Raw genomic sequence first — 57,332 nt, forward strand, 5'->3', positions numbered from 1 at the left:
GAGCGCGACCGTCTCCCCGGGCTCGACGGTGAAGTCCACGTCCGTGACGGCCGCCGCGGCACGTCCGGGATAGCGGACCGTCAGGCCCTCGAAACGCAGCGCATTGTCCGCCGGAACCGGACCGGTCCCCGAGGCCGGTACCGGACGCTCCAGCACCGTGAAGATGTCCTCGGCGGCGGCGAGGCCCTCGGCCGCCGCGTGGTACTGCGCCCCCACCTGCCGCAGCGGCAGATAGGCCTCCGGCGCGAGGACGAGCACGACCAGGCCGTCGTACAACGCCATGTCCCCGTGGACCAGGCGCATGCCGATGGTGACGGCGACGAGCGCGACGGACAGCGTGGCAAGCAGTTCCAGGGCGAAGGACGACAGGAAGGCGATCCGCAGCGTCCGCATGGTCGCCTGGCGGTACTCGCCGGTGATGCGCTTGATCGACTCGGCCTGTGCCTTGGCCCGGCCGAAGACCTTCAGCGTGGGCAGCCCCGCGACCACGTCCAGGAAGTGTCCCGACAGCCGCGACAGCAGCCGCCACTGGCGGTCCATCCGGGACTGGGTGGCCCAGCCGATCAGCATCATGAAGACCGGAATGAGGGGCAGGGTGCCGACGATGATGGCCGCCGAGACCCAGTCCTCGGTCACGATGCGGGCCAGCACCGCCACGGGCACGACGACCGCGAGGCCCAGTTGCGGCAGATAGCGCGAGAAGTAGTCGTCGAGGGCGTCGACGCCCCGGGTGGCGAGGGCGACCAGGGAGCCGGTCCGCTGTCCGTCCAGCCAGCCGGGACCGAGCGCGGTCGCCCGTTCCAGCAGTCGGCCCCGCAGCTCCGACTTGACCGCCGCGCTCGCGCGGTGCGCGGCCAGTTCGGTGAGCCAGCCGACCAGCGCCCGGCCACAGGCGACGGCCACCAACAGCAGCAGCGGGGTGCGGAGTCCGGCGGCCGTCGTGCCGTGCTGGAAGGCGCCGACCACCACCTCGGCGATGAGCATGGCCTGGGCGACGAGCAGTCCGGCCCCGACGGCGCCCAGGGCGACGACCGCCGCCAGGAAGAGCCTGGTGGCGCGGGCGTACCGCAGAAGACGTGGATCGATGGGTTTCACGTGAAACAGGCCTTCCTGCCCGGCGGGATGCGTTCCGACGTTTCGCTTCGTTTCACGTGAAACGCATCCCGGGACTCAGTGCGCGGCGTCGGCGAGGTGCTGGGTGCCGATGCGCTTGCGGAACACCCAGTACGTCCAGCCCTGGTAGAGCAGGACGACCGGGGTGGCGATCACGGCCAGCCAGGTCATGATCTTCAGCGTGTAGGCGCTGGACGAGGCGTTGGTGACGGTGAGGCTCCAGTCCGCGTTCAGCGTCGACGGCATGACGTTCGGGAAGAGCGTCAGGAAGAGCATCGCCACGGCCGCCACGATGGTGACGCCGGACAGGGCGAACGACCAGCCCTCACGCCCGGCCTGGTTCGCCATCAGGGCGGCGACCAGGGCGGCGACGGCCACCACCAGGGCGACCAGGCTCTTGGCGTCCCCGCTGTCGGCCTGTGTCCAGAGCAGGAAGGCCAGGGCCAGCACGGCCGTGACCAGACCGACCCGCAGCGCCAGGGTCCGCGCCCGCTCACGGATCTCACCGACGGTCTTGAGCGCGGTGAACACCGTGCCGTGGAAGGTGAACAGCGTCAGCGTCACCAGACCGCCGAGGAGGGCGTAGGGGTTGAGCAGGTCCCAGACCGAACCGACGTACTCCAGGTCCCGGTCGATCTCCACGCCGTGGACGATGTTGCCGAAGGCCACGCCCCACAGGAACGCGGGGATCAACGAGGTCCAGAAGATCGCCGTCTCCCAGTTGCGCTGCCAGTTCTCCTCGGGCCGCTTCACGCGGTACTCGAAGGCGACCCCGCGGACGATCAGGCAGACCAGGATGACCAGCAGTGGAAGGTAGAACCCGGAGAAGAGCGTGGCGTACCACTCGGGGAAGGCGGCGAAGGTGGCACCGCCCGCCGTGAGCAGCCACACCTCGTTGCCGTCCCACACGGGGCCGATCGTGTTGATCAGCACCCGCTTCTCGGCCCGGTTCCGGGCGAGCAGCTTGGTCAGCACACCCACCCCGAAGTCGAAGCCCTCCAGGAAGAAGTAGCCGGTCCACAGGACGGCGATCAGAACGAACCAGACGTCGTGCAGTTCCATGACTGTGCAGCTCCCTCGGCCTAGTACGAGAAGGCCATCGGCTTGTCGGCGTCACGGAGATCGCCGCCGATCTTCGTGGGCGGGTTGAGGTCGGCCTCGGTCAGCTCGGGCGGCCCGGCCTTCACGTACTTCGCCAGGAGCTTGACCTCGATGACGGCCAGGACGGCGTACAGCAGGGTGAAGACGGACATCGAGATGATGACCTCGGCCGTGGAGACGCCGGGGGAGACCGCGTCCCGGGTCTGCATCACGCCGTAGACCACCCAGGGCTGGCGGCCCATCTCCGTGAAGATCCAGCCCCAGGAGTTGGCGATCAGGGGGAACGCCATCGTCCACAGCGCCAGCAGCCAGTACATCCGGGAGAGCCTCGACCCGAGCGGCTTCTTCAGCAGCACCAGGTGCGGCACCTCGTCCTCCCCGGTACGCAGGGCCGGTGGCAGCAGGAACCGCTTCCGCGTCAGCCACAGGCCCAGCAGGCCGAGGGAGAAGGACGCCATGCCGAAGCCGATCATCCACCGGAAGCCCCAGTAGGCGACGGGGACGATGGGCTTGTAGTCACCGGGCCCGAACTGCTCCTGGAGGGCCTTGTTGGTGTCGTTGATGCCGGGCACGTAGGACTCGAAGTCGCTGTGGGCGAGGAAGGAGAGCAGTCCGGGGATCTCCAGGGCGACCTTGTTGTGCCCCTTGTCCACGTCTCCGTAGGCGAACACCGAGAACGGTGCCGGCTTCTCGCCGTCCCACAGGGCCTCGGCGGCGGCCATCTTCATCGGCTGCTGCTCGTACATGACCTTGCCGAGGGTGTCGCCGCTGACCGCGGTGAGCAGGCCGCCGACCGCCAGGGTCACCAGGCCGAGCCGGAGCGAGGTCCGCATCACCGGGATGTGCTTCTTGCGCATCAGGTGGAAGGCGGCGATGCCGACCATGAAGGCGCCGCCGGTGAGGAAGGCCGCCGAGAAGCTGTGGAAGACCTGGTTGAGGGTGGTGTTCTGGGTGAGGACCTGCCAGAAGTCGGTGAGCTCGGCGCGGCCCTTCTCCTCGTTGATCCGGTAGCCGACGGGGTGCTGCATCCAGGAGTTGGCCGCGAGGATGAAGTACGCCGACAACAGCGTGCCGATCGAGACCATCCAGATGCAGGCCAAGTGGATCTTCTTGGGCAGCTTGTCCCAGCCGAAGATCCACAGGCCGATGAAGGTGGACTCGAAGAAGAAGGCGATCAGCGCCTCGAAGGCGAGCGGGGCACCGAAGACATCACCGACGAAGCGGGAGTAGTCGGACCAGTTCATACCGAACTGGAACTCCTGCACGATGCCGGTGACGACACCCATCGCAATGTTGATCAGGAAGAGCTTGCCCCAGAACTTGGTCGCCCTGAGGTACTTCTCCTTCTCCGTGCGGACCCAGGCGGTCTGCAGTCCGGCCGTGAGGGCGGCCAGCGAGATCGTCAGCGGGACGAACAGGAAGTGGTAGACGGTCGTGATGCCGAACTGCCATCGCGCCAGCGTCTCCGGCGCCAGAGCCAGGTCCACGTCTTCACTCTCCTCACATCGCCACACCACCGTGGTCAGCGGCAGTTTGAGCGTGTTTGTCACACCCATCGCGGGCGTAATCGGGACACGCTTGTGAACGCGTTCACATTCACAAGCAATTATGACCTACTGCTTTTCGACACCGGAAGGGGGGTCCCCTGTGACGTCGACCCCTCCGCCGGAACTTCGACAAACCGTTGAATCCGAGAGGTGGACGACGCCCCCGTGGCATGCGAAAGCGCGGGACGGCAGGTGCCGTCCCGCGCCTCGTCGTCCCGCGCCGTGCGGGCCTACAGCTCCTTGCGGAACTCCTCCGACACCTTCAGGAAGATGTCGTTCGCCTCACTCTCCCCGACCGTCACGCGCACGCCCTCGCCGGCGAAGGGGCGGACGACCACGCCGGCCTGCTCGCAGGCGTTCGCGAAGGCGAGCGTGCGCTCTCCCAGCCGCAGCCAGACGAAGTTGGCCTGGCTCTCCGGCACCGTCCAGCCCTGCGCGCGCAGCGCGTCGGCCACGCGGGTGCGCTCGCACACCAGCGAGCCGACCCGGCCGATCAGCTCGTCCTCCGCGCGCAGCGAGGCGATCGCCGCCTCCTGCGCGATCTGGCTGACCCCGAAGGGCACCGCCGTCTTGCGCAGCGCCGCCGCCACCGGCTCGTGGGCGATCGCGAACCCGACCCGCAGTCCCGCCAGGCCGTAGGCCTTGGAGAAGGTGCGCAGGACGCAGACGTTGGGCCGCTCACGGTAGAACTCGACGCCGTCCGGGACCTCGGCGTCCCGGATGAACTCCCGGTAGGCCTCGTCCAGGACCACCAGCACGTCGCTCGGCACCCGGTCCAGGAACCGCTCCAGCTCGGCCCGCCGTACCACCGTGCCGGTGGGGTTGTTGGGGTTGCAGACGAAGATCAGCCGGGTACGGTCGGTGATCGCGTCCGCCATGGCGTCCAGGTCGTGCACCTCGCCCGGCGTCAGCGGCACCTGCACGGACCTCGCGCCGCTGATCTGCGTGATGATCGGGTACGCCTCGAAGGAGCGCCAGGCGTAGATCACCTCGTCGCCCGGGCCCGAGGTCGCCTGGATCAGCTGCTGGGCCACACCCACCGAGCCGGTGCCGGTGGCCAGGTGGGCCAGGGGCACCCCGAAGCGGTCGGACAGCTCGGCCATCAGCGACGTGCAGGCCATGTCCGGGTAGCGGTTGAAGGAGGCGGCGGCGGCCGTCACCGTCTCCATCACTCCGGGCAGTGGCGGGTAGGGGTTCTCGTTGGAGGACAGCTTGTAGGCCACCGGACCGTCGGCCGCGGCGGGCTTGCCCGGCTTGTAGGTGGGAATCCCCTCCAGCTCGGCGCGCAGCTTGGGGCTCGTCTCGCTCACCGCAGTCCTCCTCGTGACCACCACCGGCATCGAATACTTCTCACCTTATGAGGATTCAGCGCCGCTGCGTATAGGCGGGAGAGACGGGCGGGATGGGACAGACCTCGTCCGTCACACTGGCATCAGGGGCATCAGTGCACGAAGGCGCACGATTCGGGGGGCGCGCCGCACATATATCTACGCGCCGGTGGCTCACGCCGTGGCGCGCATCCCTCGTGCAGGTGAGTTGAGACCTCTTCGCAACATCAGCCACCCCGCAGGCACTCACTGGCCAACACGCCAGGTAACGGGGTGGGCGGGGTCAACTAGCTTGCTTTCCAAGGCTGTTAAGCCTTAATGATCATGCAGAAACGTGACTGTCAACGCGTGCATATGCGTCCGCACTACCCCACCCCATGAGCCCTACTATCGGCTCGCCATGACAGCAGCAGGGAAGCACCAGGTGAGCCGCGCGGAAACCTCACGTCGAGGCAGCCGGCCGGGCCGGGCGGGCATCAGGGACGTGGCCGCCGCCGCCGGAGTATCCATCACTACCGTCTCCGACGCCCTCAACGGCAAGGGCCGACTCCCGGATGCCACCCGGCGCCATGTGCGCGAGGTCGCCGACCGACTGGGCTACCGGCCCTCGGCCGCCGCCCGCACGCTCCGCACCGGCAAGTCCGGACTCATCGGCCTGACCGTGACGACGTACGGGGATGAACCTTTCACCTTCACCGAATTCGCGTACTTCGCCGAGATGGCGCGCGCCGCCACGTCCGCCGCGCTCGCCCGCGGCTACGCCCTCGTCATCCTCCCGGCGACGTCCCGTCACGACGTGTGGTCCAACGTCGCGCTCGACGGCACGGTCGTCATCGACCCCTCCGACCACGACCCGGTCGTCAGCGAACTGGTCCGTCAGGGCCTGCCCGTCGTCTCCGACGGCCGCCCGGCCGGCTCGCTGCCGGTCACCGCCTGGGTCGACAACGACCACGAGGCGGCCGTGCTCGGCATCCTCGATCACCTCGCCGACGCCGGCGCGCGCAGGATCGGCCTGCTCACCGGCACCACCACCGACACGTACACCCACCTGTCGACCACCGCCTACCTGCGCTGGTGCGAGCGCGTGGGCCAGGACCCGGTCTACGAGGCCTACCCCGCACACGACCCGTGTGCCGGCGCGGTCGCCGCCGACCGGCTGCTCGCCCGCCCCGACCGGCCCGACGCCGTCTACGGACTGTTCGATCCGAACGGCACCGACCTGCTCGCCGCCGCCCGCCGCTACGGTCTGCGCGTCCCCGAGGACCTGCTGCTGGTCTGCTGCAGCGAGTCCACCGTGTACGCCAGCACCGAGCCCCCCATCACCACCCTGTCGTTGAAGCCCCGCCGCATCGGCACCGCCGTGATCCAGGTCCTCATCGACGCGATCGAGGGGCTGCACTCCGACCAGCCGGTCGAACAGGTGATACCGACCGAACTGATCGTGCGTACCTCGTCTCAGCGGCGCCCGCCGCGTACGACGGTCAGCCCGCCGCGGTCGCCGGAGGGCGAGTAGGGCGCGTCCGGCGTCCCCCGGGGCGCCGGACGCGGGACCGGGTCGCGGCCGTACGCGCGACCCGGCCGTTACCGGGTGCGTGGAGGAACGGCCGGAGAACGGCGAACCACGACAACGCGGAACGCACGGCGAAACAGGGCGGCGAGGGTCGCGTCCGGCACGTCCGGACACGGCGGGAGCACGGCCGGGCCACGGTCGCGGACGGGCGAAGCCGGGCCCAATCGGGGCGAAAGCCGCAGCGAACCGGAGTCCTGACCCGATTCACCACCCCTGGGTCATCACACAGCGCGATCCGCATTCCTATGATGGGCCCACACACCGCGGGCCGCTGCGACCAGGCAGTCCGAAGCGGTGCAGATGCGGCGCGATGGTGGAGGGGTCGATGACTCAGGGGGCCGGTCAGGGACCCGAGGTGGAGCGGACGGCGACGGTGCGCGACTTCCGGGTACCCGCGTACGTCCACGAGACCGCTCCGTACGCTGCCCCCGGCACGCACGCGGGCGAGTCCGCGCCGCCCCCCGAGGAGGGACTCGAGGAGGCCCTGCCCGAGGGCTACACGCCCACGCAGCGCGATCTGCCCGTCATCCGTCGGGGTGACACGGTTCAGGTCACGGTCGACCCCGCACCGGCGGCGGCGCAGCAGCCCTCGACCGGGCAGGGACCCCTGTTCGTCGTCGGCGACGTGCACGGCTACCTCGACGAGCTGCTGGCCGCCCTGCGGGAGAAGGGCCTCGTCGACGACGCCGGCCAGTGGTGCGCGGGCACCTCCCGGCTGTGGTTCCTCGGCGACTTCACCGACCGCGGCCCGGACGGCATCGGCGTCATCGACCTGGTGATGCGGCTGTCCGCCGAGGCCGCCGCGGCCGGCGGCTACTGCAAGGCGCTGATGGGCAACCACGAACTGCTGCTGCTCGGCGCCAAGCGGTTCGGCGACACCCCCGTAAACTCCGGCGCGGGCACCGCCACCTTCCAGGCCGCATGGCTGCTGAACGGCGGCCAGAAGACCGACATGGACCGCCTGCAGGACCACCACCTGCAGTGGATGGCCCGTCTCGACGCCATGGAGGAGGTCGACGACCACCTCCTGGTCCACTCGGACGCCACGACCTACCTCGACTACGGCCGCTCCATCGAAGAGGTCAACGACACCGTCCGCGAGACGCTCACGCGCAACGACGCGGAGGAGGTGTGGGACCTGTTCCGCAAGTTCACCAAGCGCTTCTCCTTCCGCGACGAGGGCGGCGCCGACGCCGTGCGCTCACTGCTTGATACGTACGGCGGCACCCGGATCGTTCACGGCCACAGTCCCATCCCCTACCTGCTGGGCGAAGTCGGCTCCGAGGACGGCGAGGACGACACCCGCACCGTGGTCGAGGGACCGCACGTCTACGCGGACGGCCTGGCCATCGCGATGGACGGCGGAGTGACCATGGCCGGAAAGCTGCTGGTCCAGCAACTTCCGCTGGACGCCTGACCCTTCACCGGACGGGTTTTCCGGCAGTACCGTCCGTACAGACCGGCACCCAATTTCTGGAAACCCCCTGTCACCCTCCACCGTCACCGCTCTACCATCGGCTTATCCGTAGCAGGCTCCCCTCCGTTTCTGCCCGACGGCTCGTTGGCATGCGAGCCCCAAGCCCTACGGAGCATCGGGGGATGCACATGAACAGCGTTCCGCAGCACCTGCCGAGCGAGGACCGCCAGGAGTACGAGCGGATCCTCGACGAGGCGCTGCGCTCCGCACCACACCGCCCGGAGCTGGCCGCTGTCGGTCAGCGGCTCAACTCCGAACAACTGCGCACCATGGCACTCAACGCCACCGCCCTCATCACGGCGGCGGCCACGACCGAGTACCAGCACTACGTGAAGGTCCGCGAGGAACTGCGCCACCCGGCGTCCTCGGGCCCGTCGCCCGCCACGCGCGAGTCCGGCTCCCAGGAGCAGGGCACGAGCGCGGGGGGACTCGCCGCCACCATGGGCGAGATGGCCGAGGCGACCGGCGCGGGCGCCGTCGCCGTGGTCGCCGTCCTGGCGCCGGTCCTGGCCGGCACCGCCGCGGCGATATTCCTGCTGGTCGGCTATCTCCTGAAGATGCTCGACCCGGGGCAGACCTTCGCGCAGACCATGCTCACCACGGGATGGGTGTTCGGCGCCGTGACCGCGGTGTCGATCCTCGTCGCCGCGGTGGGGCTGCTGCTCACCGCGCTGCGCAACCGCCCCTCGGCCGAGTCCGGCTTCTACGACGCGCGCGACGAGGAGGTGGCCCGGGCCAGGGACGCCTGGCACGAGGCCCTGTTGGAACGCGGCATACTGCCCTTCCTCCGGGAGGCGCTCAGCGACCCGGGCACGGCGGCACTGCGCCGCACGCAACCGGCGGCCCCGGGCAGCAGCCGTATGCCGCACCTGGGCTACGGCCGTCCCGGGTTCACCAGTCCCGACGGCGGCCCCGACGCGGGCCCGCGGCCGAGCTACTCGAGCCCGGACTACAGCAGTCCGGACTTCGGTGGCCCGGAACACCGGACCGAGTAGCCACCGGCACGGGCGGGCAGCGGTTCAGAGGATGCCCGCCCGGCCGGCGGCGGTGACCCAGGACGGGAACTCGGACAGCAGACGGTCGTACAGCTCCGGGTCCGGTACGGTGCCGATGTCGTCGACGGCGAAGAAGCCGACGTTGTCGACGCGACGGCCCGGCAGGGTATCGAACCGCTCCAGCACCCCGTAGTCGGAGCGCCCGAGCCCGACGAACTGCCAGAAGACGGGTTCCTCCACGGCCTCCCGCAACTCCCGCTCGATCTCGGCGTTGCGGTAGACACCGCCGTCGGAGAAGAACAGCACCAGGGTCGGGACCGGTGCCGGGTCGGCCCGGACGAAGGCCCGGACCTCGGCGATCACCTTCTGCTCCTCGTTCTGGATGCCGACCGCCCGCATGTCGACCTGCTCGGGGTGCAGGCCCTTCTTCCTGCCCCGCCGGAACAGGCTGATCTCCCCCACCCGCACGTGCAGCCGCAGCCACTCGGGCAGGTCGCCCAGGCGCAGGTCGGGCAGGCGCGCCGGGTTGGAGGCGAAGGTCCAGGCCTGCATCTCCCCGTCGTCGTCCAACTGCGCGGCGACGGCGGCCATCCGCTCCACGACGTCCGCGACGACGCCCTTGGAGTAGAGGAAGGACATCGACCCGGAGGCGTCCAGTACGAGGACGACGCGCGCGGTGATCCCGGCCGCCCCGTGCTTGCTCAGGCTGACCGCGACCTGCTCCTTGCGCAGGGACAGCCGCTTGCGCATGTCCACGGGGAGGCGCTCCTCACCCTTGGTGAACCGGGGGCCGGTGGCGGCCGGCGCCGGGGCCGGTGGCGACGCCGGTGGCGGTGGCGACGCCGGGACCGGTGGCGGTACGGCTGTCGTCGGCGGGGTGGGCACCGGAGGAGCCGTGGGCGGGGCGGTGGCCGGGGTGGCGGGCGCCGACGGGGGAGCGTCGTCGTCCACGGTGATGCCGAAGTCGGTCGCCAGTCCCGCCAGCCCGGAGGCGTACCCCTGTCCCACCGCACGGAACTTCCACGTCCCTCCGCGCCGGTACAACTCGCCGCCGACCAGCGCGGTCTCCGTGTCGGCCGTCATGTCGAACCGGGCCAGTTCGGTGCCGGTCGCGGCGTCCAGCAACCGCAGCGACAGCCCCGGAACCCGGCCGAAGGTGCCGCCGTCCGCCGAGGCGCACAGGACGATGCGTTCGACCGCCGCCTCGACCGCGCGCAGATCCACCTCGACGGAATCGGTCGTGGTACCCGGGTTCGCACCGGGGCCGGCCCGCTTGCCCAGGTGGCCCACCGCGCCGGACGTGTGGCGGGGTTGGTTGTAGAGGACGAAGTCACCGTCGTCCCGCACCCGCCCGGCCGAGGTGAGCAGCAGGGCGGAGGCGTCGACCTCGGGGACGCCCGGTCCGGGGGACCACACGAGTTCGGCACGCACCGCGGGGGAGTCGACGGCGACGTTGGCACCCTTGCTCAAGGAGGTGGCTGTCATGCGCCCAGTCTGCCGAGCAGGATCCCCCGGCGGGGAGAGGGCCGACCCTGCGGCCTGTCCCCCTCCCGCACCGGTTCACTCAGTCCGCGATCGGCAGGTACACCCGGTTGCCCGCCGCCGCGAACTCCTTCGACTTCCGCGCCATGCCCTCCTCGATCTCGCCCTTACTGCCTCCGTGCTCCCGGCGAATGTCCTGGGAGATCTTCATCGAGCAGAACTTGGGACCGCACATGGAGCAGAAGTGGGCCGTCTTGGCGGGCTCGGCCGGCAGTGTCTCGTCGTGGAACTCCCGTGCCGTGTCGGGGTCGAGGGCCAGGTTGAACTGGTCCTCCCAGCGGAACTCGAACCGGGCGTCCGACAGCGCGTCGTCCCACTCCTGTGCACCTGGGTGACCCTTGGCGAGGTCGGCGGCATGGGCGGCGATCTTGTAGGTGATGACGCCGGTCTTGACGTCGTCACGGTTGGGCAGGCCCAGGTGTTCCTTGGGCGTGACGTAGCAGAGCATGGCCGTGCCCCACCAGGCGATCATCGCGGCACCGATGCCGGAGGTGATGTGGTCGTACGCCGGCGCGACGTCCGTGGTCAGCGGGCCGAGCGTATAGAACGGAGCTTCATCGCAGATCTCCTGCTGAAGGTCGATGTTCTCCTTGATCTTGTGCATCGGGACATGTCCCGGGCCCTCGATCATGGTCTGTACGTTGCAACGCTTGGCGATCCGGTTGAGTTCCCCGAGCGTGCGCAGCTCGGCGAACTGCGCCTCGTCGTTGGCGTCCGCGATCGACCCCGGACGCAGGCCGTCGCCGAGGGAGTAGGTGACGTCGTAGGCGGCGAGGATCTCGCAGAGTTCCTCGAAGTTCTCGTAGAGGAACGACTCCTTGTGGTGCGCCAGGCACCACGCCGCCATGATCGAGCCGCCGCGCGAGACGATGCCCGTCTTGCGGTTCGCGGTGAGGGGTACGTACGGCAGGCGCACGCCCGCGTGGACCGTCATGTAGTCCACGCCCTGCTCCGCCTGTTCGATGACGGTGTCCTTGTAGATCTCCCAGGTCAGCTCCTCGGCGCGGCCGTCGACCTTCTCGAGGGCCTGGTAGAGCGGCACGGTTCCGATGGGAACGGGGGAGTTGCGCAGGACCCACTCGCGGGTGGTGTGGATGTTGCGGCCGGTGGAGAGGTCCATGACCGTGTCGGCGCCCCACCGGGTCGCCCAGGTCATCTTGTCCACCTCCTCCTCGATGGAGGACGTCACCGCCGAGTTGCCGATGTTGGCGTTGACCTTCACCAGGAACCGCTTGCCGATGATCATCGGCTCGATCTCGGGGTGGTTGACGTTGGCGGGCAGCACGGCACGTCCCGCGGCGATCTCCTCGCGGACCACCTCCGGGGAGACGTTCTCCCGGACGGCCACGTACTCCATCTCCGGGGTGATCTCGCCCCGTCGCGCGTAGGCGAGCTGCGTGACCGCGTTGCCGTCCCGGCCCCGGCGCGGCTGGCGCGGGCGGCCGGGGAAGACGGCGTCGAGGTTGCGCAGGCCGCCGCGCGGCGAGGTGTGCTTGATTCCGTCGTCCTCGGGCCGGACGGGGCGGCCCGCGTACTCCTCGGTGTCGCCGCGGGCGATGATCCAGTTCTCCCGCAGCGGCGCAAGGCCCCTGCGGACATCGGTGTCGACGAGTGGATCGGTGTACGGGCCCGAGGTGTCGTACAGCGTGACCGACTGCCCGTTGGTGAGGTGCACCTGACGGACCGGCACCCGCAGATCGGGGCGCGAGCCCTCGACGTACGCCTTGTGCCAGCCGATGGACTTCCCGGCCTCCGTGTTCTCCGCGGTGTCCGTGTTCTCCGCGGTGTCCGCCTGGGCGGTGTTCTGCGTGGAGGCAGGCGTGCGTGCGTCCTTGATGGTCATGAGACCTACTCCCTACGCCGGCATTACCCGGTAACAGGTTCGGCGGTCGACGCAGCGGCTTCCGTCCGTCGACGCTTCGTGGGATACGTCACTCGACTTCGGTGACGTTTCCCGTGAAACATCGCTGGGACGGAGGTCAGCGCCCTCTCAGCCCGGTGCTCCGAGCTCCCGCGTGTACAAAGGTGCCTCCACGCTAGCGCCCATTCGGGCGCGGTGAACAGAGGGCCCCCCTCGTTCTTGCGATGATCGGGCGGTGACCACACCGCAGCCCCCCTCCTTTCCACCGCGCCGGCCCCGCCGCGGACCGAACGCCGAAGAGGGCGACGGCCGGGCGACCGGCCACGCCCCCGGCGTCGCTTCCGAGGCGAACGCCGGCAGACACGAGACGGATTACGGGCACCATGCGGACCACGGGCACGGTGCGGGCGGCGGACACGGTGCGAGCAGTGGGCACGGTGCGGGCGGCGGGCACGGGCACTCGCACGGGCACGGCCACGGACCGGCGGCTCCCGTCTCCCGGCATCTGCGGAAGGTCATCGCCGCGATCCTGATCCCCTTCACCGCGGCCGTCCTGGTCGGGCTCGCGGTGCTGTGGCCGGGTGGCGCACCGCCGCACGAGCGCACCGGCGTCGGCTTCGACCGGCAGACGCAGCAGGCCACCGTCACCAAGGTGGTCGAGCTGAGCTGCCAGTCCGTCAACGCCTCGGGCGGTGTCCCGACCGGCGACACGTCCACCGCCGAGGGTTCCTCCGCGGCGCAGCAGGCGAAGGGCGACTGCAAGCGGGCGACCATCCGTGTCGACACCGGCGACGACAAGGGCCGCACGTTCGACGAGATCGTGCAGCCGGACCAGTCACGGCAGTTGCACGAGGGCCAGAAGGTGGTGGTCGCCTACGAGCCCTCCGCGCCGAAGGACCTGCAGTACTCGGTGACCGACATCAACCGCCGGCTCCCGCTGGCCCTGCTCGCCGGCATCTTCGCCCTCGCCGTCGTGGTCGTGGGACGGCTGCGCGGGCTCATGGCGCTGGTCTCGCTGGCCATCAGCTTCCTGCTGCTGAACTTCTTCATCCTGCCCGCCATCCTGCAGGGCTCGAACCCCCTGGTCGTGGCGGTGATCGGGTCCAGCGCCATCATGCTGATCGCGTTGTACCTGTGCCACGGACTGTCGGCCCGCACATCCGTGGCGGTGCTGGGCACCCTGATCTCGCTGCTGCTGATCGGCGTGCTCGGGTCTCTCTTCATCGGCTGGGCCGCGCTCACCGGCAACACGGACGACAACACCGGCCTCATTCACGGCCTGTACCCGTCCATCGACATGAGCGGTCTGCTGCTCGCCGGGGTCATCATCGGTTCGCTCGGTGTCCTCGACGACGTGACGGTCACCCAGACGTCGGCGGTATGGGAACTGCACGAAGCCAACCCGACGATGGGCTGGCGCGGCCTGTACCGGGCGGGCATCCGCATCGGCCGGGACCACATCGCCTCGGTGGTGAACACGCTCGTCCTCGCCTACGCGGGCGCGGCACTCCCCCTGCTGCTGCTGTTCTCGATCGCGCAGAGCGGTGTGGGGACCGTCGCCAACAGCGAGCTGGTCGCGGAGGAGATCGTGCGGACGCTGGTCGGCTCGATCGGGCTGGTGGCCTCCGTGCCGGTCACCACGGCCCTCGCCGCCCTGGTCGTGTCGGCGGACCGTCCGGCCGAACGACCGGCCCAGGTGGCGACGGCGGGTGGCGGGGCCAGTTCCCCGGCCCGTGGCGGGCGAGGCCGTCGCCGCAAGCGCTGACGCGTCCGGCGAAGCGTTACGCCAGCGACCGCATGGGCTGCCGGAACGGTTCAGCCCGCGCTCTGTTCCTCCGCCAGGATGCGGTCCAGGGCCTCGTCGAGGTGGCTGTCGAAGTCGGCGAGCGCGCCCTCCTGACCCAGCGGCACCAACTTGTCGGTGCGGTCGAGGAAGGCCACCAGGGGCGCGGCGGAGGAACGGAACAGTGCCTGGTCGCTGCCGACCTGAAGCCGGATCAGCACCTCGGCCAGCGGCTCCGGCTCCACCGGCGCGATGCGCACGTCACCGTCACCGCACGGCCGGCCCACCCCGTCCACCAGCAGCTCCCGGCCGAAGGCCCAGGTCACCGGCGCGTCTCCGGGCAGATGAAAGGTCAGGCGTACGGCATAGGGATCCCGGGTCTCGTAGCGCAGCTCCACCGGGATGCGGAAAGAGAGCTCCTCGGACACGAGAAAGCTCATCATGACCTCTGCCTGTACGGACTCGCCCATTCGCCTACCCCGTCATTCGCCGTCGACTGTCCGGGAATCAAACCTCTAACACTGGTGGCATCTTGCTCAACGTACACACCAGATCACAAGGAGTGAGTTTTCAGATACTGATAGAGAGCGCGAGCGACCCCAGCCGCCGCCCCACCTCGTTCTGCAACCGCTGAGCCGCTGGGAGCAAACGGTCCGCCTGGTGGAGGGGCAGGGAGATGGCCATCGTGGCGGCCGTGGTGCCGACGGTGATCGGGATCGCCGCGCAGACCGTCCCCAGCGCGTACTCCTGGCGCTCGGTCACCGGCGCCATCCGGCGCATGCGTTCCAGCCGCTTCAGGAGACTGTGGCCGTCACGCACCGTGTACGGCGTGAGGGGCTGCACCGGGTAGCGGTCCAGGTGGTCGCGGCGCGCGTCGTCGTCCAGCTGGGACAGCAGACACTGCCCGATGGCGTGTGCGTGTCCCGTCTCCCGGAAGTCCGCCCATTCCTCGACCGCCGGAGTGCCCGGGGTGTCGGAGACGCACATGACCTCGATCTCGCCGTCCCGGTACATGGCGTAGTACACGGGGACGCCGATCGCGTCGCGCCAGCGCGCCATGGTGTCGACCACCGTGCTGCGACGTTTCTGCTCGGCCCCGCTGCTGCTCAGCCGCTCGGCGGCCTCACCGAGGAAGAACAGCCCCTTGTCCCGGCGCAGATAGCCCTCGTGCACCAGGGTGCGCAGCAGGTGGTAGGCCGTGGGGAGCGCCAGTCCCGTCTCGCGGGCCAGTTGCTTGGCGGGGGCTCCGTACTCGTGCTCCGCGACGCGTTCGAGCAGGCGCATCGCGCGCTGCACGGAGCCGATCAGAGTCGCGGACGGCGGGTCGGCAGAGGGCGACGCGGGGGGTGTCCGAGACGTCGGGCAGGGCTGCACGGGAAGGGCGTGCAGCTGAGCGAATGCGGTGTCAGCCGTGGCCAAGGATCACTCCCGGAACGCGAGGTGGCAGCCCGTGCGGCGAACACGGGTGGGGGGTGCGCCGTTCGCGGAGTCGCCCCCGCGTGGAGTTCCGGACTCTAACCGTCGGTCACCGCTCACCGACGGTCCGTCCGGGAAACTTCCCTCGCCCGAGGGAACCGGTGGTTCCTGTTACCGCCACCGGTGTCCCACGTCTCTCACCAGTCGCTGCGCGACGACGAACTCGACATGAACTTGCGTACGACGTAGATCAGTCCGCCGACGAGCGCGACGAAGACCAGCAGCTTGAACAGCAGTCCGACCACGAACCCGACCACGCTGGCGATCAGTCCGCCGAACACGACCAGGGCGATGACCGGCACCGCGATCCACTTCACCCACCACGGCAGTCCCGTGAAGATCTCTCGCATCGCCCTTGCCTCACCTTTCGGGGAATCCTGTGAATCCTCTGATGTCCTGCCCTCGATGCTAGAGCGGCGAGCGCCACGGCAGGGGCCCCGCGTCCCTTGTCTCCCCCTGACCGGTCCCCTAGGGAATCCCGGGGTCGCGTCTCAGCTCTCCGGCGGAGAGAACACCACCAGGACCCGCAGGTCCTCGCTGATGTGATGGAACTTGTGGGCGACGCCGGCCGGCACGTAGACCACGCTGCCGCGGGCGACCTGGGTGGTCTCCATGCCCACGGTGATCGCCGCCCGTCCGCTCACCACGAAGTACACCTCGTCCTGCGCGTGCGGCCTCTGCGGGTCGGTCGTGCCCGCGTCGAGGGCGTAAAGACCGACCGACATGTTCCGCTCCCGCAGGAACTGCAGGTAGGCACCGTCGTTGGCGGCGCGTTCCGCCTCCAGTTCGTCCAGCCGGAATGCCTTCATCGCCTCGTCCGCCCCTGCCTCGCCGTTCGTGTCCGATCGCGTCTGCCACGATCAGACACATGAAGAATTTCCTAGTCAAGACGATCGCCAACGCCGGCGCCCTCGCGGTCGCCGTGTGGCTGCTCGACAAAATCACCCTGACCGGGGGCGGCACCGGCGAGAAGGCTCTCACGCTGATCGTGGTCGCCCTGGTGTTCGGCCTGGTCAACATGGTCGTGAAGCCGATCGTGCAGGTGCTGACCTTCCCGCTGTTCATCCTGACCCTCGGCCTGTTCACGCTGGTGGTCAACGCGCTGATGCTGCTTCTCACGTCGTGGGTGGCCGACAAGCTCGACCTGAGCTTCCACGTGGACGGGTTCTGGACCGCCGTCCTGGGCGGCCTGATCGTCTCGATCGTCTCCTGGGCGCTCAACGCGTTCCTGCCCGACGGGGACTGATCCCGATGACCTACCGCGTCTGTTTCGTGTGCACGGGCAACATCTGCCGTTCCCCGATGGCCGAGGCCGTCTTCCACGCGCGCGTGGCCGACGCCGGACTCGGCCACCTCGTCGAGGCCGACAGCGCCGGCACCGGCGGCTGGCACGAGGGAGAGGGCGCGGACCCTCGCACCGAGGCCGTGCTGGCGGAGCACGGTTACGACCTGGACCACGCGGCCCGGCAGTTCCAGCAGTCCTGGTTCTCCCGCCTCGACCTGGTCGTCGCCCTCGACGCCGGTCATCTGAGGGCCCTGCGGCGCCTCGCCCCCACGGAGCGGGACGCGGCCAAGGTGCGTCTGCTGCGGTCGTACGACCCCGCGGTCGCGGGCGGCGACCTGGACGTCCCGGACCCGTACTACGGGGGCCGGGACGGCTTCGAGGAATGCCTTGAGATGGTGGAGGCGGCGAGCACCGGTCTGCTCGCCGCGGTACGTGAGCAAGTGGAAGGACGGGCGGCATGAGCGATTCCGCTACCAACGACAGCGCCGGTACGGGCGCGGAGAGATCCGCTTCCGCTCCGGGTGACGGCACGCGCGCGGTGCGGGCCGGGCTCCCCGAACCGGTCAAGCACGAGCCCACCCTGCCGGGCCCGGTGTTCGCCGCCCACTTCCACCTGCCGGGGGACCCGACCGGGCCGTACACCTACGGCCGCGACGAGAACCCGACCTGGACCCGCCTCGAGAGCGCCATCGGCGAGCTGGAGGCGCCCGGAGAGGCCGGCGTGGAGACGCTCGTCTTCGCCTCGGGCATGGCCGCGATCTCCTCGGTGCTCTTCTCACAGCTGCGCGCGGGCGACACCGCCGTCCTGCCCGACGACGGCTACCAGGCGCTGCCGCTGGTCCGCGCGCAGCTGGAGGCGTACGGCATCGAGGTGCGCACCGCGTCGACCGGCCGGGACGCGCAGCTCGACGTCCTGGACGGGGCGAAGCTGCTGTGGATCGAGACGCCGTCGAACCCGGGTCTCGACGTGTGCGACGTACGCCGGCTCGTCGAGGCGGCGCACGCGGGCGGCGCCCTGGTGGCCGTCGACAACACCCTCGCCACCCCGCTCGGGCAGCGCCCGCTGGAGCTCGGCGCGGACTTCTCGGTGGCCAGCGGAACCAAGCAGCTCACCGGCCACGGCGACGTCCTGCTGGGCTACGTGGCCGGCCGCGACGCCGGGGCGATGGCCGCCGTTCGGCGCTGGCGCAAGATCGTCGGTGCGATTCCCGGCCCCATGGAGGCCTGGCTCGCGCACCGCTCGATCGCCACCCTCCAGCTGCGCGTGGACCGGCAGGACTCCACCGCGCTCAAGGTGGCCGAAGCCCTCCGCACCCGGCCCGAGATCACTGGCCTGCGGTACCCCGGGCTGCCCGACGACCCGTCCCACAAGGTCGCCTCGCAGCAGATGCTGCGCTACGGCTGTGTCGTCTCCTTCACGCTGCCCTCGCGCGCGCGTGCCGATCGTTTTCTCGACGCGCTGCGCCTCGTCGAGGGCGCGACGAGCTTCGGCGGGGTGCGCTCCACGGCGGAGCGGCGCGGGCGCTGGGGCGGCGACGCGGTGCCGGAGGGCTTCATCCGGCTCTCCGTCGGCGCGGAGGACCCCGACGACCTGGTGGCGGATCTGCTGCGCGCGCTGGACGAAACAACGGAATGACAGCGTCTCACTGACCTCGACTCAATGACGTCGACTCAATGACATCGACGGACGTCTACGGACGGTCCGAGCCTCCCCCCTCGTGGCTCGGACCGTCCTCCGGTTCCACGCGCGAAGAACCGCTCGCACAAGGCTAGTTGACTCTGCGTCAGTGTCCAATCACCGTAGCGACAGCGACCTATCGACTTATTTATAGTGGGCGGGCGGGGGCTGGAGAAGAACAGAAGAGGGGCGGGTTTTCCCGTGGATCTGGCCTTGCTCCGCACCTTCGTCACCGTGCACCGGGCCGGTTCCTTCACCCGCGCGGCCGCTCTGCTCGGCCTCTCGCAGCCCGCCGTCACCTCGCAGATCCGCACGCTGGAGCGTCAGCTCGGCCGCCCGCTGTTCCTGCGACAGGCCCGCGGCGTGACCCCGACGACCATCGGCGACGAACTCGCCCACAAGGCCGCACCGCATCTCGACGCCCTGGTGGAGATCGCCGAGACCGGGCTGGAGGACGACTCCTCCCTGCGGACCCTGCACCTGGCCGGACCGCCCGAGTTCACCGCCGAACGGGCGCTGCCCGCGCTCGGCGAGCTCACCGGCGAGGACGGCCAGGCCTTCGCCCTGCGCGCCTCCTTCGGGAACGCCGAGGAGGCCATGGAGGGCCTCGCGGCCGGGCATCACGATCTGGCCATCGGCACGGCTCGTCCACGCGGGGCGCTGCTCACCGCGACTGCGCTCTGCGACGAAGTGCACGTGCTGGTCGCCACGCCGCACTGGGCGGAGCGCGCGGGCGTCGAAGACGTCCGCGACACCGATGCTTCCGCCCTGAAGCACGTCCCCGTGGTCGAGGTGCACGAGTCACTGCCCTTCGTCGCCCGTTACTGGGCCTCCGTCTTCGACGCCCGTCCGGCCTCACCGGCCACGGTCGTCGCCCCCGACCTGCGTGCCGTTCTCGCCTGCGCGGTCGCGGGCGCCGGCCTCGCCGTCCTGCCGCGCTATCTGTGCGCGGAGGCGCTGGAACGCGGTGACGTGGTCGCCCTGCATGATCCGCCGGTTCCGCCGCTGCGGACGTATTTCCTGGTGGTGCGCACCGGCACGTTGGCGATGCCGCACATCGCCCGCGCCCACGAGTGGTTGCTGCGCGCGGCCGCCGTCTGGAACTGAGCCGGCGGACTCACGAACCGGTCGCGCGTCACGATGTTTCACGTGGAACCAGCCGGGCCACATTTCTCCCATGACCGTCCGACCCGTGGTCAAGCGCACCGCTCGCGCCGTCCTGCTGGACGGCGATCACCTGATCCTGATCAAGCGGACCAAGCCCGGCGTCGACCCCTACTGGGTCACTCCCGGCGGCGGGGTCGAACCGGACGACACCACCGTCGTGGACGCCCTGCACCGTGAGGTGTACGAGGAACTCGGCGCCAAGATCAGCGACGTGGTGCCCTGCTTCGTCGACACCGTCGAGCACATCGGCGAGGACGGTGGCGCGACCGGCGTGAAGGTGCAGCACTTCTTCGTCTGCCACCTGGAATCCATGGACCCGTCCCTGCGGCACGGCCCCGAGATCGATGAACCGGCCGGTGAGTACGAGATCGTCAGGGTGCCGTTCACCCGGGTCGGGATCGCCTCCGTCCACCTCGTACCGCTGTCCCTGCGGCACTACCTGGACGGCAACATCGAAGGCGTGCGTGCCCTGCACGCACCCGACCTCGGCTGAACCGACTTGGCCGAAAGCTCGCAGGTTCCACCGGAAAGAGGTGGACGCGGGAGGCCGCCGTCGGACAGCCTGACCTGCGTGCCGACACCTTTCCTCGCCTCTGCTCCGATCCGCCGTCTGACGCTCCGCGATCTCACCGCCTGCGCCGACCTGTCCGAGGACCGGGGGTGGCCGCGGGAGGAGCACAAGTGGGGGTTCCTCCTCACCGCCGGAAAGGGGTACGGCATCGACGACCCCGGCGGCGGTCTCGTCGCCGCCTGCACCGTCACCGAGTACGGACCGCAGGAACGCCCCTCGCTCGCCGCCATCGGCATGGTGCTGGTCGCCGAGCGGCACGCGCGCCAGGGCGTCGGACGCCGTCTGATGCGTCACATCGTCTCCGGGCTGGGGACCCTGCCGCTGACCCTGCACGCGACACCGTTCGGCCGGCCGCTCTACGAGGAGCTGGGCTTCAAGGTGACGGGCGGGGCGGAGATGGTGCGGGGCCGTTTCGTCCCGGGCGGGCCGGAACCGAAGACCGTCACCCGCGCGGCCACCGCCGAGGACCTCGCCACGGTCCTCCGGCTCGACGAGGAGGTCTTCGGTGCGGACCGCACTCCCATCGTCACGCGGCTGCCCGCCTTCGCCGACCAGTTGCGTGTCGCCGAGGAGGACGGCCGGATCATCGGGTACGCCGCGGCCTGGCCGAACATGGACACCCACGTGGTGGGCCCGCTGATCGCCCGTGACACCGAGACGGCCAAGGCCCTGATCGGCTCGCTCGCCGCCCGTACCGACCGACCGCTGCGCACGGACATCGACGTACGGCACGACGAGCTGCTGGCGTGGGTGAAGGAGCGCGGCCTCTCCAGCATCGCCCCCAACGCCGTCATGACCTACGGGATCACCGAACTGCCCGGGGACTGGACCCGGCGCTTCGCGCCGCTGACGGTCGCGGCGGGCTGACTCCGGCGGGGAAGGCTCCGAGACGCGGGGAGGACTACCGAGACGACGAGCCGGTCCCCGGGCCTTCCCGGAACCGGCCGTCGGATCGGTGACCGCGCCGCCGTCCGTTGGACGGCCGCCGTCGTCGGACGAGGGTCAGGCGAGCGCCCGCACGGCGGCCGAGGCGAACCCGTGGTCCTGGTCGGGCGCGCCGCCGCCCACCCCGATCGCTCCGATCAGCCGGCCCTCGCGGTGCACGGGCAGGCCGCCCGCGATGAACAGGAGCGGCCGGTCGAGGGCGGTGGGCAGGGTGTGGAAGAGGCCTCCGGGCTGCACGGCGTCGACGAGGTCGGCGGTGGGAGCGTTCAGCTGGAGTGCCGTGTAGGCCTTGCGCGTGCTGGTCTCACCGGAGATCAGCACGGCCCGGTCGTCGCGTCGGAAGGCGAGCAGGTGGCCGCCGGCGTCGAGGACGGTGACGCTGACCGTGACACCGGCCGCCTCGGCGGCGTGGTGCGCCGCGGTGACGAGCGCTTCGGCGTCCTGGGTCGTCAGCGGGGTGACAGCGGTGGTGCTCATGGAACTTTCTCCTTGGTCGTGCCGGGTGGTGCGGTGCCTCGGTGGTCGCCGAGGCGGTGGTGGCCGCGGAGGTGCGGGGACGGCCCTGGCCCCGCACCCCCGAGCCGGGGTCGGTGGTCAGTGGCGGACGGCGGCGGCCCGCTGTTCGGTGGAGGGGACGGAACCCGCGACGACTGAGCCCGAATCCCTTCCGCGCCGTTCCAGGGCGGCCGAGAGGACGGCGAGGACCAGCGCGGCGGCGGCGAGAACGGCGCCGACCCAGTTGGGGGCGGTGTAGCCGAAGCCTGCCGCGATCACTACCCCGCCCAGCCAGGCGGAGAGCGCGTTGCCGAGGTTGAAGGCGCCGATGTTCACCGCGGAGGCCAGCGTCGGGGCGCCGTGTGCGTGGTCCAGGACGCGCTTCTGCAGCGGCGGGACGGTGGCGAAGCCCAGGGCCCCGATCAGGACGACGGTCACGGCGGACGCGATCTTGTCGTGCGCGGTGAGGGTGAAGAGGGCGAGTACGACGGACAGGGCGCCCAGGGAGATGTACAGCATGGGCATCAGGGCTCGGTCGGCGAACCGGCCGCCGACGAGGTTGCCGCCGACCATGCCGAGGCCGAAGAGGACCAGCAGCCAGGTGACCGAGCCGTCGGCGAAGCCCGCGACATGGGTCATCATCGGCGCGATGTAGGTGATCGCCGCGAAGACACCGCCGAAGCCGAGGACGGTCATGGCCATCGCGAGCAGGACCTGCACGTTCTTGAACGCGGCCATCTCGTCGCGCAGCCGCACGCCTTCGGCCCTGGGCATGTCGGGGACCAGCTTGGCGACGCCGGCCAGACCGACGACGCCGAGCGCGGCCACGACGGCGAAGGTGACGCGCCAGCCGGCGGTCTGCCCGATCAGCGTGCCCAGCGGGACGCCGACGACATTGGCGACGGTCAGTCCGGTGAACATCATCGCGATGGCGCCGGCCTTCTTGTGCGGTGCGACCAGGCCGGCCGCGACGACGGATCCGATGCCGAAGAAGGCGCCGTGGGCGAGCGAGGCGACCACGCGGCCGATCAGCATGACCGAGAAGGCGGGGGCGACGGCGGAGAGCAGGTTGCCGACGATGAACAGGCCCATCAGCAGCATGAGCATCCGCTTGCGCGGAACCCTGGTGCCGAGCACGGTCATCAGCGGGGCGCCGAGCATCACACCGAGCGCGTACCCGGTCACCAGGTAGCCGGCGGTGGGAATGGAGACCCCGTAGTCGCTGGCGACCTCGGGCAGCAAGCCCATGATCACGAACTCGGTCGTTCCGATCCCGAAGGCCCCGATCGCGAGGGCCAGAAGCGCGAGAGGCATGGAGGGGTACACCTTCCCAAACGATTGCAGGAGCGCTTTGCGTTCGCTCACAATAATTGCACACGCGGGCAATATGCAAGCGCTGACAATCGCGCGACTGGTCTACCCTGGTCTCAGCCGCTCCTGGACGGAGGATCCACATGACAGCGACGGACCCCGCGCTCACCGCCCTCTCCCAGGGCTGGTGCGCCCTCTCCCTGCTGCACGGGAGGATCGAGGCACACATCGAGCGCGCTCTGCAGACCGGGCACGACCTGAGCGTGCGCGAGTACTCCCTGCTCGACGTGCTCAGCCGCCAGCACGACGGCGACGGGGGACATCTGCAGATGAAGCAGGTCGCCGACGCCGTCGTCCTCAGCCAGAGCGCCACCACCCGGCTGGTCACCCGGCTCGAGGACCGTGGCCTGCTCGAGCGCTACCTGTGCCCCACCGACCGGCGCGGCATCTACACCAACGTGACCGCGGCGGGCCTGCAGCTGCTCGACGAGGCGCGGCCCACCAACGACACCGCCCTGCGCGAGGCCCTCGACGAGGCTGCGGCCAACCCCGACCTGGCCCCGCTGGTCCGGGCCGTGGAGACGCTGAAGGCACCGGTGCCCGCCTAGAGCCTGTCCGGGCAACCGGGCACCGGCCCGGCCCGGTTCTAGAGTGCAGGCATGGGAGATCTCGAAATACGCCCCACCACCGCCGAGGACCTCTCGGCGGTCGTCGCGATGCTCGCCGACGACCCGCTGGGCGCACGGCGCGAATCACCGGACGACCTGGGCCCGTATCTGGCCGCCTTCGAACGCCTCAGGGTTGATCCGAACCAGCATCTGGTGGTGGCCGTCCGCGACGATCGTGTCGTCGGCACGCTCCAGTTGACGATCGTCCCCGGACTGTCCCGGCGCGGCGCGACCCGTTCGATCATCGAAGGGGTACGCATCCACCGCGACGAACGCGGCAGCGGACTGGGCACACAGCTGATCGAGTGGGCGATCGACGAGTCCCGGCGGCAGAGCTGCCACCTGGTGCAGCTCACCTCGGACAAGACGCGTACCGACGCCCACCGCTTCTACGAGCGACTCGGCTTCGAGGCCTCGCACACGGGCTTCAAACTTCAGCTCTGAGTGCACCACTCCCGTCACACGCGGCGCGCGGCCCGGTTTCACGTGAAACCGGGCCGCGCGCTGTACGGACGACCGCTAGCCGATCCCCCGCCATCCCTCCGGGTCCACTCCACCCGGCACGGAGGCGCCCTCGTCGTACGGCTGACGCGTGAAGACGAACGATCCGAGATCCAGATGGCTGACGGTGCCGTCCGGACGCCTCACCGCACGCAACGACTCCCCCGCGTAATACCCCTCCAGTCCCGTCCAGCTGCCGTCACCGTTCGCCCGGAAGCGTGAGCGGCGGCCCTGACCGGACAGTGGCCCCAGCGAAACCCCTCCGTCGGACGTCAGCCGCAGGGCGAAGGCATGCGTCCCCCAGTACCACTGCCCCGCCAACTCCAGTACGGAGGAATCGACCTCCCGCAGTGGACGCCACGGTTCGGGAATCCGGGGCTCAGCCTCGGCGACAATGCGCACGAGGTCGGCCCCGACCCCGGCGAGCAGTGGCCCCGAGGTGCAGTTGGTCAGCACCACCGCGGCCACGTCGTCCTCCACACCGATGGTGAGGTTGGCCAGGAATCCCGGCAGGGACCCGGAATGCCCGACGAGCAGCCGCCCGTCCCGGTGCTGAATCTGCAGCCCCAGCCCGTAGGCAGCGCCGTCCACCACATCAGCGGACTCGGCCGGGGCGGCGGGCGCCCGCATCTCCCGCACGGTCTCCGCCCCGAGCACCCGGTCGTCCCCCAGCGTCAGGAAGACGGCGAACCGCGCCAGGTCCCCGGTGGTGGACCAGAGCTGGCCGGCCGGGGCCATCCGCCCGAGGTCCTCGACAGGCTCGGCAAGCATCACGTCGGCCCATGGATGCACTGCCCAGCCACCGGCATGCGGGGCGCTGGGCCGGATACCCGTACGCCGCAGCTCCAGCGGGTCCAGCACCTCCCGTTGCAGCACCTCTTCCCACGGAGCGCCGCGCAACTTCTCGACCAGCGCGCCGAGCAGCGTGTAGCCGGGGTTGGAGTAGTGGTGCCGACGGCCCACCGGGTGCAGGAGCGGCTGCTTGCCCAGCACATCGGCGAGTTCGGGGCGCAGCGAGCCCGGTGTCCGCTCCCACCAGGGCGCCGGTGACTCGGCGGCCAGCCCGCCCGAGTGCGCGAGCAGTTCGGCGATCGTTGCCTCCCCCACCCCGGTGCCCGGCAGGTGCTCCTCCAGCGGATCCCCGAGGTCGAGCACGCCCTCGTCGCGCAGCCGCAGGACGAGGACGGCGGTGAACGTCTTGGTGATCGAGCCGATCCGGTACTGCACGTTCTCGTCCGGGCCGTGCCCGTCGACCGAGGTCCGCGCACCGTGCCACACCGCCCGCCCGCCCCGGACCACCGCGGCGACGAGTGACGGCGTTCGCCCTTCCGCCTGGGCCACGGCGATCCGGTGGGTCAGCGCCCGCCGGGTGGTGGGGAGCAGCTCTCCCTGAGATGTCGTCATGTGCCCAGTCCACCGGCCGGGGCACCGCACGTCGAGCCGATTTCCCCGTGGCACCGTCCGCTGCGGGGAGCGCGACAGCCCAACCGGCCCGCTGTCAGGTCTGTGCCATGTCCACGAAGCGCGAGTAGTGGCCCTGGAAGGCGACCGTGATCGTCGCCGTCGGACCGTTACGGTGCTTGGCCACGATCAGGTCCGCCTCGCCCGCGCGCGGTGACTCCTTCTCGTAGGCGTCCTCGCGGTGCAGCAGGATGACCATGTCGGCGTCCTGCTCGATCGAACCGGACTCACGCAGGTCGGAGACCATGGGCTTCTTGTCGGTGCGCTGTTCTGGGCCACGGTTCAGCTGGGAGAGCGCGATGACCGGGATCTCCAGCTCCTTCGCCAGCAGCTTGAGGTTACGGGACATGTCCGAGACCTCCTGCTGCCGGCTCTCGGCGCGCTTCGAACCACCGGACTGCATCAGCTGGAGGTAGTCGATGACGACCAGCTTGAGGTCGTTGCGCTGTTTGAGGCGACGGCACTTGGCGCGGATCTCCATCATCGACAGGTTGGGGGAGTCGTCGATGTAGAGGGGGGCGGCCGAGACGTCGGGCATCCGGCGCGCCAGCCGGGTCCAGTCGTCGTCCGTCATCGTGCCGGACCGCATGTGGTGCAGCGCGACGCGGGCCTCGGCGGACAGCAGACGCATCGCGATCTCGTTGCGTCCCATTTCGAGCGAGAAGATGACGCTCGGCAGATTGTTCTTGATCGAGGCGGCCCGCGCGAAGTCCAGCGCCAGGGTGGACTTGCCCATCGCGGGACGTGCGGCGATGACGATCATCTGCCCGGGGTGCAGGCCGTTGGTCAGCGAATCGAAGTCCGTGAAGCCCGTAGGCACACCGGTCATCTCGCCGCTGCGCGACCCGATCGCCTCGATCTCGTCGAGCGCTCCCTCCATGATGTCGCCGAGCGGCAGGTAGTCCTCGCTGGTGCGCTGCTCGGTGACGGCGTAGATCTCGGCCTGGGCGCGGTTGACGATCTCGTCGACGTCGTCGTCGGCCGCGTACCCCATCTGTGTGATCCGGGTGCCGGCCTCGACCAGGCGGCGCAGCACCGCCCGCTCGTGCACGATCTCCGCGTAGTACGCGGCGTTCGCGGCCGTCGGCACCGTCTGGACGAGGGTGTGCAGGTACGAGGCGCCGCCGACCTTGTTGATCTCCCCGCGCTTGGTGAGCTCCGCGGCGATCGTGATGGGGTCGGCGGGCTCACCCTTGGCGTAGACGTCGAGGATGGCCTGGTAGACCGTCTCGTGGGCCGGCTTGTAGAAGTCGTGGCCCTTGAGGATCTCGACGACGTCGGCGATGGCGTCCTTGGACAGGAGCATCCCGCCGAGGACGGACTGCTCGGCGTCCAGGTCCTGCGGCGGCACCCGCTCGAAGGACGCGCCACCACCGTCCCACCCACTGTCCGGGCCGCGCTCGTGCTGTTCGTCCCGGCCGCGGCCGCCCTCACCGCGGCGGCGGGAAGCAGGCAGACGATCACTGGGGCCGCTGTCGGCCCACGGGTCGTCCAAGGGCTCGGAAATGCTCACCGAGCCACCTCCTCCCGTCCGCCGAGCGGACCTCGCCGTGCCCCTCATTTCTACGGCACGGCACTGACAAATAGGACGCCCAACTCCGGTTCTGGCGCGTCGGTTTTGTGAGGGTTCACCGGCCGACGGACGGAGCGGGCGCCGGATAACCGTAGGCCTGCGGGCACCGTCAGCCAATCTGGTTATCCACAGGCCATGTGGACGACCGGCCAGATGCTGTGGAGAACTCCGCCAAACCTGTGCACGACCCGGTGGACAGCCCTGTGAACAAGCCCGCACCGCGTCCCGAGAACCTTCCTTGAGCTGCGCCTTTACCGTCCACCGCCTGTGCAGAAGAAAAACTTTCCCAGTCGGATCAAGATCACTTCGAACCGTACCCAGAAGTACACGGTTCGAGATCGGATGTAAGGGCCGTCAAAGCTTTGCATCTCTTACCTGTGGACGATTAGATTGGTGCTCATGACACAGGCCCCCGCGCGCACCCGGACCGCCCGGCGCCGGCACGACCGAGAGATCGTCGCGCTGGCCGTTCCGGCCTTCGGCGCGCTCGTCGCCGAGCCCCTCTTCGTCATGGCCGACAGCGCCATCGTCGGCCATCTCGGAACCGCTCAGCTCGCCGGACTCGGCATCGCCTCGGCCCTGCTCACCACGGCCGTCAGCGTGTTCGTCTTCCTGGCCTACGCCACCACCGCGGCCGTCTCGCGCCGCGTCGGCGCGGGCGACCTGCAAGCCGCGATCCGTCAGGGCATGGACGGCATCTGGCTGGCACTGCTGCTCGGCGCCGTCGTCGTCGCCGTCTTTCTGCCTGCGGCCCCCTCGCTCGTAGAACTTTTCGGCGCATCCGACACCGCGGCCCCCTACGCCACGACGTATCTGCGGGTTTCCTCCCTCGGCATCCCCGCCATGCTCGTGGTGCTGGCTTCGACCGGTGTCCTGAGGGGACTGCAGAACACCCGGACCCCTCTCTATGTGGCCGTGGCCGGCTTCATCGCCAACGCCGTCCTCAACGTCCTGCTCGTCTACGGCGCCGGACTCGGCATCGCGGGCTCCGCCTGGGGCACCGTCATCGCCCAGTGCGGCATGGCCGCGGTCTACCTGTGGGTGGTCGTCCGGGGGGCCCGACGACACGGTGCCTCCTTGCGCCCGGACCTGGCCGGCATCAGGGCTTCCGCTCAGGCCGGGGTGCCACTGCTGGTGCGCACGCTCTCCCTGCGGGCGATCCTCATGATCGCCACGGCCGTGGCGGCCCGCCTCGGTGACGCCGACATCGCCGCACATCAGATCGTCCTGTCCCTGTGGAGCCTGCTCGCGTTCGCCCTCGACGCCATCGCCATCGCGGGGCAGGCCATCATCGGCCGCTATCTGGGCGCGGACGACGCCCAGGGTGCGCGCGAAGCGTGTCGCAGGATGGTGGAGTGGGGCGTCGCGGTCGGGGTCGTACTGGGTCTGCTCGTGGTGCTGTCCCGCCCGGTGTTCCTGCCCCTGTTCACCGGCGACTCCATGGTCAAGGACGCCGCGCTGCCCGCGCTGGTCATCGTGGCCGTCGCACAACCGGTCTGCGGTGTGGTCTTCGTCCTGGACGGGGTCCTCATGGGTGCGGGCGACGGCCCCTATCTTGCCTGGGCCATGCTGCTCACTCTGGCGGTCTTCACTCCCGCGGCGCTCCTCGTCCCGACGCTCGGCGGAGGGCTCACCGCCCTGTGGTCAGCCATGACGCTGATGATGGCGATGCGTCTGGTGACGTTGTGGCTGCGTACCCGATCGGGACGCTGGATCGTCACCGGGGCGACGCGCTGACCGTTTCACGTGAAACACGGCTTCGAGCACGGTCACGAAGAGGGGCCGCATCCCCCGACGGGAGATGCGGCCCCTCTTATCGCTTCAGCGAGAGCAGTGCTCAGGCAGCGACGACCTCGATGCTGACCTTGGCGTCAACCTCGGGGTGCAGACGCACGGACGTCTCGTGGGCGCCCAGGGTCTTGATCGGCGAGCCCAGCTCGATGCGGCGCTTGTCGACCTCGGGGCCACCGGCGGCCTTGATCGCCGAAGCGACGTCGGCCGGGGTGACGGAACCGAAGAGACGACCGGCGTCGCCGGAGCGGACGGCCAGACGGACCTTCACACCCTCGAGCTGGGCCTTCACCTGGTTGGCCTGCTCGATGGTCTGGATCTCGTGGATCTTGCGAGCGCGACGGATCTGCGCCACGTCCTTCTCGCCACCCTTGGTCCAGCGGATAGCGAACTTCCGCGGGATCAGGTAGTTGCGAGCGTAACCGTCCTTGACGTCGACGACGTCGCCCGCGGCACCGAGGCCGGAAACCTCGTGGGTGAGGATGATCTTCATGTTTCGGTCACCCTTCCCTTATCGCGCGGTGGAGGTGTAGGGCAGCAGCGCCATCTCACGGCTGTTCTTCACGGCCGTGGCGACGTCGCGCTGGTGCTGGGTGCAGTTGCCGGTCACGCGGCGGGCACGGATCTTGCCGCGGTCGGAAATGAACTTCCGCAGCATGTTCGTGTCCTTGTAGTCCACGTACGTGACCTTGTCCTTGCAGAACGCGCAGACCTTCTTCTTCGGCTTGCGCACAGGCGGCTTAGCCATGATGTTTCTCCTGTGTGATCAAGAAGTGTGGGTAGAGCCCGTCCCTTTAGAAGGGGGGCTCGTCCGAGTAGCCGCCACCGCCGCCGGAGCCACCGCCCCAGCCGCCGCCACCCTGGCCGCCACCGCCCTGCTGGCCACCGGCGGGAGCACCACCGGTCGCCCAGGGGTCGTCGGCTAGCGCGCCGCCGCCCTGCTGGCCGCCACCGGGGCCGCCGCCCCAGCCGCCGCCACCCTGGCCGCCACCGCCGCCGTAACCGCCCTGGCCGCCGCGGCCCTGGCCGGAGGTCTTGGTGACCTTGGCCGTGGCGCTGCGCAGGCTGGCGCCGACCTCGTCGACGTCCAGCTCGTAGACCGTGCGCTTGACGCCCTCACGGTCCTCGTAGGACCGCTGCTTCAGCCGGCCCTGCACGATGACGCGCATGCCTCGCTGGAGCGACTCGGCGACGTTCTCCGCCGCCTGACGCCAGACCGAGCAGGTCAGGAAGAGGCTTTCGCCGTCCTTCCACTCGTTCGTCTGGCGGTCGAAGGTGCGGGGAGTCGACGCGACGCGGAACTTCGCGACGGCCGCACCGGACGGGGTGAAGCGCAGCTCGGGGTCGTCGACAAGATTGCCGACGACCGTGATGACGGTCTCGCCTGCCATGGGGAACCTCTCGGCGGGTTTGCTGCTCTGGCTGCTTGGTTGCTGCTACTCGAATCCCGGAATCAGCTGAGCGGGAAGGCTCAGTGCATCTCGGGACGGAGGACCTTGGTCCGGAGGACCGACTCGTTCAGGTTCATCTGGCGGTCGAGCTCCTTGACGACCGCAGGCTCGGCCTGCAGGTCGATGACCGAGTAGATGCCCTCGGGCTTCTTCTTGATCTCGTACGAGAGACGACGACGGCCCCAGGTGTCGACCTTCTCGACCTTTCCGCCGCCGTCACGGACGACAGAGAGGAAGTTCTCGATCAGCGGGGAGACAGAGCGCTCCTCGAGATCGGGGTCGAGGATGACCATCACCTCGTAGTGACGCATGTGGAACCCACCTCCTTTGGACTCAGCGGCCACGGTCGTTCCGTGGCAGGAGGGTTGCGATGCGTTCGCACCGGCATCAACGAGTAAACCAGGACCCACTGACAATCGGGCTTCCTCCGAGGAGGTGGCCCGGCCGGGGACGGCAACAGACACCGGTGCGGAAGGTACAGCGTACCCGGCCGTCGCCCTGCGGTTGAAATCCGGCCCCGGGGGGACACAATCGGTAGTCAGGGATGTGAGGGCTAAAACACACTGCCTTCGGCAGGAGGTTCTCCATGGCACAGATCATGCGACCCGCCAGGCCCCGGACCGGCCTGCTGGCCACCGACGGCAAACGACACCCCCTCCAAGACGCACTGCTGGCCGTGACCGTGGTGCTCGGGGTGCTCGCCCTGGCCACCGCGAGCTTCCGGGGACTGCACGTCCTGACCTCCTGGGCGGGGCTGCTCGGTGTCCTGACCGGTGGGTTCGGCCAGTACGTGTCCGAGACGACACGGGAACGCTTCGGCCTGGTACTCGGACTCGGTGCCTCCGCACTCGGACTGTTCTTCGGCATCTACCACGGCGGGCTCATCGGCTGACGCCCGTCGGCTGATGCTCCTCGGCGGCCGCCCGCCGCACGAGCCCTTCCAGCCGTACGCCGGACGGGGCGCTCACAGGGCGCAGTAGGCTTCGCGCGAGAGCCGGAGCCCCTGTACCCATGGGGACACACCAGCCCGAGGAGCGCCCCGAATGAGCCTGACCCTGAGGACCATCAGTCGCGAGCAGCATCTGGCCTACATCCAGAGCCTGCCGGCGGCGAGTCACATGCAGGTCCCGGCATGGGCGGACGTCAAGGCGGAATGGCGCTCGGAGAACCTCGGCTGGTTCGACGACCGCACCGGTGAGCTGGTCGGTGTGGGTCTGGTCCTGTACCGGCAGCTGCCCAAGATCAAGCGTTACCTCGCGTACCTGCCCGAGGGCCCGGTCATCAACTGGTTCGCGCCGAACCTCCAGGACTGGATGGAGCCGATGCTGGCGCACCTCAAGCAGCAGGGCGCCTTCTCCGTGAAGATGGGCCCGCCGGTGATCATCCGGCGCTGGGACGCGACGTCGATCAAGAAGGGCATCCAGGACCCGGACGTCAAGCGACTGCGGGACATAGAGGCGGACCACATCGAGCCGCGCGCGTTCGAAGTGGCCGACAAGCTGCGCCGCATGGGCTGGCAGCAGGGCGAGGACGGCGGCGCCGGCTTCGGCGACGTGCAGCCCCGTTACGTCTTCCAGGTGCCGTTGGCCAACCGCTCCCTGGAAGAGGTCCACAAGAACTTCAACCAGCTGTGGCGCCGCAACATCAAGAAGGCCGAGAAGGCCGGTGTCGAGGTCGTCCAGGGCGGCTACCACGACCTCGAGGAGTGGCAGCGCCTGTACGAGATCACGGCCGTGCGCGACCACTTCCGGCCGCGCCCGCTGTCGTACTTCCAGCGCATGTGGGCGGCCCTCAACAACGAGGACCCCAACCGCATGCGGCTGTACTTCGCCCGGCACAACGGGGTCAACCTGTCGGCGGCGACCATGCTGGTCGTCGGCGGACACGTCTGGTACTCCTACGGCGCCTCCGACAACATCGGTCGCGAGGTCCGGCCGTCGAACGCCATGCAGTGGGCCATGCTCCGCGACTCCTACGCGCTGGGCGCCACCGTCTACGACCTGCGCGGCATCTCCGACTCGCTGGACGAGAGCGACCACCTCTTCGGCCTGATCCAGTTCAAGGTGGGTACGGGCGGTCAGGCGGCCGAGTACCTCGGCGAGTGGGACTTCCCGCTGAACAAGCTGCTCCACAAGGCGCTCGACATCTACATGTCGCGCCGCTGACCGCACCGCCCATCCCCGATCCGCACTCTGACAGCCACGAGAAAGGTTCCAGGTCCGGCCATGGCGCTCACGCTCTACGTCGACACCGCGCGCTGGCGGGCGCACCACAAGCACGTGCAGGAGCAGTTCCCCGGACTGGTCCCGGTCTGCAAGGGCAACGGCTACGGATTCGGTCACGAGCGGCTGGCGGAGGAGGCAACGCGGCTGGGCTCGGACGTGCTGGCCGTCGGCACCACCTACGAGGCCGCCCGGATCAAGGACTTCTTCGGCGGCGACCTCCTGGTCCTCACGCCGTACCGCCGCGGTGAGGAGCCCGTTCCGCTGCCCGACCGGGTCGTGCGCTCGGTGTCGTCCATCGACGGGGTGTACGGCCTGGTGGGCGCGCGCGTGGTCATCGAGGTGATGTCCTCGATGAAGCGGCACGGCATCAGCGAGCAGGACCTGCCGCAGCTGCACGCCGCCATAGAGAACGTCCGGCTGGAGGGCTTCGCCATCCACCTGCCGCTGGACCGTACCGACGGCTCGGACGCCGTCGAGGAGGTCATCGGCTGGATGGACCGGCTGCGCGCGGCCCGGCTGCCGCTGCACACCATGTTCGTCAGCCATCTCAAGGCCGACGAACTGGCCCGGCTCCAGCAGCAGTTCCCGCAGACGCGCTTCCGCGCCCGGATCGGCACCCGGCTGTGGCTGGGAGACCATGAGGCCACCGAGTACCGCGGTGCGGTCCTGGACGTCACGCGCGTCGCCAAGGGCGAGCGGTTCGGCTACCGGCAGCAGAAGGCCGCCTCGGACGGCTTCCTGGTGGTCGTGGCGGGCGGCACGTCGCACGGCGTGGGGCTGGAGGCCCCGAAGGCGCTGCACGGCGTCATGCCGCGTGCCAAGGGGGTCGCCCGGGCCGGCCTCGCCACGGTCAACCGGAATCTCTCGCCGTTCGTCTGGAGCGGCAAGCAGCGTTGGTTCGCCGAGCCGCCGCACATGCAGGTGTCGATCCTGTTCGTTCCCTCGGACGCGTCGGAGCCCCAGGTGGGTGACGAACTGGTGGCCCACCTTCGGCACACCACCACGCAGTTCGACCGCATCCTCGACCGCTAGCGAGCAGGCTCGGCCGGAGAGAGGGCCGTACACGGCGTCCTTGTGATCCTCGTGTACGGCCCTTCACACGCTCGCTCAGACCGAACCGTTCGGCTGCCGGCCCTTGCCCCAGTGCACCTGGGGCCCCTCGAAGTGGGCCGTGGGCCGCTCGGTCCGCGCCGCGGGGCCAAGGACGAAGACGTCCTCCGCACCGTCCAGCACACCGCCCGACGGGTCGTCGTCACCCGTCCGCCGGACCGGGTCCCGGTCCGGCATCAGAATGTCGCGCACGACCATGGCGCAGAGGAACAGCGTTCCCAGCAGGTGCAGGCCGATGGCCCAGTGGTAGCCGTCCGTGGGCAACCCCTTGTGGGCGTCCCCACTGGTCGTGTACGCGAGGTACATCCAGATACCGAGGAAGTAGGCGACCTCGCACGCCTGCCAGATCAGGAAGTCCCGCCACTTCGGCCGGGCCAGCGCGGCCAGCGGCACCAGCCAGAGCACGTACTGCGGTGAGTAGACCTTGTTGGTGAGGATGAACGCCGCGACGATCAGAAAGGCGAGCTGGGCGAACCGCGGGCGCCGGGGCGCGGTCAACGTGAGCGCCGCGACGGCGCCGCAGCACAGCAGCATCAGAAGCGTGGCGAGGGTGTTGACGGTCTCGGTGCTGGGCGGGTTGTCGGAGTTCTGGACGAGGATCAGCCAGAAGGACCCGAAGTCCACGCCCCGTTCCTGGCTGAACGTGTAGAACTTCGACCAGCCGTCGAAGGCGTAGAGCATCACCGGCAGGTTCACCACCAGCCAGGCGACGGCCGCACCCCCCAGCGCCGCTGCGAACGCCCGCCATTTGCCCGCACGCCAGCACAGGACGAGCAAGGGCCCGAGGATGAGGAAGGGGTAGAGCTTGGCGGCCGTGGCCAGGCCCAGCAGCACACCGAAGGCCAGCGGACGCTCCCGGGACCACATGAGGACGGCGGCGGCCGTCAGGGCGACGGCCAGCAGGTCCCAGTTGACGGTGGCGGTCAGCGCGAAGGCGGGGGCCAGGGCGACCAGCAGACCGTCCCAGGGGCGCCGGGTGTGCGTGCGGGTCACGCAGACGGCGATCACGGCCGCACAGACCATGAGCATCCCGGCGTTGACCATCCAGTACCACTGTTCCTGGTGCTGGATGCTGCCGCTGCCCGGCGTGAGCCAGGACGCGACCTCCATGAACAGGCCGGTCAACACGGGGTACTCCAGGTACTCCATGTCGCCGGGGAGCTTGTCGAAGTACGGCACGAGCCCGTCGACGAAACCGCGGCCCTGGTAGAGGTGCGGGATGTCCGAGTAGCACGCGTGCGTGTACTGGGAGCTGGCTCCGAAGAACCAGGCCCCGTTGTAGCAGGGTGCCTTCTGGACCAGTCCGAGGGCGAACATGCCGATCGCCACCAGCGCGATCACTCGGACGGGGGTCCACCAGGACGTACCGAGCAGGGCACGTCGTCCCAGCGGGCCGCCGATCAGCTCGCTGCCGGCTGCGGCGACCGGGTCCTCCGTGGTCGGCCGCACCGGATCCGGCTCGTGCACGCTCGCTGGCGTCGATTCTGCACTGGGCATGGGGCACATCCTGCCGTACGAGACTGAGAACACGACGGGGCCGCCGCACCCTCGTGGATGCGGCGGCCCCTGTTTCACGTGGAACTTGCGGGTGTTTCACGTGAAACACCCCTGCTCGGGACTCTTCGGCTAGCCGTTCGTGCCCCAGATGGTGTTTCCACGAGTGTTTCCGCTGCTGTCGCCCTCTCCTTCTGTCTCGGTGGCCGAGGGAGAAGGCGATTGACTCCCCTCGGAGCCGCCCGGCCCATTGCCTCCGTTGGCATTGCCGCCGTTGTTCCCGTTGCCGCAGTTGATGTCCCAGAAATCGCAGGACTCGGTCGGCGCGGGAGGCGAGGGGCTGTTCTGCGTGTCGCTGGGCGACGGGGTCGGCGACGGGCTGACTTCCTCGGTCTCGGAAGCGGACGGAGAGGGGGAGGGGGTCGGAGTCGGCGACGGGGCGTCGTTGATGACCTCACCGATGGGCTCCGGCTTCGGGAACTTCTCCACCTTCATGCCCTTGACCGCGTCGGACATGTAGTCCTGCCAGATCGTGGACGGGAAGGAGGCACCGTGGATCTTCTTCTCGCCACCGGTTCCGAACATCTCCAGGAACGTACGGTCCTTGATGGTCTCGTCGTCCGGGTAGCGGTACATGCTGATCGCGGTCGACAGCTGCGGCGTGTAGCCGACGAACCACGCGGACTTGTTGCCGTCGGTGGTACCGGTCTTGCCGGCCACCTCACGGCCGGGCAACTGGGCGTTGGAGCCCGTTCCCTTCTCGACGACGGTCTTCAGGACGTCCGTCACGTTGTCCGCGACCTTCGCCGTGAACGCCTGCTTCTCCTCGACCTTGTGCGTGTAGAGCGTGCCGTCCTTGTTCGTCACCTTCGTGACGGAGTACGGCTCGCGCTGCTTGCCGCTGTCGGCGAAGGTGGCGTACGCGCCCGCCATGCGGATGGCGCTGGGGTCCGAGACACCGATGGAGAAGGACGGGTAACCGGCGCCGGCCAGGCTGTCCTCCAGGAGTCCCGCGTCTTCGGCGGACTCCTTCACCTTGTCCAGACCGACGTCCATGCCGAGCTGCACGAAGGCGGAGTTCACCGACTCCCGCATCGCCTCACGAAGGTCGATCTTGTAGTCCGGCGGGTCACCGACGTTGTCCTGCCCGTCGTTCTCCTGACGCCATTGCTCGCCCTTCTCGTTCTCCCAGATCGACCCGTCATAGTTATTGATCTTCAGGTCGTTCTTGCCGCTGTAGAGGCTCTTGGGGGAGACGACGGTGCGCTCGTCCTGGGCCTGGACCGGGCCGAGGTCCGGGTCGCGCACACCCCACTTCATCGCGGCCGCGAGCACGAAGGGCTTGAACGTCGAACCGACCTGGGCACCGGTCACGTCGGCGTTGTTGGTGAAGTGCTTGGTGGCGTCCTGGCCACCGTAGATGGCCTTGATGGCCCCGGTCCTGGTGTCGATGGACGCCCCGCCGAACTGGACGTGCGTGTCCTTCTCGGGCCGTTTCTTGGGGTCGATCTTCTCCTTGTAGACCTTCTGGACCGCCTTCTCCATCTCGTCGACCTTCTTCTTGTCGAAGGTCGTGTAGATCGAGTAGCCACCCTTCTCCAGCTGCTGCTCCGTCACCGCGCCGCTCCTGACCACGGAGGCCTTGGCGAGCCTGACGAGGTAGCCGATCTGGCCGCCCAGCTTCGCGTTCGACTGCGGGTTCTGCGTGGTGGGGAGCTCGGTGTACTTGGCCCGCTCCGCCTGGCTCAGATGCCCGTACTCCACCATCTTGTCGAGGGTGTCCTGCATCTGGGACTGGGCCCGCTTCTTGTTGGCGTCGGGCGTGGCCGCCGGGTCGATGGCGATCGAGCCCGCCGGGTCGTAGTAGGTGGCGCCCTTGAGCACCGCAGACAGGAAGGCGCACTGTCCCGGGTTGAGGTCGACGGCGTCGACGTTGAAGTACGCCCGGGCGGCCGCCTGGATGCCGTAGGCGCCGCGGCCGTAGTAGGCGGAGTTCAGGTAGCCCTCGAGGATCTTGTCCTTCGGCTCCTCGGCACCGACCTTGATCGAGACGAAGATCTCCTTGACCTTGCGGGAGATCGTCTGCGACTGGTCGTTCAGCATCGCGTTCTTGACGTACTGCTGGGTGATGGTGGAGCCACCCTGGGTGTCCCCGCCCTTGGCCATGTTGAACACGGCGCGGGCGATGCCCTTGGGGTCGATGCCGCTGTCGGAGTAGAACGTCTTGTTCTCCTGCGAGATGACGGCATAGCGCATCTCCTTGGGAATCTGCGAGAGATTGACGCTCTGGCGGTTGCGGTCACCGCCCGTGGCCACCATCTGGGTGTTGTCGGCCCAGTAGTAGACGTTGTTCTGCGCGGTGGCACTCTCGTCGATGACGGGGACGCTCACCATGGCGTACGCGAGGCCGGCGGCGCCGACCAGGCAGCCGAAGAACGCGATGCACAGCCCGGAGACGAGCCTCCAGGAGGGCACCCAGCGCTGCCACCCGTCCTTGTTGTGGCGCGGGTAGTCGATCATGCGCTTCTTGCCGGGCGCCGCGGCCCGGCCCCTCCCGGGCCCTGCCGGACCGCCGGGCGCCCCTCGTCGGCCGCCGCGGCCCGGCTCGGCCGCTCTGCGACGGCCGCCCCCGTTCCGCTGTGCCGCGCGCCGGGCCTCGGCGCGGCTCCCGTACGCAGGCTCCTCGTTCTCCGGACCGTACGAGCCGGACGGAGACCCTGTGGCGCCTCGCGGTGCCGCACGGCGGCCGGAGGACGAACCGGACTGACCGCGTCGGGCCGCGGCACGTCCGCCTCCCTGCGGCTGCGGCGGTTTGCGACGGTGCTCGCTCATCGAACGACTACTCCTCGGGCAGGCGCACCTTTGCGCGCCTGGTAAAGGCGGCTGGTTTCCGGTCCCCCCGAAGTACGGATGCGGCCCCTTCCGCATTCACCCGTACTGCACCGGGGACAGGGACGCCCCCAGACGTCACTCGGTTCCCGGTGGTTTGCATGGCGCACACACTACGCACCGTCAAAACCCCCGCGGCCCGAAGTTCACCTCAAATCAGGCAACTTGCTCGCGATGAAACCCTGATGTGATCCCGTTCACCAGTTCACCTCTTGTCGCACGCAGAAGCTCGTTCTATCGTGCTGATGTATCGACTCGATACATCAGCGCGGCATAAGGGCGAGAGGAGGCGACGATGAGCCGGAGATCCGGCATCCTCGAGTTCGCCGTACTCGGCCTGCTCCGCGAGTCCCCGATGCACGGCTACGAGCTGCGTAAACGGCTCAACACGTCACTGGGTGTGTTCCGGGCGTTCAGCTACGGGACGCTCTACCCCTGCCTCAAGACGCTGGTCGCCAACGGCTGGTTGATCGAGGAACCGGGGAACGTCGGCGAGGCCGCCGCTTCCCTCACGGGACGCCGCGCCAAGATCGTCTACCGGTTGACGGCCGACGGTAAGGAACATTTCGAGCAGCTCCTCTCCCAGGCCGGCCCGGACGCGTACGACGACGAGACCTTCGCCGCCCGCTTCGCGTTCTTCGGGCAGACGTCGCGAGACGTACGCATGCGCGTGCTCGAGGGTCGGCGCAGCCGGCTGGAGGAGCGCCTGGAGAAGATGCGGGCCTCACTGGCCCGCACCCGGGAGCGACTCGACGACTACACGCTTGAGCTGCAGCGCCACGGAATGGAGTCCGTGGAGCGCGAAGTGCGCTGGCTGAACGAGCTCATCGAGAGCGAGCGGGCGGGGCGGGACCTCAGAGGTTCCGCCGCCGAGGGGACCGCTCAACAGGACACGACATCTGGAGCGACGGGCGGCCTGCCCCGGCCGGGGAACGACCCCCGGCCGGATACGCCCGGCGACACCGCCACGTGAGCGCCCAGTCAGGGCCTCACTCGTACACACAGGGAGCAACCGGAATGGGTTCGGTTCGCGTAGCCATCGTCGGTGTGGGCAACTGCGCCGCATCGCTGGTGCAGGGCGTCGAGTACTACAAGGACGCCGACCCGGCGGCCAAGGTCCCCGGCCTGATGCACGTCCAGTTCGGCGACTACCACGTCAGTGACATCGAGTTCGTCGCCGCCTTCGACGTGGACGCCAAGAAGGTCGGCCTGGATCTCGCGGACGCCATCGGCGCCTCCGAGAACAACACCATCAAGATCTGCGACGTGCCGAACAGCGGCGTCCAGGTCCAGCGCGGCCACACGCACGACGGTCTCGGCAAGTACTACCGCCAGACCATCGAGGAGTCCGCCGAGGCGCCGGTCGACGTCGTCCAGATCCTCAAGGACAAGCAGGTCGACGTTCTGGTCTGCTACCTGCCCGTCGGTTCCGAGGACGCGGCGAAGTACTACGCCCAGTGCGCCATCGACGCCAAGGTCGCCTTCGTCAACGCCCTCCCGGTCTTCATCGCCGGCACCAAGGAGTGGGCGGACAAGTTCACCGAGGCGGGCGTCCCGATCGTCGGCGACGACATCAAGTCGCAGGTCGGCGCCACCATCACGCACCGCGTCATGGCGAAGCTGTTCGAGGACCGGGGCGTCGTCCTGGACCGCACGATGCAGCTGAACGTCGGCGGCAACATGGACTTCAAGAACATGCTCGAGCGTGAGCGCCTGGAGTCCAAGAAGATCTCCAAGACGCAGGCCGTCACCTCCCAGATCCCCGACCGCGACCTGGGTGCGGACAACGTCCACATCGGCCCGTCGGACTACGTCGCCTGGCTGGACGACCGCAAGTGGGCCTACGTCCGCCTCGAGGGCCGCGCCTTCGGTGACGTCCCGCTGAACCTGGAGTACAAGCTCGAGGTCTGGGACTCCCCGAACTCGGCCGGTGTCATCATCGACGCCCTGCGCGCCGCGAAGATCGCCAAGGACCGCGGCATCGGCGGCCCGATCCTGTCCGCGTCGAGCTACTTCATGAAGTCCCCGCCGGTCCAGTACTTCGACGACGAGGCCCGCGCCAACGTCGAGAAGTTCATCGCGGGTGAGGTCGAGCGCTGATCAGCCGCTGACCCCGGTCTGTCGAGGGTCCCCGGGTCGCATGACCCGGGGACCCTTCCCGTATGTGAGGCTGTGCCCATGGCCGTCGTCCGTGACCTGCGCGTCCTGCTGCGCCTGAAGGGGTTTCGGCGCCTGCTCGCCGTGCGCCTGCTCTCCCAGGGCGCCGACGGCGTCTACCAGGTCGCGCTCGCCACCTACGTCGTGTTCTCCCCGGAGAAGCAGACCTCGCCCGCCGCGATCGCCTCCGCGATGGCGGTCCTGCTGCTCCCGTACTCCCTGGTGGGCCCGTTCGCCGGTGTGCTGCTGGACCGCTGGCGGCGCCGCCAGGTCTTCCTGTACGGCAACCTGCTGCGCGCCGCGCTGGCCACGGTGACGGCGGTTCTGATGATCGCCTCCGTCCCCGACTGGCTCTTCTACGTCTCCGCACTCTGCGTCACGGCCGTCAACCGTTTCGTGCTCGCGGGCCTGTCCGCCGCACTGCCCCGGGTGGTCGACGCCGAACGCCTGGTGATCGCCAACTCGCTCTCCCCGACGGCCGGCACCCTGGCCGCCACGGCAGGCGGCGGCCTCGCATTCGTCGTACGCCTCGTGGTCTCGGACTCCGACGCCGCCGTGGTGCTGCTCGGCGCCGGCCTCTATCTGTGCGGAGCCCTGGCGTCGCTGCGGATCGCCGTGGAACTGCTGGGTCCCGACCGGGCACTCGTGCCGCCCAGGCTGACCTCGGCGCTCAACGGCACCGCCCGCGACCTGGCGGCGGGCGTGCGTCACCTCGCCGCCCCCGCCCGCCGGGAAGCGGCCTGGGCACTCGCGGCCATGACGCTGATGCGGTTCTGCTACGGCGCTCTGCTGGTCATGCTGCTGATGCTGTGCCGGTACTCGCTGACCTCGGACACGGACGAGGGGCTCGCCCTGCTGGGGCTGGCACTTGGGGTCTCCGGGGCGGGCTTCTTCGCGGCGGCGGTGGTCACCCCCTGGGCGGCGGGGCGGCTGGGGCCCGGCCGCTGGATGGCCGTCTGCGCGGCGGTCGCCACCGTGCTGGTGCCGGCACTGGGCCTGACGTTCGCGGCGGCACCCCTGCTCGCCGCCGCGTTCGTGCTGGGCCTGACGACACAGGGGGCGAAGATCGCGACCGACACGGTCGTGCAGTCCTCGGTCGACGACACCTTCCGGGGGCGGATCTTCTCCGTCTACGACGTGCTGTTCAACGTGGCCTTCGTCGGCGCGGCCGGGGTGGCCGCGCTCATGCTGCCACCGGACGGCCGGTCGGTGCCGCTGGTCGTGACGGTCGCCGCGCTCTACGGAGTGGTTGCGGCAGCTATGGCCCGGTTTGAGAGCCGGCAAGTGTCACATCAGTGACACAGAGCCCCACCGGACTACAGAGTTGTCAGTGGGACCCGGTAGCTTACGTGCGTCTTATCTCGCGGCATGTCCGCGACACGCACCTATTTCAGGGGGACCCCCAGTGACCACCCAGCCGCCGCCCCAGGGCAACCCGTTCGCGCAGAACCAGCCGCAGGCTCCGCAGCAGCCTCAGGGTCAGAACCCCTACGCCCAGGGGCAGCCGGGCTTCCCGCAGCAGGCCGGCCAGCCCGGTCAGCCCGGTTTCCCGCAGCAGGGCGCGCCGTACGCCCCGGTGCCGCCGCAGCCGGCCCGCCGCAAGCCGAGCTTCAAGACGATCAAGAACATCGTCATCGCGGTGGTCGTCGTGGGTGTCGCGGTCGGTGGTTACATCGCCAGCCGGGACGACGCCGACCAGGCCGGCGTGGGTGACTGCCTGAAGTCCGCGTCGTCGTCCTCGGACCGCATGGAGGTCGTGGACTGCTCCTCCTCGGACGCCGAGGGCAAGGTGCTGTCGAAGGTGAAGGGCCACTTCACGTCGCTGACCGCCGAGACGGAGTGCCGGAAGGTCGACGGAGCCACCGGCTTCTACGCCGAGACCGGCGACGGTGAAGAGTTCCTGCTCTGCCTCGGCGAGGTCTGAGGCGACAGACGTCTCTCCGTCTCCTGCTTCACGGTCATGTTTCACGTGAAACATGACCCCACGGGCGGCACGTTTCACGTGAAACGTGCCGCCCGTTCTCATGCGTTGTCCGGGTGCTGAGCCCACCATTCCTTCAGTGCTGCCACCGCCGCGTCGTGCTCCATCGGCCCGTTCTCCAGACGAAGCTCCAGCAGGTGCTTGTACGCCTGCCCCACGGCCGGCCCAGGACGGACACCGAGGATCTCCATGATCTGGTTGCCGTCGAGGTCCGGGCGGATCGCGTCGAGCTCCTCCTGCTCCTGAAGCTGCGCGATCCGATCCTCCAGACCGTCGTACGCGCGGGAGAGGGCCGAAGCCTTGCGCTTGTTGCGCGTCGTGCAGTCCGACCGCGTCAGCTTGTGGAGACGGTCGAGCAGCGGTCCCGCGTCCCGGACGTAGCGGCGGACCGCGGAGTCCGTCCACTCACCCGTGCCGTAGCCGTGGAAGCGCAGATGCAGCTCGACCAGGCGAGAGACGTCCTTCACCAGCTCGTTGGAGTACTTGAGCGCGAGCATGCGCTTCTTCGTCATCTTCGCCCCGACCACTTCGTGGTGGTGGAACGAGACCCTGCCGTCCTTCTCGAAGCGGCGGGTGCGCGGCTTGCCGATGTCGTGCAGCAGTGCGGCCAGCCGAAGGGTCAGGTCCGGTCCTTCGCTCTCCAGGGCCATCGCCTGCTCCAGGACGATGAGGGTGTGGTCGTAGACGTCCTTGTGCCGGTGGTGCTCGTCACGCTCCAGCCGCAGGGCCGGCAGCTCGGGCAGGACCCGCTCGGCGAGACCTGTCTCCACCAGCAGACTCAGTCCCTTGCGCGGGTGCGGGGAGAGGATGAGCTTGTTCAGCTCGTCCCGGACCCGCTCCGCGGAGACGATGTCGATGCGCCCGGCCATGTCGTGCATGGCCTTGACCACCTCCGGCGCCACCTCGAAGTCGAGCTGCGCGGCGAAGCGCGCGGCCCGCATCATCCTCAGCGGGTCGTCCGAGAAGGAGTCCTCGGGCGTACCCGGAGTGCGCAGCACACGTGCCGCGAGGTCGTCGAGTCCGCCGTGCGGGTCGATGAACACCTTTTCCGGAAGCGCTACGGCCATCGCGTTCACCGTGAAGTCACGCCGGACGAGATCCTCCTCGATGGAGTCTCCGTAGGACACCTCGGGCTTGCGCGAGGTGCGGTCGTACGCCTCCGAGCGGTAGGTGGTCACCTCGATCTGCCAGCCGTCCTTCTGCCCCCCGACCGTGCCGAAGGCGATCCCGACCTCCCAGACCGCGTCCGCCCAGGGACGCATGATCTTCAGAACATCCTGGGGACGGGCGTCGGTAGTGAAGTCCAGATCGTTGCCGAGCCGCCCGAGCAGGGCGTCCCGCACCGAGCCGCCGACCAGCGCGAGTGAGAACCCGGCCTCCTGGAAACGGCGGGCGAGATCGTCGGCGACAGGGGCGACCCGCAGCGGCTCACCCGCCGCGCGGTGCTGCTCCTGACTCAGGACACTGGGGCTGACTTCGTTGGCGTTCGGCACAACAAAACAGGGTACGTGGCCTTGGCGGAGACGGGCGCCCCACGGAGCGCGCACCGAATCCCCCGCTTTCGTACCGCTCCCTTTATAGGCGCACATAGGGGGAAGCCCGGCCCTGGCAGCGGATCTTGTGACGTAGTCCGCGGCACTTCCCCTCGGCGCACCTCGTTACCATGCGTGGACGCACATTCCGACGACCACTGATCACGACGAGGGACGGGCGAGCGCGTGGCCGAGGCGGCAGACTTCCAGGGGACCAGTGCCTCACCTGCCCGCCGGTGGCTCCGGCGCACCACGGCGCTGCTCGCCGGGGCGCCGCTGCTGGCCGGTCTGGTCCAGCTGCCCGCCGCCGGCTCGGCGCACGCCGAAGAGGCGACCGCTGCCCTGGCCGACTCCGACTCGGGCTCGGTGGCCGTGGCCGTCGACTCGCTCACCCCCTCCGCGCCCACGGACGGGGACACGGTGACCGTGTCGGGCACCGTGACCAACCACGGCAAGCGGACCGTCACCGACGCCCACGTGGGCCTGCGCGTGGGCCCACCGCTCGACACCCGCTCGTCCGTCGACGCGATCGCCAAGGACAGCGACGATCTCCAGGGCTCCATCTCCCCGGAGATCGACAACAAGTACACGGAGAAGTTCTCCAAGCTCACTCCCGGCGTGGCGGAGCACTTCAACATCTCGGTGCCGGTCGACGAGCTGAACCTCGGCAGCGACGGCGTCTACGAATTCGCGGTCTCGCTGTCCGGGGAGACCTCCGCGCAGCCGTGGGAGCAGATCCTCGGCATCCAGCGGACCTTCCTGCCCTGGCAGCCCGACGAGGCCGACACCAAGACCAAGACCACGGCGCTGTGGCCGCTCGTCTCGACGACGCACATGGCCGCCGAAACGGGTCCGAACGAGGAGCAGACCCCGGTCTTCCTCAATGACGACCTGGCGAAGGAGATCTCCCCCGGCGGCCGGCTGAACCAGATGGTGACGCTGGGCAAGGACCTCGACGTCACCTGGGTGGTCGACCCGGACCTGCTGGCCTCCGTCGACGCGATGACGGGCAGCTACCGCGTCCGGGACGGGGACCAGACCACCGCCGGCACCCACCAGGCGGTCGCCAAGCAGTGGCTCGCCGACCTGCAGGAAGCGGTGGCCGACGAGGAGGTCGTCGCCCTCCCCTTCGCCGACCCCGACCTGGCGTCCCTCGCCCACAACGGGACGGACGTCACCGGCTCGCTGAGTCAGCTCAAGGAGGCGACGGACGTCGTCGCCAACACCGTCGAGCCGATCCTCCACGTGAAGCCGAGCACCGAGTTCGCCTGGCCCGTGGAAGGCGCCGTCGACCGGTCGATCGTCAAGGTCGCCACCTCCGCGGGCGCCGACAAGGTGATCGCGCGCAGCGACAGCTTCCAGGAGACCGACGCACTGCCGTACACACCGTCCGCCGCCCGCCCCATCGGCGGCGGCACCACGGCGGTGGTGGCCGATGCCCGGATGTCCACGGCGTTCGAGGGCGACCTGACGACGGCTTCCGCCTCCACGCTCGCCGTGCAGCGCTTCCTCGCCCAGAGCCTGGGCCTGGGCCTCCAGACCGACAAGCAGCGCAGCGTGGTCATCGCTCCGCAGCGCACACCCTCCGGGAGCCAGGCGCGCGCGATGGCCGAAGGACTGCGGGCCCTCCAGAGCGGCACGTGGTCCCAGTCCCAGAAGCTGGCGGCGGCCGCCGCGGCCAAGCCGGATCCGGACGCCGCCACCAAGGTCCCGGGCACCTCTTCCTACCCGTCGGCGCTGCGCAAGAAGGAGCTGCCCCGGTCGGCGTTCGTGGAGAGCGCGCGGACGCAGGACGCGCTGGACAGCTTCAAGGTCGTGCTCTCGGACCCGTCCCGGGTGGTGACCCCCTTCGGACGCGCCCTGAACCGGGAGCTGTCCGTGTCGTGGCGCGGCCGCGCCGCCGAGGCGGAGTCGTTCCGCGCCGGAGTGAAGTCGTACCTCGACGGGCTGACCGGCCGGGTCAGACTGATCGACAAGTCGGAGACGAAGCTCTCCGGCCGCAGCGCCACCATCCCGGTGACGGTGCAGAACAACCTGGTGCAGGACGTCGGCCCCCTGGTCCTGCGGCTCACGTCGACGAACCCGACCCGCCTCGAGATCGACGGCGCCCGCTACGAGGAGCAGCCGATCTCGGTCTCCGGCGGCCACAGCCAGTCGGTGAAGTTCACCACGTCGGCCAACGCCAACGGCCGGGCGACGGTGATCGCCCAGCTGTACACGACGGACGGGCGGCCGTACGGCAAGCCGGTCACCTTCGACGTGAAGGTCACCGAGATCACGGCCACCGTGATGCTCGTCATCGGAGGCGGTGTCCTGCTGCTCGTCCTCGCCGGCTTCCGGATGTACACGCAGCGCAAGCGTGCCGCGGCCCGTGCCGCCGAGAAGGCGGAGTCGGGCGAGGACGGCGCGGAGGGCGAGGAGGGCGATTCCGGAGAGCCGGAGGCTTCGGAGAACGCCGAGGACGATCCGGAGCAGCCGAGTGACCCGACACCGGACACCGCAGCGGAAAGCGACGACCCGTCCGGCACGGGTGAGAGAGTGGACCGTTGAGGATGTCGTGGCCGGTCGGCCCGGGACGATGAGGTGGGGTAACCATGAACGCGCCGTACGACGGTGACCGCGGTCAGGCCGCGGACGGCTCGGGTCACCCCCAGGGCCCGCCGCCGGACCCCGGCCAGACGCCGCCGCAGCCGCCCGCGGACATGTACCTCCAGGACGCCTACGACCAGGATCCCTACCGGGCCCAGGACCTCTCCGCCCAGGATCCGGTCTCCGAGGCGCTCTACGACCGTGCCGCGCACCCCCCGCCGCCCCCGGGCACGTACCCGCCGCAGCAGCCGCTGTACTCCCAGCCCTCCCAGTCGCCCTACGCCCCCGATCCCCGGGTGTGGGCCCAGACGCCCGCCCCGGAGCCGGAGGGTCCGACGCAGTACCTGCCGTACGGCGACGACCCCCGGACCACCCAGTTCGTGGGCGTGGACGACCTGGTCGGCCAGGCCGGAGACCAGCGTCACGAGCCGGACGCCTTCGCGCACCTGTTCCGCGACCAGCAGCAGGGCGGCGGCCACCCCTCGTACGACGACCAGGCCGCCGTACCCGCCCCTGCCCCCGCACCGGGGCCGTACGGCGGGGCGGCGGGGCCGGGCCAGTACGGCGCGCCACCACCACCGCCGCCGGGCCAGTACGGCGGGCACCAGGGGCCCGATCCGTACGGGAACGCTCAGGCACACGGTCAGTACGGCGGCCCCGCCCAGTACGGCGGCTCCGCTCCGACGCCCGGGCAGCACGCGGCGCCCGCACCCGGCCAGTACGCGGTGGCCCCCACACCCGAGGCGGCCGAGGCTCCACTCCAGGAGCCCGAGCCCACGCCCGCACGCGCGGCCAGCCAGGCCGCGCCCAAGAAGGGCGGGCGCGCGGGGGGCCTGCTGAAGTCCAGCGCCGTGATGGCGGCGGGCACGATGGTGTCGCGGCTGACCGGGTTCGTCCGGTCCGCGCTGATCGTCTCGGCTCTTGGCGTAGGTCTGCTCGGCGACACGTTCCAGGTCGCCTACCAGCTGCCCACGATGATCTACATCCTCACCGTCGGCGGCGGCCTCAACTCGGTCTTCGTACCCCAGCTCGTCCGGGCCATGAAGGACGACGACGACGGGGGCGAGGCCTTCGCCAACCGCCTCCTGACCCTCGTCATGGTCGCGCTGGGCGCGCTGACAGTGATCACGGTCGTCGCCGCGCCCCTGCTGATCCGGCTCCTGTCCAACCCCGTCGCCAGTGACCCGGCCGCAAACGAGGTCGGTATCACCTTCGTCCGCTACTTCCTGCCGTCCATCTTCTTCATGGGCCTGCACGTGGTGATGGGGCAGGTCCTCAACGCCCGCGGCAGGTTCGGCGCGATGATGTGGACCCCGGTCCTGAACAACATCGTCATCATCGTGACGCTCGGCCTGTTCATCTGGGTCTACGGCACCGCGGAAACCTCGGGCATGAAGGTGACGAGCATCCCGCCGGAGGGCGAGCGTCTGCTCGGCATCGGGGTGCTGCTGGGACTCATCGTGCAGTCCCTGGCCATGATCCCGTACCTGCGGGAGACGGGTTTCCGGCTCCGGCTGCGCTTCGACTGGAGGGGACACGGGCTGGGCAAGGCCATCACCCTCGCCAAGTGGACGGTCCTGTTCGTCCTGGCCAACCAGGCGGGCGCCATGATCGTCATCCAGCTCTCCACCGCTGCGGGCAAGGCCTCGCCCGTCGACGGCACCGGCTTCGCGGCCTACGCCAACGCACAGCTGATCTGGGGCCTGCCGCAGGCCATCATCACCGTCTCGCTGATGGCCGCCCTGCTGCCCCGGATCTCCCGCTCGGCGTCCGAGGAGGACGGGGGAGCGGTCCGGGACGACATTTCCCAGGGCCTGCGCACGACAGCCGTGGCCATCGTTCCCGTCTCCTTCGGCTTCGTCGCACTCGGCATCCCGATGTGCACGCTCATGTTCGGCTCCTCGGGCACCAGCGAGGCCACCAACATGGGCTACATGCTGATGGCCTTCGGTCTCGGCCTCATCCCGTACTCCGTGCAGTACGTCGTCCTGCGCGCCTTCTACGCCTACGAGGACACCCGCACGCCCTTCTACAACACCGTCATCGTGGCCGTGGTCAACGCCGCCGCCTCGGGCCTGTGTTACCTCCTGCTGCCCTCGCGCTGGGCCGTCGTCGGCATGGCCGCCTCCTACGGCCTGGCCTATGTGATCGGCGTGGGCGTCGCATGGCGCAGGCTGCGCAAGCGGCTCGGCGGGGACCTGGACGGCGCGCGGGTGCTGCGCACGTACGCCCGGCTGTGCATCGCGTCCGTCCCGGCGGCCCTGGCCGGTGGCGCCGCCTGCTACGCGATCAGCCGCTCGCTCGGCCAGGACGTCGTGGGATCGTTCGCCGCACTGCTGGCCGGCGGAGTGCTCCTGTTCGGTGTCTTCTTCGTCGCCGCCCGCCGCATGCGCATCGAGGAGGTCAACTCTCTGGTCGGCATGGTGCGCGGACGCCTGGGACGCTGAGACCCGGGGTAGGCGCACAACCATCGTCCGCCGCTGTGTGTCGTGCTTAGCGGCGGACTGTGGGCACAATTGGGTTCGGCGTCGGACGCGCGGATCGGGAGTCGGCCGACGCGCACGGAATGGGGAGGCAGGAACGACGGTGGCGGAACGGAGCACAGCTGCCGTCGACGTGGCAGACAACAGCGGCGATGAGCCGCTGACCGCACAGGCGGACCAGTCCACGGCCGACGGGGTGGCCAACAACCGGGAGCGGGACACGGACAGCGACGAGGCACAGGGGAACCCCACGAGCGAGGAGCCCGGCAAGACCTCGCCGCCCGAACTGCACAGCGGGCACAAGCTCGCCAGACGCTACCGCCTCGAGGAGTGCGTCACCCGTCTGGACGGCTTCAGCAGTTGGCGGGCCGTCGACGAGAAGCTGCGCCGCGCCGTCGGAGTCCACCTCCTCCCCGCGGACCACACGCGCGCCCGGTCCGTGCTGGCCGCGGCGCGCTCATCCGCCCTGCTCGGTGACCCCCGCTTCGTCCAGGTACTGGACGCCGTCGAGGACAACGACCTCGTCTACGTCGTGCACGAGTGGCTCCCCGATGCCACCGAGCTGACCGCTCTCCTCGCCGCCGGGCCGCTGGAGGTGTACGACGCCTACCAGATGGTCAGTCAGGTCGCGTCGGCCATGGCGGCCGCGCACCGGGAGGGCCTCGCCCATCTTCGACTGAGCCCCAACGCGGTGCTGCGTACGTCGACGGGCCAGTGGCGGATCCGCGGGCTGGCCGTCAACGCCGCACTGCGCGGCATCAGTTCCGACACTCCGCAGCGCACCGACACCGAGGCCATCGGAGCCCTGCTGTACGCCACGCTCACCCAGCGCTGGCCGTACGAGAGCGACGCGCACGGTCTGGCAGGTCTGCCCAAGGACATCGGGCTGATCCCGCCGGACCAGGTACGCGCCGGCGTCCACCGCGGCCTGTCCGAACTGGCGATGCGGGCGCTCGCCAACGACGGTGCCACCGCTTCCCGGCACGAGTCCCCGTGCACCACGCCGGAGGAACTGGTGAAGGCGATCGGCGAGATGCCGCGCATCCGCCCGCCGGAGCCGGCGTACACGGCACCGCCCCAGTACCAGCGGACGGCCTACCAGCAGGGCGGGTACGGCCGCCCGGCACCGCACCCCGGTGTCACTCAGCCCGTGTCGACGCCGCCGCCCCCGCTGCAGAGCCGTACCGGCAAGGTCCTGAAGTGGGGCGTGTCGGCCCTGCTGATCGCCGCACTCGGCCTCGGCAGCTGGCAGCTCGCCGATGCGCTCATGGAACGGGGCGGCAAGGCCGACGACCCGAACCAGACGCAGACGGTGGACGGCGACAACGACAAGGGCCCGAAGGAGCCGGTCAGCCGACCGATCACCATCGCGGGCGCGCACGACTACGACCCGTTCGGATCAGACGGGTCCGAGTACCCGGAGAACGTCGGCAAGGCCTACGACGGCGACCCCGGAACCTACTGGCAGACGAGCCACTACGCGAGCGCCGACTTCGGGCGGCTGAAGCCCGGTGTGGGCATCGTGGTCGACCTCGGCAAGGTGCAACAGGTCGGCAAGGTGGCCCTGACGTTCGGTGGCGACACTTCGGTGGAGCTCCGTTCCGCCGGGGCCACTGACTCGGAGCCGCAGTCCTTCGAGGGCTACGAGAAGGTCGCCGGCGGAAACGGTACGACGGTGGACCTCAAGCCGGACAAGGCGGTGCAGACCCGCTATCTTCTGGTCTGGCTGACCGAGCTGCCGGTGACGGACGGGCAGTTCCGGGGCCGCGTCGCCGACATCAAGGTGACCAGCTGACGGCACCTACCGCAGGGAGAGGGGTGTGATGGCGGGCGGCGCGAGTCATGACGGCGTGACCGACCAGGAGCTGCTCGCCCGCCACGTCGAGGGCGACCCCGACGCCTTCGGTGAGCTTGTGCGCCGTCACCGCGACCGGCTCTGGGCGGTGGCCCTGCGGACGCTGGGGGACCGGGAGGAGGCCGCCGACGCCGTCCAGGACGCGCTCGTCTCCGCCTACCGGGCCGCCCATACCTTCCGCGGACAGGCGGCCGTCACCACCTGGCTGCACCGGATCACGGTGAACGCCTGTCTGGACCGTGCTCGCAAGGCCGCCTCGCGGAAGACCGCGCCCGTCGACGACACCGAACGCCTGGAGCAGCTTCTGGAGCCGCACGAGTCGGCCTCCGCTCCCGCGGAGCGCAACGACCTGCACCGCCAACTGCTGGAGGCCCTGGGCACCCTGCCCGCCGACCAGCGAGCCGCTCTCGTCCTGGTCGACATGCAGGGCTATCCCGTAGCAGAGGCCGCCCGCATCCTCGACGTGCCGAGTGGCACGATCAAGAGCCGGTGTGCCCGGGGCAGAGCCCGGCTCCTGCCGCTGATCACCCACCTGCGTCCGGACGGCAGCGGAGACGGCAGGAAGCCCGGCCCGGAGCGGAACCGGACGCCGGGGGCATCCGTCCCACCGGCAGCGGGACCGCGGCGTGCGGGTCCGCCGGAAGCAGGGCCGAGTGATTCAGCCGCAGTGAAGGGCGGAGGTGGACGAGCGTGACGTCGTCGACGACAGACATGACCGGGCACCCGGACGTCGCGGAGATCTCCGACCTCGCCGAAGGCCTCCTCCCGAGCACACGGACCACCGACGTACGGCGGCACCTGGAAGGCTGCGAGCTCTGCGCGGACGTCTACGCGTCACTGGAAGAGATCCAGGGACTGCTCGGTACCCTGCCTCCTCCAACGCCCATGCCGGACGACGTGGCCGCCCGTATCGACGCCGCCCTGGCGAACGAGCCCCTGCCGGGGAGCGGAGACAGCCCGCGTGTTTCACGTGAAACATCGGCACCGGCCGACCGGCCCGCCGGGCACGCGCGCACCTCCTCCACGGGTCCCGGCCGCAAGGACCGCCGCCGAATGGATCGGCGAAGGATCGCCGTACTCGGCGCCGTGGCCGCCGCTGCCGCGATCGGGCTCGGCTCGGTCATCGTGTCCTCCCTCACCGGTGGGAACCCCTCCCACGACACCGCCCACGAGCAGCAGACCGCACTCCCGGACACCTTCGCCGAGGGCCGGCTCCAGGACAAGGTCGCCGGTCTCCTCGCGGACGGAAGCACCGAGAGCGGCGGATCACGTACGCCGCGCAGTTTCGGCATGGAGTCCGAGAACGGTGGCGAGACCACCGAGAACCATGTCTTCAAGCAGCCGACCGTCCCCGAGTGCATCCGCAAGGGCATCGGCCGCGACGACGCTGTGATCGCCACGGAGCCGGGCGTCTACAAGGGCAGGGAAGCCTTGCTGGTGGTACTGCCCGACGCCACCAATGACACCCGGGTCACCGCCTACATCGTCGAGACAGCGTGCGTGGATCAGCCCGCGGTAGGCAAGGCCAAGATCCTTCTTGAGCACTCCTACACGCGTTCGTAGCGGCCCTTCCAGCCCCTCGCCAGGCGAGCTGTGCCCTGCCGCCGTGTGCCCGGGCACAGCGGGAATGCGCGCCCCGTAGGATCCGTTAGGTGGGGTGAGAGTTCCGAGTGCAGCTCCACCCGGCCCTGAAGACGCAGTCCAGAGACGAGGAATGAAGCCGTGAGCGACGTCCGAAACGTGATCATCATCGGCTCCGGGCCCGCCGGCTACACGGCGGCGCTCTACACCGCGCGAGCGTCCCTGAAGCCGCTGGTGTTCGAGGGCGCCGTCACCGCGGGCGGAGCGCTGATGAACACCACCGAGGTGGAGAACTTCCCCGGCTTCCAGGACGGCATCATGGGCCCCGAGCTCATGGACAACATGCGGGCCCAGGCGGAGCGCTTCGGGGCCGAGCTGATCCCGGACGACGTCGTGGCCGTCGACCTCAGCGGTGAGATCAAGACCGTCACCGACACCGCGGGCACGGTCCACCGGGCCAAGGCCGTCATCGTCACCACCGGCTCCCAGCACCGCAAGCTCGGCCTGCCGAACGAGGACGCGCTGTCCGGTCGCGGTGTCTCCTGGTGCGCGACCTGTGACGGCTTCTTCTTCAAGGACCAGGACATCGCCGTGATCGGCGGCGGGGACACCGCGATGGAGGAGGCCACTTTCCTCTCCCGCTTCGCGAAGTCCGTGACGATCGTCCACCGCCGGGACACCCTGCGCGCCTCCAAGGCGATGCAGGAGCGTGCCTTCGCCGACCCGAAGATCACGTTCGTCTGGGACAGCGAGGTCGCCGAGGTCCAGGGCGACCAGAAGCTGGCAGGCCTGAAGCTGCGCAACGTCAAGACCGGCGAGCTCTCCGATCTGCCGGTGACCGGCCTGTTCATCGCGATCGGCCACGACCCGCGCACCGAGCTCTTCAAGGGCCAGCTCGACCTGGACCCGGAGGGCTACCTGAAGGTCGACGCGCCCTCGACGCGCACCAACCTGACGGGTGTCTTCGGGGCCGGTGACGTGGTCGACCACACCTACCGACAGGCGATCACCGCTGCGGGCACCGGCTGCTCCGCCGCGCTCGACGCCGAGCGCTTCCTCGCCGCCCTCAGCGACGAGGACAAGGCGGAGCCCGAGAAGACCGCCGTCTGACCACCCCATTCCTCGCACCAACCAGTTAGGAGCCCGCTGTGGCCGGCACCCTGAAGCATGTGACCGACGACTCCTTCGAGCAGGACGTCCTCAAGAACGACAAGCCCGTCCTGGTGGACTTCTGGGCCGCCTGGTGCGGTCCGTGCCGCCAGATCGCGCCGTCCCTCGAGGCCATCGCCGCCGAGTACGGCGACAAGATCGAGATCGTCAAGCTGAACATCGACGAGAACCCGGGTACGGCCGCCAAGTACGGCGTCATGTCCATCCCGACCCTGAACGTCTACCAGGGTGGCGAGGTCGCCAAGACCATCGTCGGTGCGAAGCCGAAGGCCGCGATCGTCCGCGACCTCGAGGACTTCATCGCCGACTGACGAACGTCAACCGGCGGTCGCCGACTGACGTTTCACGTGAAACACGAATGGGCCGACCCGAACGGGTCGGCCCATTTGGTGTACAGCGGTTCTCCGGTGACGAGCTACAGCGGACGCAGCGCCGGCTCCTTCTGCACGGCGCCGAGCAGGCGGTCCAGTGCCATCTCCACGTCTTCCTTCCAGGACAGCGTGGAGCGAAGGTCCAGCCGCAGTCGCGGATGCCGAGGATGCGGTCGGACCGTCTTGAAGCCCACCGCCAGGAGATGCTCCGCCGGCAGAACGCAGGCAGGCTCCTTCCAGCGGGCATCGCCGAACGCCTCGATGGCCTTGAAGCCACGGCGCAGGAGATCCTTGGCCACCGTCTGGACCATCACTCGACCCAGTCCTTGGCCCTGGTACCCCGGCATCACGAACGCAGTCATCAACTGAACCGCGTCGGAGGAGACCGGGCTGGTGGGGAAAGCCGTCGAGCGCGGCACATACGCGGGCGGTGCGTAGAGAACGAAGCCCACCGGCACGTCATCGACGTAGACCACTCGACCGCAGGATCCCCAGTCCAGCAGCACGGCGGAGATCCAGGACTCCTTCTCCAGGGCCGGCGTACCGGCCTCTACCGCGGCCTCGCCGCTGACGGGGTCCAGTTCCCAGAAGACGCACGAGCGACAGCGCTGGGGAAGGTCCTGAAGGTTGTCCAGCGTGAGCGGTACGAGCCGGCGCCCCATGAAGGCTGTTCCTCGCTTCCTTCCCCTGCCGCGTCGCGGGCGGCTGCCAGAGCGCTCCGTTCCCTGAGCAGGCTGCCGATGAACCCACCGACCGCGCCCAGCCCCAAGCCCGCGCTCACCCATTCGGTGCGGCTCATCGTTCGCATGGCCCCTGCCTTCCTGCCAGAGGTACCGCCAGGTGACAACGCTCTCCCGCTCGCATCGTATCCACGATGCGGTGGACCCGACACCGACGCAAAGCAAAGGGCGGACCGTGTTCCGGTATGCACCGGACACAGTCCGCCCTGAGCCGCTCCTGCGGCAGTCGGAGCACCTGGACGCTCCACCTGCCGGAGTCAGGACTCGGCGTCCCCGTCCTCGTCCTCCAGAAGGCCCTTCTGCAGCACGGGGCCCTCTCCGGGAGCGAGACTGCCGAGGATCCGCTCAAGGTCGTCCATGGAGGCGAACTCCACGGTGATCTTGCCCTTCTTCTGACCCAGGTCGACCTTCACACGCGTCTCGAAGCGGTCCGAGAGCCGCGTAGCGAGGTCCGACAGCGCTGGGGAGACCAGAGAGCCGGCCCGCGGGCCCTTGGCTCGCTGCGGCTTCTGCGGCCGGGACCCCATGAGGGTCACGATCTCTTCGACCGACCGCACCGAGAGCCCTTCGGCCACGATGCGATGCGCCAGTCGATCCTGCTCCTCCGGGTCATCGACGGACAGGAGGGCTCGCGCGTGCCCCGCGGAGAGCACACCTGCGGCCACCCGGTTCTGCACCTTCGGGGAGAGCTTCAGCAGACGCAGGGTGTTGGACACCTGCGGGCGGGACCGGCCGATACGGTCCGCCAGCTGGTCATGCGTGCAGTTGAAGTCCTTCAGCAACTGGTCGTAGGCGAAGGCCTCCTCCAGCGGATTCAGCTGAGCGCGGTGCAGGTTCTCCAGGAGCGCGTCCAGAAGGAGCTTCTCGTCCTCCGTCGCCCGCACAATCGCCGGGATGGCGTCCAGCTCGAGTTCTCGGCAGGCGCGGAAGCGGCGCTCACCCATGATGAGCTCATAGCGCCCAGGCTCCGTCGGCCGAACGACAACCGGCTGGAGGAGACCGACCTCTCGGATGGAGGTGACGAGCTCGGCCAGCGCGTCGTCGTCGAAGTCCTTGCGCGGCTGCTTCGGGTTCGGCGTGATGGCGTCGAGTGGAACCTCGGCGAAGTGCGCCCCCATGGGCGGCCGAAGCCCTTCGACGCCCCGTGGTGCCGTCAGATCTTCGGTTTCACGTGAAACATGCTGCAGCGTGGCCACCTTCGCCGCGGCCACCCCACGCTCGTTCGGCAGCAGAGGCATCGCCCCAGGGGCAGCAGAAGCCGCACTCCCCAAGGCAGCCGAGGCAACCGACTTCTCGGTCGGGGCGTTAGGGATCAGTGCACCGAGGCCACGACCCAACCCCCTCCGTCGCTCACTCACTGGGTCCCCTCCACCATGCTCGGATCGTTCTGAGCGCCGAGGTGGGCGTGGGTCGCGTCATAGGTGACGCCCACACCCTTCAGCGCGATCTCACGGGCCGCCTCCAGATAGGAGAGGGCTCCGCTTGATCCTGGATCGTAGGTCAGTACCGTTTGCCCGTAGCTCGGGGCCTCGGAGATACGGACCGAGCGGGGAATGCTCGTCCGCAACACCTCCTCGCCGAAGTGGCTGCGCACCTCGTCGGCGACCTGCGACGCCAGCCGCGTCCGGCCGTCGTACATGGTGAGGAGGATCGTCGACACATGCAGCGTGGGGTTGAGATGGCCCCGCACCAGGTCGACGTTGCGCAGCAGCTGCCCCAGCCCCTCCAGGGCGTAGTACTCGCACTGGATGGGGATCAGCACCTCCTGGCCCGCGACAAGAGCGTTGACGGTCAGCAGACCGAGGGAGGGCGGGCAGTCGATGAGGATGTAGTCCAGCGGCTGCTCGTACGCCGTGATCGCTCGCTGGAGCCGGCTCTCGCGTGCGACCAGAGAGACCAGTTCGATCTCCGCACCGGCGAGATCGATCGTGGCGGGCGCACAGAACAGACCCTCGACATCGGGGACCGGCTGGACCACTTCCGAGAGCGGTCGACTCTCGACCAGCACGTCGTAGATGGAGGGCACATCGGCGTGATGGTCGATCCCCAGTGCGGTGGAGGCGTTGCCCTGCGGGTCGAGGTCGACGACCAGGACTCTCGCACCGTGCAGGGCGAGTGACGCGGCAAGATTGACGGTCGTTGTCGTCTTGCCCACACCGCCCTTCTGGTTCGCTACGACCATGACCCGGGTCTGCTCGGGTCGCGGCAGCCCCTCGCCGGCGCGGCCCAAAGCCTCCACCGCCAGTTGGGCAGCACGACCGATCGGCGTGTCGTCCATCGGAGGCGGTGTTTCACGTGAAACATCCGCCCCCATCGACTCGGTACGGGGACCGGGGACCGGATCGGTCATCGGTCCCGCGATATTGGCGTCGGACCGCAAGGATTCACTCTCCTCGACTTCAGGCTCGCAATGAACAGAGCCTCCCATGCCTCCGGGGTCATGAACCAGTGAGGCCTGGTCTTCT

51 protein-coding genes (1 of these 51 only partly in view) are annotated in these 57,332 nt (G+C 69.4%); 27 read left to right on the top strand and 24 right to left on the bottom strand.

Going from position 1 to position 57,332, the window contains the following annotated elements; all coding sequences use genetic code 11:
• From cydD to hisC, 4 genes are all read right to left on the bottom strand, one after another.
• A protein-coding gene (cydD, locus tag Sru02f_RS37805) for a thiol reductant ABC exporter subunit CydD (protein WP_109029121.1) crosses the window boundary here: on the bottom strand, positions 1-1,095 show its 5' portion. It extends 2,415 nt beyond the left edge of the window; the window shows 1,095 of its 3,510 coding nt (coding positions 1-1,095); its start codon is at positions 1,093-1,095; its stop codon lies beyond the left edge, outside the window.
• A 75-nt stretch (positions 1,096-1,170) separates the two neighbouring features.
• Entirely contained in the window at positions 1,171-2,175 is a 1,005-nt protein-coding gene (cydB, locus tag Sru02f_RS37810; RefSeq protein ID WP_003974997.1) for a cytochrome d ubiquinol oxidase subunit II, read from the bottom strand.
• 20 nt (positions 2,176-2,195) lie between these two features.
• The gene (locus tag Sru02f_RS37815; protein WP_109029122.1) at positions 2,196-3,701 is read right to left on the bottom strand and encodes a cytochrome ubiquinol oxidase subunit I; all 1,506 of its coding nucleotides are present in this window, start codon (positions 3,699-3,701) and stop codon (positions 2,196-2,198) included.
• A 290-nt stretch (positions 3,702-3,991) separates the two neighbouring features.
• Positions 3,992-5,071, bottom strand: a complete 1,080-nt coding sequence (hisC, locus tag Sru02f_RS37820) for a histidinol-phosphate transaminase (protein WP_109029123.1) — start codon at positions 5,069-5,071, stop codon at positions 3,992-3,994.
• A 418-nt stretch (positions 5,072-5,489) separates the two neighbouring features.
• Here hisC and Sru02f_RS37825 point away from each other — a divergent pair, with 418 nt between their 5' ends.
• The 3 genes from Sru02f_RS37825 (at position 5,490) to Sru02f_RS37835 (ending at position 9,131) form a co-directional block, all read left to right on the top strand.
• Complete coding sequence (locus Sru02f_RS37825; RefSeq protein ID WP_003975000.1) at positions 5,490-6,602, top strand: LacI family DNA-binding transcriptional regulator; 1,113 nt, start codon at positions 5,490-5,492, stop codon at positions 6,600-6,602.
• Positions 6,603-6,969: 367 nt separating this feature from the next.
• Complete coding sequence (gene sppA, locus Sru02f_RS37830) at positions 6,970-8,076, top strand: Ser/Thr/Tyr protein phosphatase SppA (RefSeq protein ID WP_109029124.1); 1,107 nt, start codon at positions 6,970-6,972, stop codon at positions 8,074-8,076.
• Between the two features lie 182 nt (positions 8,077-8,258).
• Entirely contained in the window at positions 8,259-9,131 is an 873-nt protein-coding gene (locus Sru02f_RS37835) for a hypothetical protein (protein WP_109029125.1), read from the top strand.
• A 24-nt stretch (positions 9,132-9,155) separates the two neighbouring features.
• Here the strand turns inward: Sru02f_RS37835 and Sru02f_RS37840 are convergent, their stop codons facing one another.
• Together Sru02f_RS37840 and thiC are read right to left on the bottom strand one after the other, a co-directional pair.
• A complete protein-coding gene (locus Sru02f_RS37840; RefSeq protein ID WP_109029126.1) occupies positions 9,156-10,616 on the bottom strand; it encodes a VWA domain-containing protein in 1,461 nt (486 codons plus the stop codon).
• A gap of 79 nt (positions 10,617-10,695) precedes the next feature.
• Complete coding sequence (thiC, locus tag Sru02f_RS37845; protein WP_109029127.1) at positions 10,696-12,516, bottom strand: phosphomethylpyrimidine synthase ThiC; 1,821 nt, start codon at positions 12,514-12,516, stop codon at positions 10,696-10,698.
• Between the two features lie 253 nt (positions 12,517-12,769).
• Between thiC and Sru02f_RS37850 the strand changes: the two genes are divergently transcribed.
• On the top strand, positions 12,770-14,299 hold the full coding sequence (locus Sru02f_RS37850) for a YibE/F family protein (protein ID WP_109029128.1): 1,530 nt from the start codon (positions 12,770-12,772) through the stop codon (positions 14,297-14,299).
• A 50-nt stretch (positions 14,300-14,349) separates the two neighbouring features.
• On the opposite strand, the gene Sru02f_RS37855 is transcribed toward Sru02f_RS37850, so the two are convergent.
• The 4 genes from Sru02f_RS37855 to Sru02f_RS37870 form a co-directional block, all read right to left on the bottom strand.
• Positions 14,350-14,787: an SsgA family sporulation/cell division regulator gene (locus tag Sru02f_RS37855; RefSeq protein WP_003975006.1), complete on the bottom strand. Its 438-nt coding sequence runs from the start codon at positions 14,785-14,787 to the stop codon at positions 14,350-14,352.
• 100 nt (positions 14,788-14,887) lie between these two features.
• Positions 14,888-15,613: an IclR family transcriptional regulator gene (locus Sru02f_RS37860; protein ID WP_109029129.1), complete on the bottom strand. Its 726-nt coding sequence runs from the start codon at positions 15,611-15,613 to the stop codon at positions 14,888-14,890.
• Positions 15,614-15,930: 317 nt separating this feature from the next.
• Positions 15,931-16,143, bottom strand: a complete 213-nt coding sequence (locus Sru02f_RS37865; RefSeq protein ID WP_003975008.1) for a DUF5326 family protein — start codon at positions 16,141-16,143, stop codon at positions 15,931-15,933.
• 141 nt (positions 16,144-16,284) lie between these two features.
• Positions 16,285-16,602 carry a cupin domain-containing protein gene (locus tag Sru02f_RS37870; protein WP_109029130.1) on the bottom strand — a complete coding sequence of 106 codons (318 nt, stop codon included), beginning with the start codon at positions 16,600-16,602 and terminating at the stop codon, positions 16,285-16,287.
• A gap of 59 nt (positions 16,603-16,661) precedes the next feature.
• Here Sru02f_RS37870 and Sru02f_RS37875 point away from each other — a divergent pair, with 59 nt between their 5' ends.
• From Sru02f_RS37875 to Sru02f_RS37900, 6 genes are all read left to right on the top strand, one after another.
• Positions 16,662-17,039 (top strand): phage holin family protein, encoded by a 378-nt coding sequence (locus Sru02f_RS37875; RefSeq protein ID WP_109029131.1) that lies wholly within the window; start codon positions 16,662-16,664, stop codon positions 17,037-17,039.
• Positions 17,040-17,044: 5 nt separating this feature from the next.
• Positions 17,045-17,539 carry a low molecular weight protein-tyrosine-phosphatase gene (locus Sru02f_RS37880; RefSeq protein ID WP_109029132.1) on the top strand — a complete coding sequence of 165 codons (495 nt, stop codon included), beginning with the start codon at positions 17,045-17,047 and terminating at the stop codon, positions 17,537-17,539.
• Complete coding sequence (locus tag Sru02f_RS37885) at positions 17,536-18,714, top strand: cystathionine gamma-lyase (RefSeq protein ID WP_109029133.1); 1,179 nt, start codon at positions 17,536-17,538, stop codon at positions 18,712-18,714. Before Sru02f_RS37880 ends, Sru02f_RS37885 begins: the two co-directional genes overlap by 4 nt.
• Positions 18,715-18,957: 243 nt before the next feature.
• Complete coding sequence (locus tag Sru02f_RS37890; protein ID WP_109029134.1) at positions 18,958-19,863, top strand: LysR family transcriptional regulator; 906 nt, start codon at positions 18,958-18,960, stop codon at positions 19,861-19,863.
• Between the two features lie 70 nt (positions 19,864-19,933).
• Entirely contained in the window at positions 19,934-20,416 is a 483-nt protein-coding gene (locus tag Sru02f_RS37895; protein ID WP_003975014.1) for an NUDIX domain-containing protein, read from the top strand.
• A gap of 78 nt (positions 20,417-20,494) precedes the next feature.
• On the top strand, positions 20,495-21,361 hold the full coding sequence (locus Sru02f_RS37900; protein WP_109029135.1) for a GNAT family N-acetyltransferase: 867 nt from the start codon (positions 20,495-20,497) through the stop codon (positions 21,359-21,361).
• Positions 21,362-21,496: 135 nt separating this feature from the next.
• On the opposite strand, the gene Sru02f_RS37905 is transcribed toward Sru02f_RS37900, so the two are convergent.
• Together Sru02f_RS37905 and Sru02f_RS37910 are read right to left on the bottom strand one after the other, a co-directional pair.
• Positions 21,497-21,916 (bottom strand): GlcG/HbpS family heme-binding protein, encoded by a 420-nt coding sequence (locus Sru02f_RS37905; protein ID WP_109029136.1) that lies wholly within the window; start codon positions 21,914-21,916, stop codon positions 21,497-21,499.
• 117 nt (positions 21,917-22,033) lie between these two features.
• A complete protein-coding gene (locus tag Sru02f_RS37910) occupies positions 22,034-23,248 on the bottom strand; it encodes an MFS transporter (RefSeq protein WP_109029137.1) in 1,215 nt (404 codons plus the stop codon).
• A gap of 140 nt (positions 23,249-23,388) precedes the next feature.
• Between Sru02f_RS37910 and Sru02f_RS37915 the strand changes: the two genes are divergently transcribed.
• Entirely contained in the window at positions 23,389-23,853 is a 465-nt protein-coding gene (locus Sru02f_RS37915; RefSeq protein WP_109029138.1) for a MarR family winged helix-turn-helix transcriptional regulator, read from the top strand.
• Positions 23,854-23,904: 51 nt separating this feature from the next.
• The gene (locus tag Sru02f_RS37920) at positions 23,905-24,357 is read left to right on the top strand and encodes a GNAT family N-acetyltransferase (RefSeq protein WP_109029139.1); all 453 of its coding nucleotides are present in this window, start codon (positions 23,905-23,907) and stop codon (positions 24,355-24,357) included.
• Between the two features lie 75 nt (positions 24,358-24,432).
• On the opposite strand, the gene Sru02f_RS37925 is transcribed toward Sru02f_RS37920, so the two are convergent.
• Entirely contained in the window at positions 24,433-25,818 is a 1,386-nt protein-coding gene (locus Sru02f_RS37925; protein ID WP_109029140.1) for a serine hydrolase domain-containing protein, read from the bottom strand.
• A 94-nt stretch (positions 25,819-25,912) separates the two neighbouring features.
• Positions 25,913-27,388, bottom strand: a complete 1,476-nt coding sequence (gene dnaB, locus Sru02f_RS37930; RefSeq protein ID WP_109029141.1) for a replicative DNA helicase — start codon at positions 27,386-27,388, stop codon at positions 25,913-25,915.
• Positions 27,389-27,847: 459 nt separating this feature from the next.
• Between dnaB and Sru02f_RS37935 the strand changes: the two genes are divergently transcribed.
• Positions 27,848-29,185: an MATE family efflux transporter gene (locus Sru02f_RS37935; protein WP_174854973.1), complete on the top strand. Its 1,338-nt coding sequence runs from the start codon at positions 27,848-27,850 to the stop codon at positions 29,183-29,185.
• Positions 29,186-29,285: 100 nt separating this feature from the next.
• Here the strand turns inward: Sru02f_RS37935 and rplI are convergent, their stop codons facing one another.
• The 4 genes from rplI to rpsF form a co-directional block, all read right to left on the bottom strand.
• A complete protein-coding gene (gene rplI / locus Sru02f_RS37940) occupies positions 29,286-29,732 on the bottom strand; it encodes a 50S ribosomal protein L9 (protein WP_102932588.1) in 447 nt (148 codons plus the stop codon).
• Between the two features lie 18 nt (positions 29,733-29,750).
• The gene (gene rpsR / locus Sru02f_RS37945; protein ID WP_003949403.1) at positions 29,751-29,987 is read right to left on the bottom strand and encodes a 30S ribosomal protein S18; all 237 of its coding nucleotides are present in this window, start codon (positions 29,985-29,987) and stop codon (positions 29,751-29,753) included.
• Between the two features lie 46 nt (positions 29,988-30,033).
• Positions 30,034-30,630, bottom strand: coding sequence for a single-stranded DNA-binding protein (locus Sru02f_RS37950; RefSeq protein ID WP_373103704.1), 597 nt, complete (start codon positions 30,628-30,630; stop codon positions 30,034-30,036).
• An 80-nt stretch (positions 30,631-30,710) separates the two neighbouring features.
• Positions 30,711-31,001 (bottom strand): 30S ribosomal protein S6, encoded by a 291-nt coding sequence (rpsF, locus tag Sru02f_RS37955; RefSeq protein ID WP_003975025.1) that lies wholly within the window; start codon positions 30,999-31,001, stop codon positions 30,711-30,713.
• 275 nt (positions 31,002-31,276) lie between these two features.
• Here rpsF and Sru02f_RS37960 point away from each other — a divergent pair, with 275 nt between their 5' ends.
• From Sru02f_RS37960 to Sru02f_RS37970, 3 genes are all read left to right on the top strand, one after another.
• Complete coding sequence (locus Sru02f_RS37960; protein WP_109029144.1) at positions 31,277-31,582, top strand: hypothetical protein; 306 nt, start codon at positions 31,277-31,279, stop codon at positions 31,580-31,582.
• A 151-nt stretch (positions 31,583-31,733) separates the two neighbouring features.
• Complete coding sequence (gene femX / locus Sru02f_RS37965) at positions 31,734-32,855, top strand: peptidoglycan bridge formation glycyltransferase FemX (RefSeq protein ID WP_003975027.1); 1,122 nt, start codon at positions 31,734-31,736, stop codon at positions 32,853-32,855.
• 60 nt (positions 32,856-32,915) lie between these two features.
• On the top strand, positions 32,916-33,947 hold the full coding sequence (locus tag Sru02f_RS37970; RefSeq protein ID WP_003975028.1) for an alanine racemase: 1,032 nt from the start codon (positions 32,916-32,918) through the stop codon (positions 33,945-33,947).
• A gap of 75 nt (positions 33,948-34,022) precedes the next feature.
• On the opposite strand, the gene Sru02f_RS37975 is transcribed toward Sru02f_RS37970, so the two are convergent.
• Together Sru02f_RS37975 and Sru02f_RS37980 are read right to left on the bottom strand one after the other, a co-directional pair.
• A complete protein-coding gene (locus Sru02f_RS37975; RefSeq protein ID WP_109029145.1) occupies positions 34,023-35,531 on the bottom strand; it encodes a glycosyltransferase family 87 protein in 1,509 nt (502 codons plus the stop codon).
• A 120-nt stretch (positions 35,532-35,651) separates the two neighbouring features.
• On the bottom strand, positions 35,652-38,039 hold the full coding sequence (locus Sru02f_RS37980; protein ID WP_109029146.1) for a transglycosylase domain-containing protein: 2,388 nt from the start codon (positions 38,037-38,039) through the stop codon (positions 35,652-35,654).
• A gap of 664 nt (positions 38,040-38,703) precedes the next feature.
• On the opposite strand from Sru02f_RS37980, the gene Sru02f_RS37985 reads away from it, so the two are divergent.
• From Sru02f_RS37985 to Sru02f_RS38000, 4 genes are all read left to right on the top strand, one after another.
• Entirely contained in the window at positions 38,704-39,381 is a 678-nt protein-coding gene (locus Sru02f_RS37985; RefSeq protein ID WP_109029147.1) for a PadR family transcriptional regulator, read from the top strand.
• 44 nt (positions 39,382-39,425) lie between these two features.
• A complete protein-coding gene (locus Sru02f_RS37990) occupies positions 39,426-40,508 on the top strand; it encodes an inositol-3-phosphate synthase (RefSeq protein WP_109029148.1) in 1,083 nt (360 codons plus the stop codon).
• 78 nt (positions 40,509-40,586) lie between these two features.
• The gene (locus tag Sru02f_RS37995; RefSeq protein WP_109029149.1) at positions 40,587-41,864 is read left to right on the top strand and encodes an MFS transporter; all 1,278 of its coding nucleotides are present in this window, start codon (positions 40,587-40,589) and stop codon (positions 41,862-41,864) included.
• Between the two features lie 31 nt (positions 41,865-41,895).
• Positions 41,896-42,489, top strand: a complete 594-nt coding sequence (locus Sru02f_RS38000) for an LppU/SCO3897 family protein (RefSeq protein WP_109029150.1) — start codon at positions 41,896-41,898, stop codon at positions 42,487-42,489.
• 98 nt (positions 42,490-42,587) lie between these two features.
• Here Sru02f_RS38000 and Sru02f_RS38005 read toward each other — a convergent pair whose 3' ends face one another.
• Positions 42,588-44,039 (bottom strand): CCA tRNA nucleotidyltransferase, encoded by a 1,452-nt coding sequence (locus Sru02f_RS38005; RefSeq protein ID WP_109029151.1) that lies wholly within the window; start codon positions 44,037-44,039, stop codon positions 42,588-42,590.
• Positions 44,040-44,264: 225 nt separating this feature from the next.
• Between Sru02f_RS38005 and Sru02f_RS38010 the strand changes: the two genes are divergently transcribed.
• The 7 genes from Sru02f_RS38010 (at position 44,265) to trxA (ending at position 54,067) form a co-directional block, all read left to right on the top strand.
• Complete coding sequence (locus tag Sru02f_RS38010) at positions 44,265-46,628, top strand: DUF6049 family protein (RefSeq protein ID WP_109029152.1); 2,364 nt, start codon at positions 44,265-44,267, stop codon at positions 46,626-46,628.
• Positions 46,629-46,672: 44 nt separating this feature from the next.
• Complete coding sequence (gene murJ, locus Sru02f_RS38015) at positions 46,673-49,114, top strand: murein biosynthesis integral membrane protein MurJ (protein WP_109029153.1); 2,442 nt, start codon at positions 46,673-46,675, stop codon at positions 49,112-49,114.
• A gap of 139 nt (positions 49,115-49,253) precedes the next feature.
• Positions 49,254-50,945: a protein kinase family protein gene (locus Sru02f_RS38020; protein WP_109029154.1), complete on the top strand. Its 1,692-nt coding sequence runs from the start codon at positions 49,254-49,256 to the stop codon at positions 50,943-50,945.
• Between the two features lie 28 nt (positions 50,946-50,973).
• Positions 50,974-51,699, top strand: coding sequence for an RNA polymerase sigma factor SigM (sigM, locus tag Sru02f_RS38025; protein ID WP_109029155.1), 726 nt, complete (start codon positions 50,974-50,976; stop codon positions 51,697-51,699).
• Between the two features lie 17 nt (positions 51,700-51,716).
• Positions 51,717-52,568, top strand: coding sequence for an anti-sigma factor family protein (locus tag Sru02f_RS38030; protein WP_109029156.1), 852 nt, complete (start codon positions 51,717-51,719; stop codon positions 52,566-52,568).
• 159 nt (positions 52,569-52,727) lie between these two features.
• The gene (trxB, locus tag Sru02f_RS38035; protein WP_109029157.1) at positions 52,728-53,696 is read left to right on the top strand and encodes a thioredoxin-disulfide reductase; all 969 of its coding nucleotides are present in this window, start codon (positions 52,728-52,730) and stop codon (positions 53,694-53,696) included.
• A gap of 38 nt (positions 53,697-53,734) precedes the next feature.
• The gene (trxA, locus tag Sru02f_RS38040) at positions 53,735-54,067 is read left to right on the top strand and encodes a thioredoxin (RefSeq protein WP_003975042.1); all 333 of its coding nucleotides are present in this window, start codon (positions 53,735-53,737) and stop codon (positions 54,065-54,067) included.
• A 104-nt stretch (positions 54,068-54,171) separates the two neighbouring features.
• On the opposite strand, the gene Sru02f_RS38045 is transcribed toward trxA, so the two are convergent.
• The 3 genes from Sru02f_RS38045 to Sru02f_RS38055 all read right to left on the bottom strand — a co-directional run bounded on the left by Sru02f_RS38045 (position 54,172) and on the right by Sru02f_RS38055 (position 57,295).
• On the bottom strand, positions 54,172-54,789 hold the full coding sequence (locus Sru02f_RS38045) for a GNAT family N-acetyltransferase (protein ID WP_109029158.1): 618 nt from the start codon (positions 54,787-54,789) through the stop codon (positions 54,172-54,174).
• Between the two features lie 335 nt (positions 54,790-55,124).
• The gene (locus Sru02f_RS38050) at positions 55,125-56,225 is read right to left on the bottom strand and encodes a ParB/RepB/Spo0J family partition protein (RefSeq protein ID WP_109029159.1); all 1,101 of its coding nucleotides are present in this window, start codon (positions 56,223-56,225) and stop codon (positions 55,125-55,127) included.
• On the bottom strand, positions 56,222-57,295 hold the full coding sequence (locus Sru02f_RS38055; protein WP_003975045.1) for a ParA family protein: 1,074 nt from the start codon (positions 57,293-57,295) through the stop codon (positions 56,222-56,224). Before Sru02f_RS38055 ends, Sru02f_RS38050 begins: the two co-directional genes overlap by 4 nt.
• Positions 57,296-57,332 lie beyond the last annotated feature (37 nt).

It is taken from the genome of Streptomyces rubrogriseus (assembly GCF_027947575.1).
In the GTDB taxonomy this organism is placed as follows: domain Bacteria; phylum Actinomycetota; class Actinomycetes; order Streptomycetales; family Streptomycetaceae; genus Streptomyces; species Streptomyces rubrogriseus.

Bases quoted from the DNA above. Each gene is read 5' to 3' on its own strand.
- rpsF (WP_003975025.1), bottom strand. From the start codon at position 31,001: ATGCGTCACTACGAGGTGATGGTCATCCTCGACCCCGATCTCGAGGAG.
- Sru02f_RS38045 (WP_109029158.1), bottom strand. From the start codon at position 54,789: ATGGGGCGCCGGCTCGTACCGCTCACGCTGGACAACCTTCAGGACCTT.
- Sru02f_RS37985 (WP_109029147.1), top strand. From the start codon at position 38,704: ATGAGCCGGAGATCCGGCATCCTCGAGTTCGCCGTACTCGGCCTGCTC.
- Sru02f_RS38055 (WP_003975045.1), bottom strand. From the start codon at position 57,295: ATGGGAGGCTCTGTTCATTGCGAGCCTGAAGTCGAGGAGAGTGAATCC.
- Sru02f_RS38030 (WP_109029156.1), top strand. From the start codon at position 51,717: ATGACCGGGCACCCGGACGTCGCGGAGATCTCCGACCTCGCCGAAGGC.
- Sru02f_RS37980 (WP_109029146.1), bottom strand. From the start codon at position 38,039: ATGATCGACTACCCGCGCCACAACAAGGACGGGTGGCAGCGCTGGGTG.
- Sru02f_RS37825 (WP_003975000.1), top strand. From the start codon at position 5,490: ATGACAGCAGCAGGGAAGCACCAGGTGAGCCGCGCGGAAACCTCACGT.
- Sru02f_RS37840 (WP_109029126.1), bottom strand. From the start codon at position 10,616: ATGACAGCCACCTCCTTGAGCAAGGGTGCCAACGTCGCCGTCGACTCC.
- Sru02f_RS37920 (WP_109029139.1), top strand. From the start codon at position 23,905: ATGGGAGATCTCGAAATACGCCCCACCACCGCCGAGGACCTCTCGGCG.
- Sru02f_RS37960 (WP_109029144.1), top strand. From the start codon at position 31,277: ATGGCACAGATCATGCGACCCGCCAGGCCCCGGACCGGCCTGCTGGCC.
- Sru02f_RS37870 (WP_109029130.1), bottom strand. From the start codon at position 16,602: ATGAAGGCATTCCGGCTGGACGAACTGGAGGCGGAACGCGCCGCCAAC.
- Sru02f_RS37935 (WP_174854973.1), top strand. From the start codon at position 27,848: ATGACACAGGCCCCCGCGCGCACCCGGACCGCCCGGCGCCGGCACGAC.
- Sru02f_RS37855 (WP_003975006.1), bottom strand. From the start codon at position 14,787: ATGGGCGAGTCCGTACAGGCAGAGGTCATGATGAGCTTTCTCGTGTCC.
- Sru02f_RS37915 (WP_109029138.1), top strand. From the start codon at position 23,389: ATGACAGCGACGGACCCCGCGCTCACCGCCCTCTCCCAGGGCTGGTGC.
- Sru02f_RS37990 (WP_109029148.1), top strand. From the start codon at position 39,426: ATGGGTTCGGTTCGCGTAGCCATCGTCGGTGTGGGCAACTGCGCCGCA.
- Sru02f_RS37950 (WP_373103704.1), bottom strand. From the start codon at position 30,630: ATGGCAGGCGAGACCGTCATCACGGTCGTCGGCAATCTTGTCGACGAC.
- rpsR (WP_003949403.1), bottom strand. From the start codon at position 29,987: ATGGCTAAGCCGCCTGTGCGCAAGCCGAAGAAGAAGGTCTGCGCGTTC.
- Sru02f_RS37880 (WP_109029132.1), top strand. From the start codon at position 17,045: ATGACCTACCGCGTCTGTTTCGTGTGCACGGGCAACATCTGCCGTTCC.
- sppA (WP_109029124.1), top strand. From the start codon at position 6,970: ATGGTGGAGGGGTCGATGACTCAGGGGGCCGGTCAGGGACCCGAGGTG.
- thiC (WP_109029127.1), bottom strand. From the start codon at position 12,516: ATGACCATCAAGGACGCACGCACGCCTGCCTCCACGCAGAACACCGCC.
- murJ (WP_109029153.1), top strand. From the start codon at position 46,673: ATGAACGCGCCGTACGACGGTGACCGCGGTCAGGCCGCGGACGGCTCG.
- Sru02f_RS37995 (WP_109029149.1), top strand. From the start codon at position 40,587: ATGGCCGTCGTCCGTGACCTGCGCGTCCTGCTGCGCCTGAAGGGGTTT.
- Sru02f_RS37885 (WP_109029133.1), top strand. From the start codon at position 17,536: ATGAGCGATTCCGCTACCAACGACAGCGCCGGTACGGGCGCGGAGAGA.
- rplI (WP_102932588.1), bottom strand. From the start codon at position 29,732: ATGAAGATCATCCTCACCCACGAGGTTTCCGGCCTCGGTGCCGCGGGC.
- Sru02f_RS37865 (WP_003975008.1), bottom strand. From the start codon at position 16,143: ATGCGAGAGATCTTCACGGGACTGCCGTGGTGGGTGAAGTGGATCGCG.
- sigM (WP_109029155.1), top strand. From the start codon at position 50,974: ATGGCGGGCGGCGCGAGTCATGACGGCGTGACCGACCAGGAGCTGCTC.
- Sru02f_RS37905 (WP_109029136.1), bottom strand. From the start codon at position 21,916: ATGAGCACCACCGCTGTCACCCCGCTGACGACCCAGGACGCCGAAGCG.
- Sru02f_RS37970 (WP_003975028.1), top strand. From the start codon at position 32,916: ATGGCGCTCACGCTCTACGTCGACACCGCGCGCTGGCGGGCGCACCAC.
- Sru02f_RS37895 (WP_003975014.1), top strand. From the start codon at position 19,934: ATGACCGTCCGACCCGTGGTCAAGCGCACCGCTCGCGCCGTCCTGCTG.
- Sru02f_RS37835 (WP_109029125.1), top strand. From the start codon at position 8,259: ATGCACATGAACAGCGTTCCGCAGCACCTGCCGAGCGAGGACCGCCAG.
- cydB (WP_003974997.1), bottom strand. From the start codon at position 2,175: ATGGAACTGCACGACGTCTGGTTCGTTCTGATCGCCGTCCTGTGGACC.
- Sru02f_RS37875 (WP_109029131.1), top strand. From the start codon at position 16,662: ATGAAGAATTTCCTAGTCAAGACGATCGCCAACGCCGGCGCCCTCGCG.
- Sru02f_RS37925 (WP_109029140.1), bottom strand. From the start codon at position 25,818: ATGACGACATCTCAGGGAGAGCTGCTCCCCACCACCCGGCGGGCGCTG.
- Sru02f_RS37910 (WP_109029137.1), bottom strand. From the start codon at position 23,248: ATGCCTCTCGCGCTTCTGGCCCTCGCGATCGGGGCCTTCGGGATCGGA.
- Sru02f_RS37975 (WP_109029145.1), bottom strand. From the start codon at position 35,531: ATGTGCCCCATGCCCAGTGCAGAATCGACGCCAGCGAGCGTGCACGAG.
- femX (WP_003975027.1), top strand. From the start codon at position 31,734: ATGAGCCTGACCCTGAGGACCATCAGTCGCGAGCAGCATCTGGCCTAC.